Origin of the sequence: Prauserella alba, assembly GCF_024171735.1 — a bacterium.
In the GTDB taxonomy this organism is placed as follows: domain Bacteria; phylum Actinomycetota; class Actinomycetes; order Mycobacteriales; family Pseudonocardiaceae; genus Prauserella; species Prauserella alba.
The window spans coordinates 1-53,762 of sequence record NZ_JAMTCH010000011.1 but is presented as its reverse complement, the minus strand read 5'-3'; the positions used below and the strand labels follow the sequence as shown (position 1 = coordinate 53,762).

Annotated in this window: 47 protein-coding genes, 1 pseudogene and 1 riboswitch; of the genes and pseudogenes, 31 read left to right on the top strand and 17 right to left on the bottom strand. The window is 69.7% G+C overall.

Features of this window, described 5'->3' with window-relative positions; all coding sequences use genetic code 11:
* A pseudogene (locus tag LY12_RS25785) lies at positions 1-114 on the bottom strand (helix-turn-helix domain-containing protein); the annotation flags it as partial.
* Between the two features lie 372 nt (positions 115-486).
* Here LY12_RS25785 and LY12_RS25780 point away from each other — a divergent pair.
* The 3 genes from LY12_RS25780 (at position 487) to LY12_RS25770 (ending at position 5,009) form a co-directional block, all read left to right on the top strand.
* On the top strand, positions 487-1,101 hold the full coding sequence (locus LY12_RS25780; RefSeq protein WP_253860078.1) for an NADPH-dependent FMN reductase: 615 nt from the start codon (positions 487-489) through the stop codon (positions 1,099-1,101).
* Between the two features lie 137 nt (positions 1,102-1,238).
* On the top strand, positions 1,239-3,959 hold the full coding sequence (locus tag LY12_RS25775) for a helix-turn-helix transcriptional regulator (protein WP_253860077.1): 2,721 nt from the start codon (positions 1,239-1,241) through the stop codon (positions 3,957-3,959).
* Positions 3,960-3,989: 30 nt separating this feature from the next.
* A complete protein-coding gene (locus LY12_RS25770; protein ID WP_253860076.1) occupies positions 3,990-5,009 on the top strand; it encodes a hypothetical protein in 1,020 nt (339 codons plus the stop codon).
* A gap of 80 nt (positions 5,010-5,089) precedes the next feature.
* Here LY12_RS25770 and LY12_RS25765 read toward each other — a convergent pair whose 3' ends face one another.
* Positions 5,090-5,578 carry a DUF6328 family protein gene (locus tag LY12_RS25765; RefSeq protein ID WP_301303240.1) on the bottom strand — a complete coding sequence of 163 codons (489 nt, stop codon included), beginning with the start codon at positions 5,576-5,578 and terminating at the stop codon, positions 5,090-5,092.
* Positions 5,579-5,719: 141 nt separating this feature from the next.
* Entirely contained in the window at positions 5,720-6,616 is an 897-nt protein-coding gene (locus tag LY12_RS25760) for a DMT family transporter (protein ID WP_253860081.1), read from the bottom strand.
* 220 nt (positions 6,617-6,836) lie between these two features.
* Here LY12_RS25760 and LY12_RS25755 point away from each other — a divergent pair, with 220 nt between their 5' ends.
* A complete protein-coding gene (locus LY12_RS25755) occupies positions 6,837-7,478 on the top strand; it encodes a superoxide dismutase family protein (RefSeq protein WP_253860075.1) in 642 nt (213 codons plus the stop codon).
* Between the two features lie 135 nt (positions 7,479-7,613).
* On the opposite strand, the gene LY12_RS25750 is transcribed toward LY12_RS25755, so the two are convergent.
* A complete protein-coding gene (locus LY12_RS25750) occupies positions 7,614-8,078 on the bottom strand; it encodes a winged helix-turn-helix transcriptional regulator (protein WP_253860074.1) in 465 nt (154 codons plus the stop codon).
* A 78-nt stretch (positions 8,079-8,156) separates the two neighbouring features.
* Between LY12_RS25750 and LY12_RS25745 the strand changes: the two genes are divergently transcribed.
* From LY12_RS25745 to LY12_RS25695, 11 genes are all read left to right on the top strand, one after another.
* Entirely contained in the window at positions 8,157-9,647 is a 1,491-nt protein-coding gene (locus tag LY12_RS25745) for an MFS transporter (RefSeq protein ID WP_253860073.1), read from the top strand.
* 220 nt (positions 9,648-9,867) lie between these two features.
* Entirely contained in the window at positions 9,868-11,007 is a 1,140-nt protein-coding gene (gene dusB, locus LY12_RS25740) for a tRNA dihydrouridine synthase DusB (RefSeq protein WP_253860072.1), read from the top strand.
* 191 nt (positions 11,008-11,198) lie between these two features.
* Positions 11,199-11,843, top strand: a complete 645-nt coding sequence (locus LY12_RS25735; RefSeq protein ID WP_253860071.1) for a winged helix-turn-helix transcriptional regulator — start codon at positions 11,199-11,201, stop codon at positions 11,841-11,843.
* Between the two features lie 172 nt (positions 11,844-12,015).
* Positions 12,016-12,732 (top strand): GGDEF domain-containing protein, encoded by a 717-nt coding sequence (locus tag LY12_RS25730; protein WP_253860070.1) that lies wholly within the window; start codon positions 12,016-12,018, stop codon positions 12,730-12,732.
* A 2,274-nt stretch (positions 12,733-15,006) separates the two neighbouring features.
* A complete protein-coding gene (locus tag LY12_RS25725; RefSeq protein WP_253860069.1) occupies positions 15,007-16,482 on the top strand; it encodes an LCP family protein in 1,476 nt (491 codons plus the stop codon).
* Between the two features lie 253 nt (positions 16,483-16,735).
* Entirely contained in the window at positions 16,736-17,398 is a 663-nt protein-coding gene (gene phoU, locus LY12_RS25720) for a phosphate signaling complex protein PhoU (protein ID WP_253860068.1), read from the top strand.
* A 249-nt stretch (positions 17,399-17,647) separates the two neighbouring features.
* Complete coding sequence (pstS, locus tag LY12_RS25715) at positions 17,648-18,736, top strand: phosphate ABC transporter substrate-binding protein PstS (protein ID WP_253860067.1); 1,089 nt, start codon at positions 17,648-17,650, stop codon at positions 18,734-18,736.
* Between the two features lie 181 nt (positions 18,737-18,917).
* Positions 18,918-19,865, top strand: coding sequence for a phosphate ABC transporter permease subunit PstC (gene pstC, locus LY12_RS25710; RefSeq protein WP_253860066.1), 948 nt, complete (start codon positions 18,918-18,920; stop codon positions 19,863-19,865).
* The gene (pstA, locus tag LY12_RS25705) at positions 19,865-20,950 is read left to right on the top strand and encodes a phosphate ABC transporter permease PstA (protein ID WP_253860065.1); all 1,086 of its coding nucleotides are present in this window, start codon (positions 19,865-19,867) and stop codon (positions 20,948-20,950) included. The genes pstC and pstA overlap by 1 nt, the downstream gene beginning before the upstream one ends.
* 26 nt (positions 20,951-20,976) lie before the next feature.
* Complete coding sequence (gene pstB, locus LY12_RS25700) at positions 20,977-21,756, top strand: phosphate ABC transporter ATP-binding protein PstB (RefSeq protein WP_253860064.1); 780 nt, start codon at positions 20,977-20,979, stop codon at positions 21,754-21,756.
* Positions 21,757-21,802: 46 nt separating this feature from the next.
* Positions 21,803-21,964 carry a hypothetical protein gene (locus tag LY12_RS25695; protein WP_253860063.1) on the top strand — a complete coding sequence of 54 codons (162 nt, stop codon included), beginning with the start codon at positions 21,803-21,805 and terminating at the stop codon, positions 21,962-21,964.
* Between the two features lie 163 nt (positions 21,965-22,127).
* Here the strand turns inward: LY12_RS25695 and LY12_RS25690 are convergent, their stop codons facing one another.
* From LY12_RS25690 to LY12_RS25670, 5 genes are all read right to left on the bottom strand, one after another.
* Positions 22,128-22,898: an ABC transporter ATP-binding protein gene (locus LY12_RS25690; protein ID WP_253860062.1), complete on the bottom strand. Its 771-nt coding sequence runs from the start codon at positions 22,896-22,898 to the stop codon at positions 22,128-22,130.
* The gene (locus LY12_RS25685; RefSeq protein WP_253860061.1) at positions 22,895-23,941 is read right to left on the bottom strand and encodes a FecCD family ABC transporter permease; all 1,047 of its coding nucleotides are present in this window, start codon (positions 23,939-23,941) and stop codon (positions 22,895-22,897) included. Before LY12_RS25685 ends, LY12_RS25690 begins: the two co-directional genes overlap by 4 nt.
* The gene (locus LY12_RS25680; protein WP_253860060.1) at positions 23,941-24,981 is read right to left on the bottom strand and encodes an ABC transporter substrate-binding protein; all 1,041 of its coding nucleotides are present in this window, start codon (positions 24,979-24,981) and stop codon (positions 23,941-23,943) included. The genes LY12_RS25685 and LY12_RS25680 overlap by 1 nt, the downstream gene beginning before the upstream one ends.
* A gap of 55 nt (positions 24,982-25,036) precedes the next feature.
* A riboswitch (cobalamin riboswitch) is annotated at positions 25,037-25,246 on the bottom strand.
* 38 nt (positions 25,247-25,284) lie between these two features.
* Positions 25,285-26,199, bottom strand: coding sequence for a mycothiol synthase (gene mshD / locus LY12_RS25675; protein ID WP_372493646.1), 915 nt, complete (start codon positions 26,197-26,199; stop codon positions 25,285-25,287).
* 139 nt (positions 26,200-26,338) lie between these two features.
* Positions 26,339-27,118: a response regulator transcription factor gene (locus tag LY12_RS25670; protein ID WP_253860059.1), complete on the bottom strand. Its 780-nt coding sequence runs from the start codon at positions 27,116-27,118 to the stop codon at positions 26,339-26,341.
* A 319-nt stretch (positions 27,119-27,437) separates the two neighbouring features.
* Between LY12_RS25670 and LY12_RS25665 the strand changes: the two genes are divergently transcribed.
* The 5 genes from LY12_RS25665 to LY12_RS25645 all read left to right on the top strand — a co-directional run bounded on the left by LY12_RS25665 (position 27,438) and on the right by LY12_RS25645 (position 30,885).
* Positions 27,438-28,340 carry an LmeA family phospholipid-binding protein gene (locus LY12_RS25665; protein WP_253860079.1) on the top strand — a complete coding sequence of 301 codons (903 nt, stop codon included), beginning with the start codon at positions 27,438-27,440 and terminating at the stop codon, positions 28,338-28,340.
* 78 nt (positions 28,341-28,418) lie between these two features.
* The gene (locus tag LY12_RS25660) at positions 28,419-28,952 is read left to right on the top strand and encodes a TlpA family protein disulfide reductase (protein ID WP_253860058.1); all 534 of its coding nucleotides are present in this window, start codon (positions 28,419-28,421) and stop codon (positions 28,950-28,952) included.
* Positions 28,953-29,173: 221 nt separating this feature from the next.
* Positions 29,174-29,611, top strand: coding sequence for a DUF4395 domain-containing protein (locus tag LY12_RS25655; protein ID WP_253860057.1), 438 nt, complete (start codon positions 29,174-29,176; stop codon positions 29,609-29,611).
* Between the two features lie 121 nt (positions 29,612-29,732).
* Positions 29,733-30,578 (top strand): sulfurtransferase, encoded by an 846-nt coding sequence (locus LY12_RS25650; RefSeq protein ID WP_253860056.1) that lies wholly within the window; start codon positions 29,733-29,735, stop codon positions 30,576-30,578.
* 1 nt (position 30,579) lies between these two features.
* The gene (locus LY12_RS25645) at positions 30,580-30,885 is read left to right on the top strand and encodes a DUF1416 domain-containing protein (protein ID WP_253860055.1); all 306 of its coding nucleotides are present in this window, start codon (positions 30,580-30,582) and stop codon (positions 30,883-30,885) included.
* A gap of 253 nt (positions 30,886-31,138) precedes the next feature.
* Here LY12_RS25645 and LY12_RS25640 read toward each other — a convergent pair whose 3' ends face one another.
* The 4 genes from LY12_RS25640 to LY12_RS25625 all read right to left on the bottom strand — a co-directional run bounded on the left by LY12_RS25640 (position 31,139) and on the right by LY12_RS25625 (position 36,735).
* The gene (locus LY12_RS25640) at positions 31,139-33,187 is read right to left on the bottom strand and encodes an ArnT family glycosyltransferase (RefSeq protein ID WP_253860054.1); all 2,049 of its coding nucleotides are present in this window, start codon (positions 33,185-33,187) and stop codon (positions 31,139-31,141) included.
* Complete coding sequence (locus LY12_RS25635; RefSeq protein ID WP_253860053.1) at positions 33,184-34,437, bottom strand: bifunctional glycosyltransferase family 2/GtrA family protein; 1,254 nt, start codon at positions 34,435-34,437, stop codon at positions 33,184-33,186. Before LY12_RS25635 ends, LY12_RS25640 begins: the two co-directional genes overlap by 4 nt.
* Positions 34,438-34,502: 65 nt before the next feature.
* Complete coding sequence (locus tag LY12_RS25630) at positions 34,503-35,933, bottom strand: sensor histidine kinase (protein ID WP_308292175.1); 1,431 nt, start codon at positions 35,931-35,933, stop codon at positions 34,503-34,505.
* Positions 35,934-36,012: 79 nt separating this feature from the next.
* A complete protein-coding gene (locus LY12_RS25625; protein ID WP_253860051.1) occupies positions 36,013-36,735 on the bottom strand; it encodes a response regulator transcription factor in 723 nt (240 codons plus the stop codon).
* A 122-nt stretch (positions 36,736-36,857) separates the two neighbouring features.
* On the opposite strand from LY12_RS25625, the gene LY12_RS25620 reads away from it, so the two are divergent.
* Entirely contained in the window at positions 36,858-37,472 is a 615-nt protein-coding gene (locus LY12_RS25620; RefSeq protein ID WP_253860050.1) for a hypothetical protein, read from the top strand.
* Between the two features lie 123 nt (positions 37,473-37,595).
* On the opposite strand, the gene LY12_RS25615 is transcribed toward LY12_RS25620, so the two are convergent.
* The gene (locus LY12_RS25615) at positions 37,596-38,153 is read right to left on the bottom strand and encodes a pyridoxamine 5'-phosphate oxidase family protein (protein ID WP_253860049.1); all 558 of its coding nucleotides are present in this window, start codon (positions 38,151-38,153) and stop codon (positions 37,596-37,598) included.
* Positions 38,154-38,366: 213 nt separating this feature from the next.
* On the opposite strand from LY12_RS25615, the gene LY12_RS25610 reads away from it, so the two are divergent.
* The gene (locus LY12_RS25610) at positions 38,367-39,416 is read left to right on the top strand and encodes a hypothetical protein (RefSeq protein ID WP_253860048.1); all 1,050 of its coding nucleotides are present in this window, start codon (positions 38,367-38,369) and stop codon (positions 39,414-39,416) included.
* A gap of 40 nt (positions 39,417-39,456) precedes the next feature.
* Here the strand turns inward: LY12_RS25610 and LY12_RS25605 are convergent, their stop codons facing one another.
* Positions 39,457-40,422 (bottom strand): sugar-binding transcriptional regulator, encoded by a 966-nt coding sequence (locus LY12_RS25605; protein WP_372493648.1) that lies wholly within the window; start codon positions 40,420-40,422, stop codon positions 39,457-39,459.
* A gap of 259 nt (positions 40,423-40,681) precedes the next feature.
* On the opposite strand from LY12_RS25605, the gene LY12_RS25600 reads away from it, so the two are divergent.
* Genes LY12_RS25600 through xylB form a run of 6 tightly spaced genes read left to right on the top strand, consistent with a single transcriptional unit; the run spans position 40,682 to position 47,384 of the window.
* Positions 40,682-41,686, top strand: a complete 1,005-nt coding sequence (locus LY12_RS25600) for a zinc-dependent alcohol dehydrogenase family protein (protein WP_253860046.1) — start codon at positions 40,682-40,684, stop codon at positions 41,684-41,686.
* Positions 41,679-43,049, top strand: coding sequence for an ABC transporter substrate-binding protein (locus LY12_RS25595; protein WP_253860045.1), 1,371 nt, complete (start codon positions 41,679-41,681; stop codon positions 43,047-43,049). Before LY12_RS25600 ends, LY12_RS25595 begins: the two co-directional genes overlap by 8 nt.
* Before the next feature lie 34 nt (positions 43,050-43,083).
* Positions 43,084-44,016: a carbohydrate ABC transporter permease gene (locus tag LY12_RS25590; RefSeq protein ID WP_253860044.1), complete on the top strand. Its 933-nt coding sequence runs from the start codon at positions 43,084-43,086 to the stop codon at positions 44,014-44,016.
* Position 44,017: 1 nt separating this feature from the next.
* Entirely contained in the window at positions 44,018-44,842 is an 825-nt protein-coding gene (locus LY12_RS25585) for a carbohydrate ABC transporter permease (RefSeq protein ID WP_253860043.1), read from the top strand.
* A gap of 11 nt (positions 44,843-44,853) precedes the next feature.
* Positions 44,854-45,930, top strand: a complete 1,077-nt coding sequence (locus LY12_RS25580; protein ID WP_253860042.1) for an ABC transporter ATP-binding protein — start codon at positions 44,854-44,856, stop codon at positions 45,928-45,930.
* Between the two features lie 53 nt (positions 45,931-45,983).
* Positions 45,984-47,384 (top strand): xylulokinase, encoded by a 1,401-nt coding sequence (gene xylB, locus LY12_RS25575; RefSeq protein WP_253860041.1) that lies wholly within the window; start codon positions 45,984-45,986, stop codon positions 47,382-47,384.
* 87 nt (positions 47,385-47,471) lie between these two features.
* Here the strand turns inward: xylB and LY12_RS25570 are convergent, their stop codons facing one another.
* Positions 47,472-48,527 (bottom strand): thermonuclease family protein, encoded by a 1,056-nt coding sequence (locus LY12_RS25570; protein ID WP_253860040.1) that lies wholly within the window; start codon positions 48,525-48,527, stop codon positions 47,472-47,474.
* A gap of 201 nt (positions 48,528-48,728) precedes the next feature.
* Here LY12_RS25570 and LY12_RS25565 point away from each other — a divergent pair, with 201 nt between their 5' ends.
* Positions 48,729-49,904, top strand: coding sequence for a low temperature requirement protein A (locus LY12_RS25565; protein ID WP_253860039.1), 1,176 nt, complete (start codon positions 48,729-48,731; stop codon positions 49,902-49,904).
* Between the two features lie 726 nt (positions 49,905-50,630).
* On the opposite strand, the gene LY12_RS25560 is transcribed toward LY12_RS25565, so the two are convergent.
* Complete coding sequence (locus tag LY12_RS25560) at positions 50,631-51,212, bottom strand: TetR/AcrR family transcriptional regulator (protein WP_253860038.1); 582 nt, start codon at positions 51,210-51,212, stop codon at positions 50,631-50,633.
* Positions 51,213-51,384: 172 nt separating this feature from the next.
* On the opposite strand from LY12_RS25560, the gene LY12_RS25555 reads away from it, so the two are divergent.
* Positions 51,385-52,554, top strand: coding sequence for an MFS transporter (locus tag LY12_RS25555; RefSeq protein ID WP_253860037.1), 1,170 nt, complete (start codon positions 51,385-51,387; stop codon positions 52,552-52,554).
* A gap of 120 nt (positions 52,555-52,674) precedes the next feature.
* Positions 52,675-53,274, top strand: coding sequence for a hypothetical protein (locus LY12_RS25550; protein ID WP_253860036.1), 600 nt, complete (start codon positions 52,675-52,677; stop codon positions 53,272-53,274).
* Positions 53,275-53,762: the final 488 nt, after the last annotated feature.

Here is a 53,762-nt window from a genome sequence, read left to right as displayed (position 1 = left end):
CACCCGCGCAATACCCCGCAGCGACATTCCCTCCCGCCGCAGATCCGCGATCCGTTCCCGCTCGGGCAACGTCAAAAACCGGGGATGCAACTCCGCCTGAACCGCCGCCAACGACCCATCACCAGACACCACCGGGTTATATCCACCAGCCCGGGCCGCCCGCACCCACCTCAACCCCGTCGAACGATGCACCCCCACCGCCCGCGACGCCGCCGCGACATTCCCACCCTCCCCATCCAACACCCGACAAAACACATCCCACACCACCGACAACCCCACAACCACTCCTCAAAACCAGGAGCGTTGCAACCACCACTAGAACCCGCCCAACACGCGCCCCTGGATCCGCAACACGGGCCCCGGGATCCGCAACACGCGGCGGGCGACAGTCGTCGTACCGGTCGGTCGACGGATGCTGCCGAGCGACCGGCGTTCGTAGCGTCGACGGCAATCGACAACGCACCGATCGACGCGAGAGGAACCATCATGACCAGCGACAACGCAACGACCACGACCCTTGGCGACACCCGGGGCACCGAAGCGCCGCTGCGGCTCGCGGTGATCATCGGCAGTGTTCGCACCGGCCGGTTCGCACCGGTACCGGCCGCCTGGTTCGCCGACGAGGTGCGCAAGCATCACGGGTTCGAGGTCGACGTCGTCGACCTGGCAGGCATGGACCTGCCGGGTTCGCTCGACGGCTCCGCCGACACGGACGCACTCGGCGAGCGCCTGGCCGCAGCCGACGCGTTCGTCGTCGTCACGCCCGAGTACAACCACAGCTACCCGGCTCCGCTCAAGGCCGCCATCGACCACTTCCACGCGGAATGGCTCGCCAAGCCCGTCGGCTTCGTCACCTACGGCGGCATGAGCGGCGGCCTGCGCGCCGTCGAGCACCTGCGCGGCGTCTTCGCCGAGCTGCACGCCGTCACCGTCCGCGACACCGTCAGCTTCTACAACTACCCGGACCGTTTCGGTGACGACGGTGTCCCGCACGACGCGGAGTCGGCGAGCCAGGCGGCCAAGGGCATGCTCGGCCAGCTGTCGTGGTGGGGCAGGGCACTGCACGAGGCCCGCGCGGTGCGCCCGTACGGCAGCAACTGACCCTCGCGGTCGCCGCCCCGGAGCCGGGCGGCGACCGCGAGGGGCGTCGATGGATCCACCGAATCGATCACCCGGACGGCGGCGGTCCGCGAGAATCCGTTGACTTCTACCTTACTCGAAGTTGCAGGCTTGTGATCATGAGTTCTGCAGGGATCCACGGCCGCGACGACGAACTCGCCCGCATCGCCGCGCTCGCCGACGAGGTGCGCGCCGGAGCGGGTCAGGCGCTGGTGCTGCGCGGTGAGGCGGGGATCGGGAAGTCGACCTTGCTCGGGTTCGCCGCCAGCACCGGGCCTAGCACCACCGGCACCGCCGGCACCGACGACGCGGCCGGCACTGCCACGCCCGGTTCGGCACACCCCGACGGCAGGGCGAGTGACGTGCTCGTGCTCCGCGGCGCGGGTGTCGAGGCGGAGGCGGCGATCCCGTTCGCGGGGCTGCACCTCCTGCTGCGCCCCGTCGCCGGGTACGTCGACGGGCTGGCCGAACCGCATGCCACCACGGTGCGCCGGGTGCTCGCCGGTGACGGGTCCGTCGACCGGTTCGCCGCGGGGGTGGCGGTGCTGGAACTGCTGGGGACGCTCGCACGGAGCAGGCCCGTGCTGGTGCTCGCCGACGACGCGCACTGGTTCGACGCGGCGTCCGCCGACGCCCTGTCGTTCGCCGCACGCAGGCTCGGTGGTGAACGGGTCGGGGTGCTGCTGGCGGTTCGCGAACCGCACGCACCCGCGATGCCCACGCCCGGGCTTCCGGAACTCCGGCTGTCCGGTGTGGACGACGAGGCCGCGAGCCGGATCCTCGCCGCGACCGAACTGCCGCGCCATCGGCGGGGCCGGGTCATCGCCGAAGCGGGCGGGAACCCGTTGGCACTACTCGAACTCGGATCGTCCGAACGCGACAGCAGGGGCGATCCGTTCGCCGACATGATCGCGGAGCTGCCGCAGGCCACCCGTACCGTCCTGCTGGTCGCGGCCGCGGACGGCACGTGTGACATCGGCACGATCCTCGCCGCCGCGAACAGCCTCGGCGCCTCGATCGACGACCTCAGGGTCGCCGAGGACGCCGAACTCGTGATGTTCACCGAGGGCTGCTTCGGGTTCCGGCATCCGCTCGTGGGCACCTCGGTGTACCGGGCGGCCACGCTGGCCAGGCGACTCGAAGCCCATCGGGCGCTGGCCGAGGTGCTCAGCGAGGACACCGACGCCGACCGGCGCGCCCGCCACCTCGCCGCAGCCACGACCACCGCGGACGAGTCGGTCGCCGCGGCGCTCGAAGCCGGCATCGACCGTGCGCGTGTCCGCGGCGGCATGGCGGCCGTCGCCGACGACTACGAACGCGCCGCCCACCTGAGCCCGCGGCCCAGGGACGAGGGGCTGCGGCTGACGTCCGCCGCCCGCGCGGCCGCGGATGCGGGGCAGCCCGAACGAGCACGTGACCTGGCGGAACAGGCGGCGACGCTGCTTCCGGAGCCGGTGGACGCGACGTGGGCGGCGATCGTCAGGGCGACGCTCGCCGAGGACGACGGCCGCGTCGCCGAGGCGCATCACCTGCTCGTCACCACCGCCAGGCGGATCGCGGGCCGGGTTCCCGAAGCCGCGGGCAAACTACTCTTCCTCGCGGTCGGCGCCGCGTGGCGGGGGGACGACCCGGCCCGCGCCGTCGAGGCGGCTGCCGTCGCGGACGAACTGGCTCTTCCCGGTGCCGCACAGGTGCGGGCGCTGGGCACCGCCGCGAGCGCCGACGTCGCGGAAGCGGTCACGGCGGTGCGCGAGCTCGTCGCCGTCGACTGCGCAGAGCTGACGGCCTGCACCGACATCGCGTTGACGCTGCGCTCCGAGGTGCAGCGGTCGTGGTGGTCGCTGCTGCTCGGCGACCCCGACAGTGCCTACGCCAGGGCGACCGACACCGTGCGCGAGGCCAGGCGGCAGGCCGCCACCGGGGCGCTGCCCGCCGCGCTCGGTGTGCTCGCGCAGGCCGAGCTGGAGCTCGGCGACCTCGACGGAGCCGCGAGGACGGCGGGCGAAGGACTGGAGGTCGCGAGGTGCATCGGACAGCGGCGCGGCATCGCGATGCTGTCGGGCGTGGCGGGCCTCGTCGCCGCGGCCCGTGGCGATGCGGAAGCCACGGCCGCCTACGCCGCCGACGCGGATCCCGCCACGGCCGCGCACGCGCTGGCGTTGCTGGACCTCGGCGAGGGCCGGGCGGAGGCGGCGGTCGACCGGCTGGCCGCCGCGCACCGGTCAGGACTGGCCGGGTTGACGGCCGTGCCCGATCTCGTCGAGGCCGCGGCCCGCACCGACCGTCCCTCCGACGACGACTTCGCGACGCAAGCGCTTGCGGACTATGTGACCTGGGCGAACTCCGTGGACCGGTCGCCGGCCCGCGCGGTCGCTCTCCGCAGCCGTGCCCTGCTGGGCGAACCCGACCTGCTGCCCACCGCGCTCGGTCTCGCCGACCACGCGGGCACCTGGCAACAGGCACGCACCGACCTCGCCCACGGCGAATGGCTCCGCCGCGACCGCAACCCCGCCAGGGCCCGTCCCCACCTGCGAGCGGCGCTGACGGCGTTCGACCGGCTCGGTGCCAGGCCGTGGGCCGACCGCGCCCGGACCGAACTGCGCGCCGCGGGCGAGGGCCGCGACAGCCGTCCCGGCCGTGACTCCGCCCCGGACGCCGACGGCCTGACGCCCCAGGAGCTCCGCATCGTCCAGCTGGCTGCCGACGGACTCAGCAACCGCGACATCGGCAACCGCCTGTACCTGAGCCCCCGCACCGTCGGCTACCACCTGTACAAGGCGTATCCCAAGCTCGGCGTCTCCGGCAGGGGCGAGCTCGCGAAACTGGAGCTGATGGCTTGAGCCGCCGTTCGCCGTGCCACACTGCAGACCGTGGAGTACCAACTGTCGGCAGAGCTCACCGCCCCGGAAAACGGTCCTGACCTGGACCCGCTCCAGCAGGTCGGCGTGGTGGCGCTGCTCGACTCGCGGCTGTCCCGCCTGGCCGGGATCGAAGGGCCGGACGGTGTCGAGATCACGCCCGTCGAACACGCCGTGCACGCACACCTCGGCGGGGCGAACGTCAGCTGGCTGCTCGACGCGCCCGCGCTCGTGTTCGCCGAGGACGCCACGCGCGCCGTGCTGGAGCAGCTGCTGGAGGAGACCGAACTGCTCCGTGGCTGGCAGGTCAAGCACTGCGCCGTCACGGCCACCGACGACCAGCTCGAAAGCGCGCTCGCCGCGTCGACCGAACCGGCCGACGACGGCGTCATCGAGATCGACCCGGCCGACCAGCTCGAACTGACCGAGCGCAGGCAGCGGCTCCTCGATGCGTCCGAGTACCTGCGCGCGTTCGAACTCGACGCGTTCGGCTTCACCGACGGCGGCGACGTCACCGAACAGGAGGCCCGCTACGTCGCGGGGGCCGTGATGCACGGCGTCGAGATGGTCACCGATGAACTGTTCGGCGACATCCAGCTGCTCGAGGACGAGGACGGCACCGCCGTCGACGTCGAGGCCCTCTGGGTGATGGACGAACTGCCCCAGCAGTACGCCGACCAGTACACCGCACTGTTCGCCAAGCAGCTGCTCGTGACCACCGCGATCCTCGGCTACCGGCTCACGCAGGAGGAGTGGACGGCCCCGCTGTGCCTGGCCGAGGCGCTCGCGCTGCACGTCGTGAAGTCGCGGGCCGAGCTGGAGCTCGACCTCGCCGACGCCATGCCCGAGGAACGCGCCGCCGAGATCTTCGCCCACTTCGACGATTACGCGTTCGCCGACGGTGCCCACGAGGAGCTCTACGACGTCTCCGACCTCGAGGCCTTCGACTCCGACGTCATCACCTGGTTCCGCCCCGACCCGCGGTACAACGACACCGCCGGCCTCCACCCGTACCTCACCGACGAGGACTGACGGCCGGTTCGCGCCCCCAGGGGCACTGTGGTTGCACTCAACGCCACCAAAGTGCCCCTGGGGGCATCAGCTCGCCGCGGTCACAGCTTCGTCGGGATGAAGAACCACAGCGTCGAGAACAGGCCGCCGATCAGGGCGATCGCCACGACCATCAGCACGGGGCCGTAGACGACCTTGGCGATCAGCCCGACGGTGAGCGTCACTGCGATGGCCAGGCACACCAGCCCCGCGATGACCAGCCTGTTGCCGACGCGCAGGATCGTCTGCCTGCGCCCGGCACGGAACAGCATGCGGTGCCACGCGGCCGGTGCGGTGAGCATGGCGGTGGCCGCGGCCGTGAACAGCACCGTCACCAGGTGCAGCGTCTTCTCGAACCCGCTGGCTTCACGGAACTGCGCCGTGAACGCCACGGCGAGCAGGAAGCCGAACAGGATCTGAACCCCGGCCTGGGCGACTCGGAGTTCGCCGAGCAGCTCGTTGACGTTCCGCGTCAGCCGCTGGTGGTGCGGCTCCGCACCGACATCGTGCTGCGTTCCGGCACTGTGCTCCGCACCGGCGTCGTGTTGCAGGCCGGCACCGTGTTCCGCTCCGGCGTCGTGTTGCGTTCCGGCGTCGTGTTGCCGGTCGGGCTGGTGCGGCGCGCCGCGATCGGACCCGGTGCCGGATCCTTCGCCGCGCGCTTGCGCTCCCGTGCTGCCCATCGTGGGGCTCTACCTCCGGCCGCCTGTCGATGCTGCTTCGGGCGGCACGACCACGGGACGCCGCCTCGCGGTCCGTTCGTGCCAGCCCAGCGCCGTGACAGCGGCCACCACCACGACGAGCCCCACCCACTGCGTCGCAGTCATCGTTTCATCCAAAAAGGACACTCCGATGACGACGGCCGTCGCCGGATAGGCGAGTTCGGCCAGCGTCGCGCGCGCGGCCGGTGTCGCGCGCAGTCCCGTGTAGTAGAGGCTCAGCGCGAACAGTCCTGGAATCAGCGCGAGCAGTCCGAGTCCCACGGCGTTGTCCCAGCTCACCGTGTACGGGTTCCCCTGAGCGGCGACGATAATCGCGGCGACGGGAAGTCCCACGGTGAACCGCAGGGTGGTGACGTCCCGTGACGGCAGGCTGGTCGACACCAGCCGTCCCAGTACCGTGCCGGCGGCCCACAGCGCCGCGGCCCCGAGCGCGAGCAGCGCCGCGCGCAACGCGCTGAACTCGATGTCCAGCGGATCGGCGAACGCCAACAGCCACGCACCCGCGAGCGCGGGAACGGCGAACAACGCATAGCCGCTGCGCAGCCGTTCGCCCAGTACGGCCCACGCGGCCAGTACCGCGAAGACCGGTTGCAGCTTCTGCAACACCAGCGGCGTGATCGCGTCACCAGTCTGGAACGCCGCGGTGAACAGCGCCGTGGCGAGTGCGGACGAGCCACCGCCGATGATCAGTACCGCCAGCCACACCCGCGGACCGCAGCGCGCCAGCGCCCGCACCGCACGCGGCACGAACGGCGTCAGCACGGCGACGATGATCAGGTGCTCCCAGAACACGACCGTGCCCGACGGCAGCCCCTCCGCGAGCGGCAGCCGGAGGAGCCCGTCGGTGCCCCACAGCGCCGCCGCCACCGCGACGAGCCACGTCCGGTCCCCGGCGCCCGCCGGGTCGGCCGCACCTGGGGTTCCCGCCCCCGAAGTTCCTGAGCCTGAGGTCGATACGTCCGCCGTAGTCACGCGTGCCAGATTACGACCGGACACCGACGACGAACCCGGTCGTGTCACGCAGTGAGATCGCCCGACCGTGTCAATCGGCTTGTGGTCGGTCGCGCGACGGGGTTAAGGACGAGCCATGAAACGACTCCCCGTTGTCCTTGCCCTGACGTCGGCCGTCGCCCTGATGGGTGCCGGCACCGCGGCCGCTGCCCCGGCTGCCGCCGAGTCGGCGCAGTCACCCGGCGCTCAGCCATCCGGCACGTCATTCAGCACGTCACCCGGCGCACAGTCCCGAGCTGCGGTGGCGTTCGCGCACGGCACGTTCGCACCGTACGTCGACGGCGCCGCGGCCACGACGTACGACCTCGACCGCGTGCCCGCGGGAGCGCGCGCGTCGGTGTTCTCGCTGTCGAGTGGCGGCGTCGGCACCGCCACGAAACTCTCCGTCTCCGGCCTGCAGCCGGACCGGCACTACGGCGCGCACGTCCACGAGAACCCGTGCGGCCCGAGCGGCGACGACGCGGGCCCGCACTTCCAGCACGTGCAGGACCCGAACCAGCCGTCGACCGACCCCGAGTACGCCAACCCGGACAACGAGGTGTGGCTCGACTTCACGACCACCTCCCACGGCAACGGATTCGCGTCGTCGCATGTGGACTGGTCGTACGACGACCGCAGGCCCGCATCCGTGGTGATCCACGAACACCACACGTCGGCCGAACCGGGTGAGGCCGGCTCCGCGGGCTCGCGCCTGGCCTGCATCAACGTCGACTTCTGACCCCTCGACGCGTGTTGCGGATTCGGGGGACCGTGTTGCGGATTCCGGAGGCCGTGTCGGACTTTCCAGGCCGCGTGTCCTGCACTCGGCACCCCGTGTTCCGCGCTCGGGGCACGGCGGCGGCACGGCCCTCGTTCAGGTCGCCGCCTCGCGCTCGTCGTAGGCGGCGCGGGCGGTGGCGATCGCCCCGGCGTGGCGCTCCGCCCATGACGTGAGGTCGACGAGTGTCCGGTGCAGTTCGCGTGCCATGTCGGTGAGCGTGTACTCGACCTTCGGCGGCACCGTCGGATAGACGGTCCGCACGAGCAGGCCGTCGCGTTCGAGCTTGCGCAGCGTCAGCGTGAGCATGCGCCTGCTGATGCCGTCGATGGCGCGTTCCAGCTCGGTGAACCGCACCGGTCCCGACGCCGCCGCGACCAGCACGCCGACGCTCCACTTGCCCGCGACGTGGTCGAGCACCTCGTTGATCGGGCACGCGTGCTCGACACTGTTGCGGACCGCGTCGGCCCGCGCCCGGCCGGGCGCGGTGGCGTCGGCTACATCGGCGCGAGCCCGGCCGTCGCTGCCCTCGTCGGTTACAGCGCTGTTCCTCCGGGACATGAAAGTGCCTCCTTCCGCGCGCCACAACGGTCACACACGATGAGCCCAGTTACAAATCGTGCACTGAGGAGCTCATCGATGACCGAGGCGGAAACGGCCGGGCCGACCCCGGCCCGAGCCCAGACCGGAGACCGCAAGCGCTGGGCGGCACTCGTCGTGCTGTGCGCGGGTGCGCTGATGGCGATCGTCGACGAAACGATCGTCAACGTCGCGCTGCCCGTGATCCGACGCGACCTCGGTTTCACCCAGTCCGGGCTGGCATGGGTCACCGGGACGTATCTCGTCGCGTACGCGGGTCTGCTGTTGCTGTCCGGCAGGCTCGGCGATCTGCTCGGGCGCAAGCGGATCTTCGTCAGCGGACTCGTCGTCTTCACGGCGTCGTCGGCGTTGTGCGGCGCGGCGTGGACGGCTCCGGTGCTCATCGCAGGCCGATTCGTGCAGGGCCTCGGTGCCGCCATGATGACGGCGGTGCTGCTCGGCATGATCGTCACGCTCTTCACCGACACCCGCGAGCGAGCGACCGCGATCGGCGCGTTCGGCTTCGTGCAGGCCGCGGGCGGCAGCATCGGCACCTTCGCCGGCGGCATGATCACGGAGGTCGCGGGCTGGCACGCGGTGTTCTTCCTCAACGTCCCCATCGGACTGATCGCGCTCGCCTTCGCCGTGCGACTACTGGCTTCCGAACGCGGAACCGGTCTGGCGGCCGGAGCGGACTTCATCGGAGCCGCGCTCGTGACGGCTGCCCTCATGGTCGGGATCTACACCGTGATCACCGTCGAGGACGTCGGCTGGGCATCGGCCCACACACTCGGTTTCGGTGCGCTGTCGCTCGTACTGCTGGCCGCGTTCGGATGGCGGGAGCGCCGCGCGGCACAGCCGTTGCTGCCGCTGCGGCTGCTGCGTTCCCGCGGGTTGGTCGTGGCCAACGTCGCCGCGTTCCTCATGGCAGGCAGCATGTTCGGCTTCATGATCGTGTCGGTGCTGCTGCTGCGCGGGCCGCTCGGATACGGCGCCCGTGACGCCGGTCTGGCGATGTTGCCCACCCCGGCGGTGATCGGTGCGATCTCGCTCGGGCTGTCGGCACGGCTCATCGGCCGGTTCGGCCACCGGTCGGTGATCCTCGCCGGGCTGGCGCTCATCGCGGCCGGACTGCTGCTGTTGACGCGGGTCCCGGCCGACGCGGCCTACGCACTCGACATCCTGCCCGCGATGCTGCTGATCGGCGCCGGTTTCGGTTCGGCGCTGCCCGCCGTGATGGCCACGGGGATGACCGACGCCGCTCCGGAGGATTCGGGTCTCGCCTCGGGGCTGTTCAACACCGTGACGCAGTTCGGCGGTGCGATCGGGCTGTCGGTGCTCACGGTTCTCGCCGCCACGCGTACGGAGACGTTGCTGACCGGCGGTTCCGGCGAACGGGAGGCGGCACTCGGGGGATACGCGCTCGCGTATGCGGTCGCGGCAGCGGTCGTCGCGGCGGCGTTCGCGGCGGTCGCCGTCCTGGGTGGCCGTGTTGCGGATTCGGGCGAGCGTGTTGCGGATTCCGGAGGCCGTGTTGCGGATTCGCGGTGAGGTGCTGAGGCCGCCCACCTGCACAGGGCGGCTCCCGCTGCGCCTCGCGGGCGGCACGACCACGAACCGCGAACGTGCACGCCGGCCGTCGTCCGGACAGCGGCGGGACCCCGAATGCAGGACACGCGGTGCTGAATGCAGGACATGCGGTGTCGGGTGTCGCCGGTGGGCGGACCGGCCGGCGGCGATGATCGCAGGGGGCGACGACTAACCTGGAGTCATGACCGCCACCTTGACGACGCCTGCGCTGCAGGTCGGCCCGTACCGGGTCGACCCTCCCGTCGTGCTCGCTCCGATGGCGGGCATCACCAACGTCGCGTTCCGGAAGCTGTGCCAGGAGTACGGCGCCGGGCTGTACGTGTGCGAGATGATCACCGCTCGCGCCGTCGTCGAACGGCATCCCGGCACGATGCACATGATGACCTTCGGCGAGCGCGAGTACCCGCGGTCGATGCAGCTTTACGGCGTCGACCCGGAGACGATGCGCGAAGCCGTGAAGATCATCGTCGGAGAAGGTCTCGCCGATCACATCGACCAGAATTACGGCTGTCCCGTAGCCAAAGTCACCCGGAAGGGTGGCGGTTCTGCGCTGCCCTACAAGCGGAAGCTGTTCGGCAACATCGTGCGCGCCTCGGTCGAAGCCGCCGAGCCCGCGGGTGTGCCGGTGACGGTGAAGTTCCGGGTCGGCATCGACGACGACCACCACACCTACCTCGACACGGGCCGCATCGCCGAGGCCGAGGGAGCTGCGGCGGTGTCGCTGCACGCGCGTACCGCTGCCCAGCGCTACTCGGGCAAGGCCGACTGGTCGCACATCGCCCGGCTGAAGGAAGCGGTCACCGGCATCCCGGTGCTCGGCAACGGCGACATCTTCACCGCCGACGACGCCATGCGCATGGTCGACGAGACCGGTTGCGACGGCGTGGTCGTCGGGCGGGGATGCCTCGGCAGGCCGTGGTTGTTCGGCGAGCTGGAGGCGGCGTTCCAGGGCAGGCCCGCGCCGGAGCCGCCGAACCTCGGCGAGGTTGCGCGTGTCCTGCGCAGGCACACCGAGCTGCTGATCGAGCACGACGGCCACGACAAAGCCATGCGCGACATCCGCAAGCACATGGCCTGGTACTTCATGGGGTTCCCGGTCGGATCGGAGCTACGGCGGTCGTTCGCGACGGTGTCGTCGCTGGAACAGCTCGACGATCTGATCGGCAAGCTGGAACACGACGCGCCGTTCCCCGCGGACGCGCTCGGTCCGCGCGGTCGGCAGGGCTCCCCCGGCAAGGTCACACTGCCGCACGGCTGGCTGGACGACCCCGACGATCCGTGCGTGCCGGAGGGTGCCGACATGATGCACTCCGGCGGCTGAGCGACCGCGATCCGAACGCGCCACGACGTGCGGTAGCGCCGTACTGCCGGCGACCACCTCTCACGGGTACGCCGGCGCATGGCTGGCGTCGATGCCCCAACGGTGCCCTTCGAGGCGCTGAATCGAGGTCTGCATCGCTGCGGAAAAGCAAGTGGGGTTCGGTCGGTGCATGAGGCGGTAGACTCCGCAGGATGGGAAAGCGGCAGTACGGGCAGTTCTGTGGACTCGTTCGCGCCGTCGAGCTGGTCGGGGAACGCTGGGCTCTGCTGATCGTGCGCGACCTGCTCGTCTCGCCGAAGCGCTACACGGACCTGAAACGGGGACTGCCGCGGATCCCGACGAACGTCCTCTCGGCGCGCCTGAAAGAACTCGAGACCGCGGGCATCGTCGAGCGCCGCCTGCGGCCACGTCCCGACGGTTCGGTCGTGTACGCCCTCACCGAGTACGGTGCCGACCTCGAGGAGGCCGTGCTGGCGTTCGGCCGGTGGGGCGCACGGGCGCTCGGCGAACCCGGACCTGACGAGATCATCACACCGGATTCCCTGGTCATCGCGCTGCGGACGGCGTTCCTGCCCGACGTCGCAGCGGTGGAGACCGACGCGACCTACGAGATCCGGCTCGGTGACGTCGTCGTGCACGCCCGGGTCGAGGCCGGTCGGCTCGTCACCGGGACCGGGGAGGCCGACGGTGCCGACCTGGTCATCGAAACCGGCCCGGCGTTCCGCGGACTGCTCGCGGGTGAGCTCACTCCCGACGACGCGGTCGCCGACGGCAGCGTGGTGATCACCGGGCCGAAGGAGCTGCTGGCCGCATTCACCCGGTCGTTCCGAATCTGATTCTGCCCGTTTCGTCCGTTCCGTGGTCGGCGGCGGGTTCGGTCCGTGGCGGTCCGTGGCCCCGCTCGTCCTGTCGAGCGATTTTCGCGTTCGGCGAGTCCCTGTGGCTCAAGCAGCGCCTCTCTCCTGTCGACATCCCTGTATGGGGTTCGACGCTGTTGGAGGTGACGCGGTGACACCCGCCGAACCCGTCCACGACACCGCCGCGCTGGTCGACGCCCACGAATCGCTCGCCGGTGCCTTCGCCGAGCAGGGTGACTGGCGCAGCGCGTACGAGCACCTGCGTTCGGCGCTCGGTCACGCCCGGAACCTGCCTGTCGCGGCGCGTATCCCCGAGCAGTACCGCCGCGAGGTCGAGCAGCTGCGCCACGAGAGCCTGACCGACGCGCTCACGGGCGTGTACAACCGCCGCTACCTCGACCGCACGCTGCCGTGGCTCGAACCCGTTGCCGTGGCGCTGGTCGATCTCGACGAGTTCAAGAGCGTCAACGACCGTTTCGGGCACGAGGTGGGCGACCGGGTGTTGCGGCAGGTGGCGCGGATCCTCCGGCAATCGCTTCCTCCCGGCGGATTCTGCGCGCGCTACGGCGGTGAGGAATTCGTGCTGGTGGTGCCGGTGAAGTCGCAGCGGACGGTCGCGGCGATCGTCGAGCGTGCGCGGATGCGGGTCGAACAGTTCCCGTGGCGGACGGTCGAACCGGAGCTGACGGTGACGATCAGTGCGGGTGTGTCACCTGCCGACGGCGACGCCGAGACCCGCCTACGCATTGCGGACGAGCTGCTCTACCAGGCAAAACGAGGGGGCCGCAACTCGGTGGCGCTGGATCGCGGCGAGGGGCATCGAGTGATGCGTACCCTCAGTGCGCATACCGCTCGACCGCATTCGTGACGCCGCTGCACCCGCTTCGCGGTCGTGTGACCGTAGACACCATTCATCGCAACTCTGTGTAAAAAGTTCGGGCCTTGGTGTCGTCACGAAAGAGGGACGTCCGTACGATAGCGCACACTGCCGGAGAGCCGATCACGCCACGGTCGCGGAAATGTCGCGAAAGCGGCATGTGACCAGGTGTTCTGGGGAAGGAGTGGGCGCGTGTCCGACGAGCACGGCTCGCCTGCCTCGCGCCACGCCCAGGCTGCCGCGGACCAGATCTCCGAATGGCGTCGCCGCGCCGAACGCAACCGCGCCGATTCCGAACGCAGACGCCGGCGTTCCCTCGACGGTGACGGCGGCACGAGCGTGTCGGAACTGCTCGCCAAGACCGGTTACAACCCACGGGCGGACACACTCTCGCCCGCCACCACCACCGACTCCGACGCCGCCGGACAGAGCCACCGCCCGGGCCCGCCCGCGGCATCGGCGGTTCCGCCCAGTGGTCCGCGCAGACCTGCGCGTTCCGGGCCGCCCGCCGAACCGGGTGAACCGCTCCCGTCGCCCCACGGTCGTGACAGGTTCGACCGTCGCGGTGCTCAGACCGGTGGTGGTGCTCCTGAGGTTGACGGCGCTCCTGCGGGTGGGGCGCCCGACGCGCGTGCGGATGCTCGGTCCGATCGCGCCGCCGAGTCTCCCCTTCCCCCTTCGGCCCTTCCCCCGTCGACGCCGCGGCGCGGCGCGCGGCAGCCGGAGTCACCCGGTCCGGCGCGCCCCGGCCCACCGGAACCGCCGGGCCCCGCGGCGCGCCCCGGCCCCCCGACACCGTCGGAACCGCCGCGCGACGCCCCGATGCGCCCCTCGCCCGCCGAACCGCCGCGGCGCCCGCAGTCGGCGCCTGCCCCGTCCGCGCCCCCTGCACCGGGGCCTGCGGCATCTCCGCGGGAGCCGGCGCGTCCGCCGGAACCGGAGGACCCGCGGCCACGCGCGACCCGTCCGGCACCCGACATGTGGCGCCCGCAGGGTGAGCCTGCCGAGCCCCAGCCGCGACGGGAACCGCCGCGTGATCCACGGGAGGTCGGCCCGGCCGCTCCCGGTCAGGCTCCCGCCGACGGGCCGTCCCAGGCGGGCCCGCATCCCCCGAACGCTCCGGGACGGCGCGTACCGCAGCACTCCGGCCCGAACCCACGGCCGGTCCCGCCCGCCGGAACGCCCCCAGCGCAGGGGCCCGCACCGCAGGGGTCCGCACCGCAGGGGCGGCCCGTCCCTGCGGCGGCCGAGGCGCCGATGTCGTACGACGCACCGGACAGGCCGGGTCCACAGCGCCGGCCTTCTGGCCGGAGCGGGCCGGTCGACGCGCCGCCGGCTACTCCGGACTCGCCCGGTACTCCCAGCACTCCCGGTAAGCCCGGTTTTCCCGTTCCGCCCGAGGCAACCGGCCCTGGGCGAGGAGAGGTGGACGAGCAGCCCAGCGGGCCTCAGCCCCGGCCGGGGCCGCCGCCGGGTAGGCCACGCCACCACACCGAACCGCCCTCTGCGGACGGGCCCCGGCCCAACGGCGTCCCTCCGGGCGTGGCCGCAGGCGGTGCCGGAGCGCGCCGTCCCGATCCGCGCCGGGAGCCGCCACCTCCCGAGCCGCCACGCCCGGGTTCGCAACGTTCGGAACCCCAACGTCCCGAGCCCCAACGTCCCGAGTCGCCGCGTCCGGAGCCGCAGCGTCCAGTACCCCACGGACGACGCCCGGGATCGGACCGCGAACCGGAACCGCCGACCGTGTTCGGTGCCGTCGCGTCCGTGCTGGACGGTGGCGTGGTCGCCGACATCGACGGTGACGAGCACGTCGACGATCGTGGCGAGCCCGCCGCCCGCCGTTCCGCCGCCCGCCGCTCGGCCGCGGTTCACGGCACCGCTGCTCCCGGTGCTGGGGCCACCGGCGCTGGATTCAACAGTTATGCGGCCAACGGTGCCGGGGCGGCTCCCGGTGCCGAGCACGCCGGCGGGCCGAACGGGGCAGATCGGCCCGCCCCGCCGCGTCCGCGCAGAGCGGCCGCGCCCCGGCCTGCCGCGCCACCGCCTGCCGCCCCGCCATCTACCGGCCCATCGCCTGCTGGACCGCCATCTACCGCCTCGCCGTCCGCCGGCCCTGAAGGCGATTCGGCACCCGACGGCCCCGATGAGCGCGTCGAACCCGTCGAGCCGGCAGGCCCCGACGAGCCCGGCCGCTCCGCGCCGTCTCCGCCGCGGCCACGCAGGCCGCTCGCTCCTCGCAGGCAACGCGAGGAAGACCGGCTCTCGATGACCGACCAGATGGAACCGGTCGACGAGCAGACGCAGTACAAGCGCAAGATCGACAACACGCTCGCGCGGTTCTCCGCAGCGCATGACGAACTCGAGGCCGAGGAGAGCGAGCGCCGTGCGCGCAAGGAACGGCTCGCGGCGCGGATCGAGCACACGCGCACGAAGTTGCAGGCTGTCGTCACGTCGAAGATCGGCGGGCGTGGCTCGGCGGTGGCGGGTGAACGGGAGTCCGGCGACGAGGCCGCAGCGGACGCCGACAGGTCCGACGCCCGGCAAACCGACGAGCAGGACCCCGGCGAGGACGACACGCCCGCGCGTACCCGCCTGCAGGAGAAGAAGAAGCGTAAGAACGACCGTGCACGGCTGGCGACCAAGACGTTGGCCATCGTCGCGGCGGCGCTGGTCTTCCTCGCCACGGGCGCCGCCTGGGGCGCGAAGACGTGGTTCGACTCGAAGTTCAACCAGATCGCCGCGCTCGACGAGAACTCGGCGCACATCATGCCCGGTCAGATCGGCGACGAGAACTTCATCATCCTCGGTTCGGACACGCGCGAGGGCGCCGAGGCTGAGGAGAACGTCGGTACTACGGCAGACGTCGGCGGAGCCCGGTCGGACACGTTGATGGTGGCGCACGTGCCGGAGGACCGCAGCCGCGCCGTCGTCGTGTCGTTCCCGCGTGACCTGGAGATATCCCGGCCCGAATGCGAGCGGTGGGACTCGGAGTCCGGCCGGTACGGCGAGACGGTGCCCGCCGCAAGCCAGGTCAAGATCAACACCGCGTTCGCGGTCGGCGGGCCGAAGTGCGTGACGAAGGTGGTCCAGGAACTCACCGGGATGAAGGTCAACCACTTCGTCGGCATCGACTTCCACGGCTTCAAGGACATGGTCGACGCGGTCGACGGCGTCAACGTGCAGATCGACGAGCCGATCGTCGACCAGACGCTCGGCAAGATCGTCACGCAGACCGGGAACGTGCGACTCAAGGGCGACCAGGCGCTCAACTACGTCCGCGCCCGCAAGGTGTACAGCGACCCGACGTTCTCCGACTACGGCCGCATGGAGCGGCAACAGAAGTTCCTCTCGTCGCTGCTCGACGCCACGTTGTCGAGTGACGTGCTCCTCGACACCGGCAAGCTGAGCAGGTTCATCGACGCGTTCACGCGGTCCACCTTCGGGGAGGGGATTGGTGTCGACCAGATGCTGACGCTGGCGCAATCGATGCGCGGATTCGACGCGGGCAAGGTCGAGTTCCTGACCGTGCCGACGGTCGGCGATCCCAACGAACGTGGCAACGAGGTACTGCTCGAAGAGGATTCGCAGGCGTTGTTCGACGCCATCATCGACAACACGCCGTTGCCGGGCGAGGAGCCCGCGGCCGACGAGGCGCCCGCAGGCGAGTCGTCGCCGAGTGAGCAGCCCGAGTCCGACGAGCAGCAGGCCGCGGAACAGCCCGCCAGCGCTTCGGCCCCCTGACCCGCCGCCCGCGCGCGGGTGCACCGTCGAGGACGGCCGGGTCGGCCCGCGGAATCCGCAACACGGCCCCCCGAACCCGCAACACGGCCCCCCGAACCCGCAACACGGCCCCCCGAACCCGCAACACGGCCCCCGAGAGCGCAACACGAGACGTCACGGCGCCCGGAGATGTCACGGAGTCGCCCTTCCGCGTTCACCGACGGTTCAGATCTGGATTCGGCGTTGGGCCATTGCGGGCCGTAGAGTCAGCCGTATGCGGGACGCCTACAACCTCGAACTCGACAATCTCCGTGCTCAACTGGGTGACATGGTCCAGCTGGTGGCCGAAGCGATGGAGCGTGCGACGCGATCGTTGCTGCACCAGGACCTCGAAACGGCCGAGCAGGTCATCAGTGACGACGTGAAGGTGGACGACGCCCGGTCGGCTGCGGAGGAGAAGGCCTACGGTCTGCTCGCGCTGCAGGCTCCGGTGGCGACGGACCTGCGGATCGTCGTCGCGTCGCTGCACGCGGCGGAGAGCATTGAGCGGATGGGCGACCTGGCGCTGCACGTCGCGAAGGCCGCCAGGCGCAGGCATCCGGAACCGGTGCTGCCGTCGGACGTGCGGCCCGCGTTCGAGCGGCTCGGTGACGTCGACGTGCGCCTGGCTCGCAAGCTCGAACGGGTCGTGCGCGGTGACGATGCGGAAGCCGCCAAGAGCCTCGAGGACGACGACGACGAGGTGGACGAGATCCACCGCAACCTGTTCACCGTGATCATGGACCGGGACTGGCAGCACGGCGTGTCCCCGGCCGTGGACCTGACTCTGTTGAGCCGCTTCTACGAGCGGTACGCCGACCACGCGGTCTCCGTGGCGCGCCGGATGCTGTTCGTCGTCACGGGGCGTATGCCAAATCACAGTTCCAGCGACGTCTGATCGACGGGCATTCATCCGCTCGGATTACACGTTGGACACGTGCCGTATGACCTGGGAATGCATCCTCGACAACAGTGCGTCACCCCTCGGTGATGTCGCTGTGACGTCGGCGGGGCGACACGCCTCGTTCACTTCCCGTTCATTCGCTTCATGAAGCGGTGTCATGTCCCGCCCATAGCGTTCGACGCGGCACAAACCCCGAGCGGCGGCAGGAGCCCTGCCGCACCAGAACCCCGGAAGAGGTCAACTGTGAAGCGTTCCACCCTGGGCCGCGCCTTTGTTCTGCCGACGACGGCCGCACTCGCGTTCGGTCTGGTCGCCTGCGGCTCCGCGAACGAGGAAGGGGCGTCCGGCGGCCTCACCATCAACGGTGCGGGCGCCAGCTCGCAGGAGGCGGCGCAGAGCGCGTGGCGCACCGGCTTCCTGAAGAACAACGACGGCACCATCAACTACGACCCCGTCGGCTCGGGCGGCGGCCGTGAGCAGTTCACCAGCGGTGGTGTGGACTTCGCGGGCTCGGACGCCTACCTCGACGACAAGGAGGTCAAGGCCGCGCAGGAGCGTTGTGGTGAGGGCGGCTTCGTCGAGGTGCCCGCCTACGTGTCGCCGGTCGCGCTGATCACCAACATCGAGGGTGTCGACAGCATCAAGCTGAAGCCGGAGACGATCGCCAAGATCTTCAACCAGAAGATCACCAAGTGGAACGACCCGGAGATCGCGGCCACCAACAAGGGCGTCGACCTGCCGGACACCACGATCGTCCCGGTGAACCGTGCCGACGAGTCCGGCACCACCGAGAACTTCGTCGAGTACCTGGAGGCCGCGGCTCCCGAGCAGTGGCCGCACGAGGTGAGCGGCAACTGGCCGGTCGAGGGCGGCGAGGCCGCGCAGGGCACCTCCGGTGTCGTCCAGGCCGTCAAGAACGGCAGCGGCACCATCGGGTACGCCGACGCCAGCCAGGCCGGCGACCTGACGACCGTCGAGGTCGGCGTCGGTGACGAGTTCGTCAAGTACTCCCCGGAGGCCGCGGCCGCCGTGCTCGACGTCTCCGAGCGGGCCAAGGGCCGCGGTGAGCACAGCTTCGCGTACGACCTGGCCCGTGACACCAAGGAGTCGGGTACCTACCCGATCGTGCTGGTGTCCTACGTCCTGTCCTGCACCAACTACGACAACGCCGACAAGGCCGCCATGGTGAAGGACTACTTCAACTACATGATCAGCGCCGAGGGCCAGAAGGCTGCCGCGGAGCAGGCCGGTTCCGCGCCGATCTCGGACGAGCTGCGGTCGAAGATCCAGCCGGCGGTCGAGGCCATCGGCTCGTCGAACTCCGGCAGCTGACACCCGCCGGAAAACGTCGCATTCGCGAGAACGGGCGACCCCGCGTGGCATGCCCGTACGGTCCGGGTGGTCTCCTCGACGATGAGGTGACCACCCGGACACGCGCGTGTAAGGAGACTTGTTCGTGAGACAGGTTGTGCGCCACCGCGGCGGCCGAACGCAAGAACGGAAGGAATAGAACGTGGCTTCCACTACCGAGGCCCCGCCCCGGAAGGACCGGGCGCCGCAGCGTCCGGGGGACCGCATCTTCGCCGGTATTTCGACCGGCTCCGGTGTGCTGATCCTCCTGGCGCTCGCGGGTGTCGCGGTCTTTCTGGTGACAGAGGCGTGGCCTTCGCTCACGGCGCCGGCCGAGGACATCCCGGGCGGTGAGGGCCTCGCCCTCTACATCTGGCCACTGCTGTTCGGCACCCTGATCTCGGCGGTGCTCGCGCTGGTCATCGCCGTGCCGCTCGCCGTCGCGATCGCCCTGTTCATCACCCACTACGCGCCGCGCAGCATCGCGAAGGCACTCGGCTACGTCATCGACCTGCTCGCCGCCGTGCCGAGCATCATCTTCGGCCTGTGGGGCATCAACGTGCTGGCGCCCGTGACGGTCGATCCGACGACGTGGCTGTCCGAACACCTCGGCTGGATCCCGTTCTTCGCGGGCCCCGCGTCGTCGACGGGCCGCACCATGCTGGTGGCCATCATCGTGCTGGCGGTGATGGTGCTGCCGATCATCACCGCGGTCGTGCGTGAGGCGTTCACGCAGACGCCGAAGCTGCACGAGGAGGCCGCCCTGGCGATCGGCTCCACTCGCTGGGAGATGATCCGCATGGCTGCCCTGCCGTTCGCTCGCTCGAGCATCATCGGTGCCTCGATGCTCGGCCTCGGCAGGGCTCTCGGCGAGACGATGGCCGTGGCCATGGTGCTGTCGGCCTCCGGCGGTGTCTCGTTCAACCTGATCAGCAGTGAGAACCCGCCGACCATCGCGGCGAACATCGCGCTGCAGTTCCCCGAATCGAGCGGTATCGCGATCAACACGCTGATCGCCTCGGGACTCGTGCTGTTCGCCATCACGCTGGTCGTGAACATGATCGCCCGCGCGGTGATCAACCGGCGCAAAGACTTCTCCGGAGCCAATTGATGTCCACTTCGACCACGACTCCCGAACAGGACCCGGAGCTGCACACGCCGCTCGGCGGGGTCCCGCTGACGGCCGGTCAGCTACCGCGCGGTGCAGCGCCGGGCATGCTCGTCGCGTCGGCAGTCGCGGGGCTGCTGCTGTGGCTGCTGGCCGGCTGGGCCATCGTGCCGTGTGCACTGCTGGCAGCGGCCGCCTACGTGGTGATCGTCTACACCTGGTCGCGCGCGGTCGAAGGGCCGCGTAAGGCCACCGATCGGCTCGTCACGGCGATCGTGTCCGGCGCCTTCCTGCTGGCGCTGCTGCCGCTGATCTCCGTGCTCTTCACCGTCGTGTCCAAGGGCCTCGAACGATTCGATGCCGAGTTCTTCACGTACTCGATGGTCGGTGTCACCGGCGAGGGCGGCGGCATTTACCACGCCATGATGGGCACGCTCATCATTACCGGCTTGGCCGCGTTGATCTCCGTGCCGATCGGGATGCTGACCGCGATCTATCTCGTCGAGTACGGGCGCGGCAAGCTCGCCAAGGCCATCACGTTCTTCGTCGACGTGATGACGGGTATCCCGTCGATCGTCGCCGGTCTGTTCGCGTACGCGCTGTTCGTGATGATCTTCGGACCGGGTGTGCGCATGGGCATCGCGGGCGCCGTCGCGCTGAGCGTGTTGATGATCCCCACCGTCGTGCGTTCGACGGAGGAGATGCTCAAGCTCGTTCCGAACGAGCTGCGGGAAGCCTCGTACGCGCTGGGCGTGCCCAGATGGCGAACCATCGTGAAGGTCGTGCTGCCGACAGCGCTGGCCGGTATCGCCACGGGTGTGACCCTGGCGATCGCCCGCGTCATCGGCGAAACGGCGCCATTGCTGGTCACCGCGGGACTGACCGACGGTGACAACTTCGATCCGTTCGACGGCCGGATGACGACGCTGTCGGTGTACTCGTACTACGAGTACGTGAGCCCCGGCCTGTTCGCCGAGGCGTCGTTCGATCGTGCGTGGGGCGCCGCGCTGGTGCTGATCATCATCGTGATGGTGCTGAACCTCATCGCCCGGATCATCTCCAAGCTGTTCGCCCCGAAGACCCGCTGACGGCCCGGAAAGAGTAGGAAGTAACTGTGGCTAAGCGCATCGAGGTCAAGGACCTCGACATCTACTACGACAAGTTCCTCGCGGTGCAGGGCGTGTCGATGACGATCCAGCCGCGATCGGTCACGGCGCTGATCGGGCCGTCGGGCTGCGGCAAGTCGACCTTCCTGCGCACCCTCAACCGCATGCACGAACTCGTGCCGAACGCGCGGGTCGAGGGTTCGATCGTCATGGACGACGACGACTTGTACGCCCCCAGCGTCGACCCGGTGAACGTGCGCCGCCAGATCGGCATGGTGTTCCAGCGGGCGAATCCGTTCCCGACGATGTCCATCTACGACAACGTCGCCGCCGGACTCAAGCTGAACAACCGGCGGCTGAAGAAGTCCGAAATGGACGATCTCGTGGAGCGGTCGCTGAAGTCGGCCAACCTGTGGGAAGAGGTCAAGGACCGCCTGCAGAAGCCGGGTTCGGGCCTGTCGGGCGGTCAGCAGCAGCGGCTGTGCATCGCGCGTGCCGTGGCGGTGCAGCCCGAGGTGCTGTTGATGGACGAGCCGTGCTCGGCGCTCGACCCGATCTCCACGCAGGCCATCGAGGACCTGATGCTGGAGCTCAAGGCCAACTACACGATCGTCATCGTCACGCACAACATGCAGCAGGCCGCGCGGGTGTCCGACACCACCGGATTCTTCAACCTGCAGGGCGTCGGCAAGCCCGGTGAACTCGTGGAGATCGACGAGACGACGAAGATCTTCTCCACGCCGTCGCAGAAGGCCACGGAGGACTACATCTCGGGCCGCTTCGGCTGAGCCACCACCCCGCCTCCGCCCGCGTGTCCTGCACTCGGGGAACGCCGTGTTGCGCTTTCCGGGGCCCGTGTTGCGGGTTCCAGGGGCCGTGTTGCAGCGTTCCGGCCGCCTCCTCGGCGGTGCGGCCTACGACATGTCCATGGACGTGTTCCGCGCGACGACTGCCGAGTTCGCGAAGTGGGAGGCGTTGAGCAGGCAGGATGACTGACAGGGAGCCGGCGTGCAGGACGCCTGCACGAGTGCAGGACACGCGGGCATGAGTGCAGGACACGCGCCCGGAATCTGCAACACCGGCCCCGGGAACTGCAACACGCGCCCCGGAACCTGCAACACGGCCCCTGGGAACTGCAACACGGCGAGTGCCGCGCGCGTCAGGAGCGGATGAAACGCACGTGGGGGTGGCCTTCGGGGCTGGTCGTGACCTCGGCCTTGACGTTGTAGACCTGCATGATCAGCGATTCGGTGAGGACGTCGTCCGGTGGGCCCGCGGCGACGACGACTCCGCCGTCGAGCACGAGGATGTCGTCGCAGTACGTCGCGGCGAGGTTCAGGTCGTGCAGGGCGATCACGGACGTCGCGGGCAGCCCGCTCAGCAGGTCGAGCAGCTCGAACTGGTGCTGAACGTCGAGGTGGTTCGTCGGTTCGTCGAGCAGCAGTTCGCTCGGACGCTGTGCCAGTGCACGCGCGATCTGCACCCGTTGCCGTTCGCCGCCGGACAGGGTCTGCCAGCGCTGGTCGGCCTTCGCGGTCATCCCGGTCTGCTCGAGGGCCTCGTGGACGGCCGTCTCGTCTTCCGCCGACGCGGACAGCCACGCGCGCCGATGCGGTACTCGCCCGAGCCCGACGACGTCGCGCACCGTCAGCGGAATCTGCGTGTCGGAGTGCTGCTCGACGACGGCGACGCGGCGCGCCAGCGCTTTCCGCCCGAACTCGGTGATGTCCTGGCCGTCCATCGTGACCCGTCCTGACGACGGCGGTGTCACGTTCGCGAGTACGCGCAGCAGGGTCGACTTGCCGGAACCGTTGGGGCCGAGCACGCCGACGGTCGATCCCGCGGCGGGCGACAGACTGACCCCGTCGAGTACGAGGCCGCCGCCGAGTTGCTTCGACACCCGGTGGGCGGCCAACCCGGAAGCGGTCATTGCACACCTCGCGAGCGGTAGAGGATCAGCACGAAGGCCGGCACGCCGATCAACGCCGTCACCACGCCGACCGGGATCTCCTGCGGCTGGAGCACGGTTCGCGCGACCGTGTCGACCCACACGAGTAGGACCGCACCGGTCAGTGCGCTCACGGGCAGCAGCCGCGCATGCCCGGGGCCGGTCAGGATGCGCGCAGCGTGTGGCAGCACCAGGCCGACGAATCCGATCGCGCCGACGGAGCTGACGAGTACGGCGGTCAGCAGGGCGGTCACCGACATCAGCACCACGCGGGTCCGCGCGACCGCGATGCCGAGTGTCGCCGCCGCGTCCTCGCCGAACGCGAACGCGTCGAGCGAGCGCGCGTAGCCGGCACACACCGCGAGCGCCGCCGCCAGTGCGAGGGCACCGGTCGCGACCTCCGGCCAGCCCACGTTCGCCAACGACCCGAGCAGCCAGAACAGCACGCCGCGGGTCGTCTCGGCGTCGGCCGAGGTCAGCACGATGAACGACGTCAAGGCCGACAGCAGCTGCATCACGGCCACGCCCGACAGCACGACACGGTCGGTGGTGCCGCCCAGCGTGTGGCTCAGCATCAGGACGAGAGCGAACGAGGCCACCGCACCGAGGAACGCGCCGCCCGCCATGGAGAGGACACCGGCGCCAGCGCCGAGCACGATCACGAGCACCGCACCGGTCGAGGCGCCCGACGAGACGCCGAGGATGAAGGGGTCGGCGAGTGGATTGCGCAGCAGCGACTGCATCACGACACCGCACACGGCCAGTCCTGCACCGCACACGGCGGCCATGAGCGTCCGTGGCATCCGCAGGTCCCACACGATCCCGTCGCGGAGCACGGACAGTGTGGAGTCGCCGATGCCGAGGTGGTCGGCCACGCTCGCCCAGACGTCGGCGACCTCGATGTCGGCCGGGCCGATGGTCACCGCCACGGCGATGGAGAGCAGCAGCACCACGCCGCCTGCCAGCAGTACCGCGGGCAGCCGCGAACGCTGCCGCAGTGGCTCGCGTACGGGTGCCGTCGTCATCAGTCGGCCAACCCGAACTCACGCAGTTTGCCTGCGAGCTTTTCGGCGCCGGCGACCATGCGGATGGAGGGGTTCAACGCCTGGCCGGACAGCTGCACGAAGCGCTCGTTCTTCACCGCAGGCAGGTTCTTGGTCACCGGGTGGGACTCGAGGAAATCGATCTTCGCCTTGCCGCTCTCGGCTGTCTGCGATCGGCGGGTCAGGTCGCCCAGCACGATGACGTCCGGGTTGCGTTCGGCGACGGTCTCCCAGTTGACCTGCGGCCATTCGCCCTTGGTGTCGTCGAAGGCGTTCTTCGTGCCGACGGTGTCGGTGATGATCCCCGGCGAACCGCAGCAGCCTGCCATGTAGGGCGCCTCGGAGTTGGCGAACCAGTACATCACCGACACGTCCGAAGCCGTGGTCTCGCGCACCTTCCGCAGTCGCTGCTTGAGGTCGGCGACGAGCTCTTCGCCGCGCTGCTCCACGTCGAAGATTTTGGCGAGGTCACGGATCTCGCCGTAGAGCATGTCCATCGTGAGCGGTTCCGTGCGGATACCGTCGCCGTCGCCGCTGTTGTCCTTGCCGATGCAGTCGGTCGGGGACAGATAGCTCGCGACGCCGAGATCACGGAACTGCTTGCGGGTCGCCACGCCGCCGACGCCGAGTGTCGACTGGAAGGAGGCGGTCACCATGTCCGGTTCGACGTCGAGCACGGTTTCGAACGAGGGTGCGTTCTCCGCCAGTCGTGGGATGTCGGCGCCCTCCTCCTCGAGCTTCGGCAGGATCGGGTCGGTCCACGTGGCGGTGCCGGCGAGCCGGTCGCCGAGGCCGAGGGACAGCAGGATCTCGGTGCTGCCCTGGTTGAGGGACACGACCCGCTTCGGCGGCTCCTCGACGCGCGTGACCTGGCCGCAGTTGTCGATCGTGCGCGGATAGCCCGGCGCGGCCTGCTGCTCGGCCTCCGGTCCTGCGCCGCACGCGGCCAGTCCCACGAGGGCGCTGAGGCACGCGGGCACGGCGACGAACTTGCGGAAGGGGGAGCGGTGGAGGATGGTCACGGCTGTTCCCTGCTGTCGAGGGCCCATACGCGGAGCCCGAGCGGACGAGGTCCCGACGGAACGTCGGGGGCCAGCAGGTCTTCGGACTCGGGGTCGTCCGGCCGGAACGCCTTCCCGCCGCCCGCCCGGGCCGTTGCGGCGCGTGCCAGGCTGCAGTGGCGTATGTTCCGGCCGTCACCCTCACCGCTGCGCGTCAGTTCCGGATTCGCACCGGATTCCCTGACTCACGTCACCCGTGAGCGCGGCTGGCCTCGTGCGACGCTACCACCGGACGGCAGGTGACCGGCCGTCACGTGCGCACCCTCACCTTTCGTCGGCCGTCGCGTACTGAACGTCCACTTCGTACGGTGTGAACCCCAGCCTGCGATACACCGCAACGGCGGGAGCGTTGTCGCCTTCGACGTAGAGGATGACCTGGCTCAGCCCGCGTTGGGCGAGGTGCCGCAGGCCCGCGACGGTCAGCGCGCGGCCGAGTCCGCCGCCCTGGGCCGCCGGGTCGACGCCGACGACGTACACCTCGCCTGCCGCCTTGCCGCCGAATTTCGCCGGGTTCGGTGGATGCACCTTCGTCCAGTGGAAGCCGATCACCGAACCCGCCTGTTCGGCCAGGAAGAACCCGTCGGCGTCGAACCAGTCCTCGCGCTCGGTCGCGGCGAGGTCGTCGACGGTGAGCGCTCCCTGCTCGGGGTGCCAGTGGAAGGCACGCGCGTTGACGTCGACGACGGCCTGCTCGTCGGAGCCGGGCGTGAACGTGCGCAGGGTGACGCCTTCGGGCAGCGCGGGCTCCGGCCAGTCGGCGTCCGCCGCGGCGACGTGCATGATGAGCAGTTCGCGGCTGCGCAGCAGGCGGTGACGTTCGGCGAGCCTGGTGGCACCCGGCTGGTCGCCGTGTGCCCACACCCGCAGGTTCCGCGGGTACTCCGCGAGCAGCGCCTCGGCCAGTGCGGCCCCGTAGCCGCGGCGGCGGTGATCGGGGTGCACGACGAGTTCCGCGACCTGCCTCCCGAAGGCGTCGCCCGCCACGTCGACGTGGCAGACGCCGACGAGGTCACGGTCCGCGGTGCCCAGCAGGTAGCGGCCCCCGGAGAACTCGCCGGGAAGCGGGCCGTCCGGTTCGACCTCGGGTTTACCGTCGACGCCGCGCGCCGCGGTCAGCAGCGCGCGCACCGCCGCGGTGCGTTCGTCGTCCAGGTTCTCGGCCCAGTGCAGCTCCAGCATGCCCGACAGGCTAGCCGGGTGGACGTTGCCGGTGCCGTCGTCGTCCGGTTCGTGGGAGCCGGGTTCGTCAGCGCCCGGAGTACTCTCAGCGGCCGGAGTGTGCTCAGCGTCCGGAGTGTGCTCAGCGGCCGGAGTGTGCTCAGCGTCCGGAGTACTCGGAGCGTTCGGCGGGAACGGGCCCCGCGACGGGCCCGGCGAGGTGCCCCCCGCTGGGGTTACCTCCTTTTACCGGCCCGGTCGACTTGGCCGGACGCTCGAACTTGTAGCCGACGTTGCGCACGGTGCCGATCATCTGCTCGTGCTCGGGGCCGAGTTTCGCGCGCAGTCGCCGCACGTGGACGTCCACGGTGCGCGTGCCACCGAAGAAGTCGTAGCCCCACACCTCTTGCAGTAGCTGAGCGCGCGTGAACACACGGCCCGCGTGCTGGGCGAGGTACTTGAGCAGTTCGAACTCCTTGTACGTGAGTTCGAGGGTGCGCTTGCGCAGCCGGGCGGTGTAGGTGGCCTCGTCGATCACCAGGTCACCCACACGCAACTCGGCGTCGACCTGGGGTGCGCCGCCGTCGCGGGTCGTGGCAAGGCGCAGACGGGCGTCGACCTCGGCGGGACCGGCGGTGGGCAGCAGGATGTCGTCGGTACGCCACTCCGAGTTGACGGCGACGAGTCCGCCCTCGCCGACGACCGCGATGACCGGCGTCGCCGCTTCCTCGTCGCCTGCGCCCTTGAGCAGCCTGCTCAGGCTCTTGGCCGATGCGAGGTCCGAGCGTGCGTCCAGCAGGATGACGTCGCGGTGTCCGGCGTCCAGCAATGCGGTGACCTCGGGCGCGCGTACGCGTACCGTGTGCGGGAGCAGATCGAGGGCGGGCAGCACCGAGGTGGCGTCGGATTCCGCAGTCAGTACCAGCAAGTCCAGGCTCATGGCCACCGCCTCACAATGTTTTGAGCGCCTCGGGTCGGGCTCGGGCTGGTTGTCAGTGACAATAGCGTCGACGCCCCGCGGGTGTCTGCAGTCGTGAAACGGGCATCACAAATCGTGAAACGAGCAGCACGTGGAACGGGCATCACACAGCGCCGTGTTTACGATTCGGGTGTCCTCGTGTGCATTGTGTATCGGGGATGTGTCGCACCCTGCCGTTTCCAGTGTCCGCCAGAACCCGCCAGACGCCGATTGAGAGCCGCTTGTGAGTGACACCGTGTCCACACCCTCCAAGTCGTCCTCGCCACGCTCGGGGCGCCGCGTGCGCAGGATCGTGACGGTCGTGCTCGTGGTGGTGGCCGTCCTGGTCGGTGTCGATTTCGCAGGCGCGGCCTTCGCCGAGCACACGGTGTCCCAGAAGGCGCGGCAGCAGCTGGGCCTCGACAGCGACCCCGAGGTGGGCATCGGCGGGTTCCCGTTCCTCACGCAGGCGATCTCCGGCGAGTACGGCCACATCACCGTGGAGGCGAAGTCGGTGCCGGTGCAGGACGTGCTGCAGGACGTCGACGTCAAGGCCGAGCTCTACGACGTCGACGCCCCGCTGTCGGACCTGACGCAGGGCAACGTCGACAACGTCACGATCGACCGGGTCGAGGGCGAGGTCACGCTGAAGGCCAGCGACATCAACCGGGTCAGCCCGCTGGACAACATCCAGGACCTGCAGATCGCCTCGTCCAGCGAGGCCTACGTGCGCAACGGCGAGGGCTCCGGTGAGCAGGCCACCGACTCCGACGACAGCGCGAACACCGGCGGTGACGCCGACAACGCGCCAGGGGCGGGGTCCGGTGACGGGGAAGGCTCCGGCGGGGACCCCGTCTACGGCCCGGACGGTGACGACAACGACGACAGCTCCGCGGGCGTCCGCCTGTCGGGCAAGGTGCAGGTCGCGGGCGTGGAGCAGGAGATCTTCGCGTTCGCGATCATCCAGCTCGACGGCTCCACGGTGAAGATCACCCCGCACCGGTTGCAGTTCGGGAATGACCAGGACACGACCGTTGTTCCCCGGGCTGTGCAGCAACAGCTGCTGCCGAGCTTCGAGGCGGACATCAACGCGGGCGACCTGCCGTTCACCGTGACGCCGACGGCGGTGGTGGCCACGCCGGACGGCATCACGGTGCGCGGCGAGGCGAAGAACGTGAGGTTCGCGGGCGGGAACGCGGGCTGACGCGTCGCCCGCCCGGCGGTGGTCACGACGGGTCACGATGGCCACGACGGGTTGCGGCGGTCACGACGGGAGGAACGGATGACGGGATTGATCGTCGCCGGGGTGACGATCGTCGCCGCGGTCGTCGTCGGCCTGGTCGTGCGTTCCCGCAACGGGCGGATCCGTCGGTCCGGCGGCGGCACGGTTGCCGGGAGCGCGCCGGACGGGGCGCGGCCGGACGGCGGTTCGGCCGATGGTGGTGCGCTGGCCGGGCTGCCGGCCGACGTGCGGGATGCGCTCGCCGAGGAGCCCGCGGACGTGACACTGGTGCAGCTCTCGACGACGTTCTGTGCCCCGTGCCGGCACGCGCGGGCACTGCTCACGCACATCGCGGAAGGCGCCGACGGCCTGCGCCACGTCGACCTCGACGTCACCGACAAGCCCGGCATCGCCCGCGACCTCGGTGTGCTGCGCACGCCCACCACGATCGCCTACGCCCGATCGGGTGCGGAGCTGCTGCGGGTGTCCGGCGTGCCGAAACGCGAGGAACTGCTCACTGCACTGGAACCCCGGCTAGCCGGCGCCGAGCGGCCCGCGACGGAACCTCCCGACGGCGGGCGTCCCACAGAATGAACACGGTTCCCGCTCCTGGGAACCCTGAGTAGGCTTGCCGCCGTGGACAGGCCCGATTGTCACCTCCTCGCGCTGGGTGTCGCACTCACCCAGCGGCGCGCGGTTGACTTCTGCCGCGTGCGTAGCAGCCTGTGTACGTCGGCTCACGCACCGAGTCGGCAGTGCGCGCGCAGCTCGAGTCGCTGACTCCGCCGCAGGAGACAGCCAGTCCAGGAGGTGTCATGTCCGCCCAGCCAGCGGTCGATCCGCGTGGTCCCCGGTTCGCCGCGATCGTCACCACGGTCGTGCTGGTGGTCGTGCTCGCGACCGGCTGGTGGCCGCTGCTGGCTGCGCAGACGGTGGTGTTCGCGATCGGCGCGTTCGTCGGGCTGAAACCCGCGCCGTACTCGGTGCTGTACCGGCTGCTGGTCGCGCCGCGGCTGCAGCCGACCGACGAGCGTGAGGACGCGGCGCCGCTGCGGTTCGCCCAGGTGGTGGGGTTTGCGTTCGCGCTGGTGGGAACCATCGGGTATGCCTTCGGCGTGACCGCGCTCGGCATCGTCGCCACGGCGCTGGCCCTGTTCGCGGCATTCCTCAACGCGGCGTTCGGCTTCTGCCTCGGTTGCGAGATGTACCTGCTGCTGCAGCGCCTCTCGCCGCGAGCGGGGAGCGCCTCGTGAGAGGTGCCGGCCGCGCCACCCGGTCCGCCACATCGCGGGCGTTACCACCGACATCAGCAACGACATCAGCAACACCGACAGCCGCATCCGAACACGAGTAACAGAAAGTGAGTTCCGCTCCATGAGCCGTGAAGACGTCCTGGTCACTACGCAGTGGGCCGAGGAGAACCTGAACACCCCGGGTGTCGTGTTCGCCGAGGTCGATGAAGACACGACCGCGTACGAAGGCGGTCACATCCCGGGCGCCGTCCGGATCGACTGGAAGACCGAACTGCAGGACCAGGTCCGCCGTGACTTCGTCGACAAGGCGGGCTTCGAGAAGCTGCTGTCGGCCAAGGGCATCTCGAACGACGACCTCGTGGTCCTGTACGGCGGCAACAACAACTGGTTCGCGGCGTACGCGTACTGGTACTTCAAGCTCTACGGCCACGACAAGGTCAAGCTGCTCGACGGCGGCCGCAAGAAGTGGGAGCTCGACGGCCGTGACCTGGTCAAGGAGGTTCCGGACCGCCCGGCCACGGACTACAAGGCCGCCGACCAGGACCTGTCGCTGCGTGCCTTCCGCGACGAGGTCGTCGACGCCATCAACACCAAGAACCTCGTCGACGTGCGTTCGCCCGACGAGTTCTCCGGCAAGCTGCTCGCCCCTGCGCACCTGCCGCAGGAATCGGCGCAGCGTGCGGGTCACATCCCGTCGGCGCTGAACGTGCCGTGGGCCCAGACCGCCAACGAGGACGGCACCTTCAAGACCGCCGACGAGCTCAAGGAGCTCTACGAAGAGGCCGGCCTCGACACGTCCAAGGCGACGATCGCCTACTGCCGCATCGGCGAGCGCTCCAGCCACACGTGGTTCGCGCTGCACGAGCTGATGGGCCTGAAGGACGTCAAGAACTACGACGGTTCGTGGACCGAGTACGGCTCGCTGGTCGGCGTGCCGGTCGAGACCGGTTCGAACGGAGGCAACTGACATGACGGACGGATGCGGAGCTCCCGAGCAGTCGGCGGTCGTCACCGGTGAGGACACCGGCGACCAGGTCGTCGTCGCGGGCAAGGTGACCGGCGGCGAGGGCGCGCTCGGCGGCGCCTACGTGCGGCTGCTCAACGCCGACGGCGAGTTCGCGGGCGAGGTCCAGGCCTCCCCCGAGGGCGACTTCCGGTTCTACGCCGCGCCGGGCGAGTGGAAGGTGCGTGCCCTCCACCGCAGCGGCAACGGTGAGGCCACGGTCGACGCGGCGGGCCCCGGCCTGCACCAGGTGACGATCGCGGTCGCCTGACGCCGCTCGGACTCACAGCGAACGGGTACGGCCCCCGAGGTGCACACTTCGGGGGCCGTACCCGTACCGCGCCCGCGTCCCCCCCGACCCCGTGTTGCGCATTCCGGGGCCCGTGTTGCGGTCTCCGGGGCGCGTGTTGCGGATTCCGGGTGTCGTGTTGCGAGTTGGCGCTCCGGTCAGAGCCTCGCCTCGCTCGGGCATGCCTGGGCGGTGCCGGATTTTCGACACCGCCCAGGCCGGCAGTCGTGGAGTGTCACCGCAGTTCGTAGACCGTGACTCCGCCGATGGTTGTCTCCTCGAAATGGTCCTCCACCCATGAGCTGATCTCGTTGCCGGAGCCGCCACCGGGTCCGCCACCGAAACCACCACCCAGGCCGCCGCCACCGGGGCCATCGCCACCGAACCCGCGGTCGCCGGCCTGCCCGTCGGCTTGCCCGTCATTCGTGCCTCCGGTCCCTTCGTCGGGAGCGGTGTTCTGGCCAACGCCGGTCGGTATACCGCCGCCGGGGCCACCACCCATCCCCATACCGCCTCCGCTCACGAAGTAGGCGATCCGCCCTTCCGCCACCCACTGCTTGAACTGCTCGAGCGTCGGGGCCGGATCGCCGCCGTTGAACCCGCCGATGGCGATCACCGGACGTCCGGAGGCGAGCTGCAGACCTCCCTGCCCCTGCGCGCCCACGGCAGCCGCGGCCCAGTCGGTGTCGGTGTCCTGCAGCGCGGCCACCAGCTCGGCGTTCGCCGTCCCCGTGCCCGGGCCACCCTGACCACCTTGTCTGCCCATCATGTCGGTGCCGTCACCCGAAGGTCCGGACATCGGCAGCGAACCGGTGTGCGGGACCGATGCCGTCTTCTGCGCGTATGCAGCCGTCGCCGACAGCCCCGCCAGCGCGGTCACCACGGCGACCACCACCGCGGCTCTGCGGAACCGGTGCGCGCCGACGGCGATCGCGGTCGCAGCGAGGACGCCCAGTACCAGCACGAGCCACCGCAAGGCCGGTAGCCAGTCCGGGGTCCGTTCGAGCAGCACGAACGACCACGCCCCGGTCACCGCGACCATCGCCGACAGCGTGATCCGCGCGGGCAGGTGCTCCCGTCCGCGCCACAGTTCGCGTACGGAGATGCCGATCAACCCGGCGATCCCGGGTGCGAGTGCGACCACGTAGTAGGGGTGGATCGTGCCGGACATGAAGCTGAACACCAGCATGGTGCCGACCGTCCAACCGCCCCAGAGGATCAGCGAGGCGCGGGTGCGATCCGTTCGCGGCGCACGCCGGGTGAACCACAGACCCGCGACGAGACCGACCAGCGCTGCAGGCAGCAGCCACGACACTTCGGTACCGAAAGACGTATTGAACATACGAAGGATGCCGGTCTCGCCGCCGAACGCTGACCCCATGCCGCCACCGCCGGGGCCACCGCCGCCCGGGCCGGCACCTTGACCCAGGATCCGGCCGAGTCCGTTGTAGCCGAGGGCCAGTTCGAGCTCCGTGTTGTTCTCGGAGCCGCCGATGTACGGCCTGCTCGCCGACGGCCACAGGTCGACGAGTGCGACGAACCAGCCAGCCGAGATGATCACGGACGCCCCTGCTCCGAGGAGTTGCAGCAATCGTTTCGGCAGTGACACCGGAGCGGCGACCAGGTACATCAGCGCGAACGCCGGCAGGACGAGGAACGCCTGCAGCATCTTCGTCAGGAAGCCGAACCCGATCGCAGAACCGGCGAGCAGGATCCAGCGCCACTGTCCTTTCTCGACGGCACGCACCATGAAGTACGCCGCGAGCACGAGCAGGAACACCAGCAGCGCGTCGGGGTTGTTGAAGCGGAACATCAGCACGGCGACCGGAGTCAGCGCGAGCGGGCCGCCCGCGACCAGGCCCGCGATCGGGCCGGAGCAGCGGCGAACGGCCGCGTACAGCAGAGCCACCGACCCGACACCGAGCAGCGCCTGCGGCGCGAGCATGCTCCACGTGCTGAACCCGAAGATCCTCCCGGACAAGCCCATCAGCCACAGCGACGCGGGCGGCTTGTCGACCGTGATGACGTTGCCCGCGTCCAGCGAACCGAACAGCAGCGCCTTCCAGCTCTGCGTGCCGGCTTGCACGGCCGCGGCGTAGAACGAGTTTCCGTATCCCGTGGAGCCGAGGCCCCACAGGTACAGCACGGCCGTGCCGATGAGCACCACTGCCAGCGCGGTCCACTCCCATCGCGGCCTGCCACGGCCGCTCGTCGCCGCGGCGGCCTGCGTGGCCGGTGCGGTCGTCGGTCGCATGCGCTCGACCACGCGTGTCGCGGCGTTCATCGGCCTGCCTCCTCGGAATCGGTGGTGGGGCGGAAGACCCAGCCCCGGAAGAGCAGGAATCGCATGATCGTGGCGAGCAGGTTGGCGCCGACGAGTGTGGCGAGTTCGAGGGTGCGGCTCGGCTGGGTCACGAGTTCGAGCATGGCGAGCGATCCGCTCGTCAGGCCGAGGCCGAGCCCGAAGACGACGAGTCCCTGGATGTGGTGGGTCGGTGCGCGGTGGGCGCCGCGCACCCGGAACGTCAGCCTGCGGTTGGCCGCCGTGTTACCGATCGCGGTGAGCAGCAGCGCCGACAGGTTGGCGGCTTGAGCGCCGACGCCGAGGCGGAACAGCAGGTACAGCACCAGGTAGGCCAGCGTGCTGGCGACGCCGACCGCTGCGAAGCGCACGAGCTGCCGGGCCAGGGTCTCCGGGACGCCGTCGGCCGACACGGGGCGCGGGGCTCGGCCGAGCTGGGCGCGTAGCCGTGCGACCGGTACGGAGCCGGTGACGGTGCCTCGCAGGAGACGCACGATGCCCTTCAGGTCGGCGACCGCGGTAGAGACGATGTCCACCCGGGAATCGGGATCGTCGACCCAGTCGACCGGCACCTCGTGGATCCGCAGGTCCGCACGCTGGGCGAGCACGAGCAGTTCGGTGTCGAAGAACCACGCCGGGTCCGTGACGTGGGGCAGCAGTTCGTTCGCCATGTCGGACCGAATCGCTTTGAAACCGCACTGGGCGTCGGAGAATCGGGCGGCCAGGGTGCCGCGCAGCAGCAGGTTGTAACAGCGCGAGATGAACTCCCGCTTCGGCCCGCGAACCACGTTCGACCCGCGGGCGAGCCTGCTGCCGATCGCCACATCCGAGTGTCCGGAGATCAGCGGCGCCACGAGTGGTGCGAGTGCGGCGAGGTCGGTCGAGAGGTCGACGTCGAGGTATGCCAGCACCGGAGAGTCCGAAATGGACCAGACGTGCCGCAGCGCCCTGCCGCGTCCCTTCTGTTCGAGGCGGACGACGCGGACTTCGGCGAGCCGGCCCGCGAGCTGTTCGGCGACCCGTGGCGTGTCGTCGACGCTGGCGTTGTCGGCGATGGTGATCCGGAACGTGTAGGGGAAATCGCTGCCGAGATGCTCGTGCAGGCGGCGAACACACGGTTCGAGGTCGGTTTCCTCGTTGTACACCGGCACCACCACGTCCAGCACCGGCGCAGGACCGTCGGTGCCGACGCGTTCGCGTCGTCGGTCTGGTTCTGTCTGGATGGCCGTCATGCACCCCACGTTCGGCCGCTGCGCTGGGCCTCGCGTGTGTCGCGGCTGTGCGCCGGCTGTGCGTGTCAGTTCGCGGGCAGCCGCACGGTGAACACGGTGCGGCCCGGTTCGCTGTCGAGGTCGACCGTGCCGCGATGGGCGCCCACGACGGCACTGACGACAGCCAGTCCGAGCCCGGTGCTCCCGGTCGCCCGTGACCGGGAGGCCTCGCCGCGGGCGAAGCGCTCGAACACGATACCGGCGAGGTCGCCAGGGATCCCGGGGCCGTCGTCTGCGACCGACAGCGTCACCCCTTCGTCCGAGGCCGACAGCGCCGCCGTGACCGTTGTGCCTTCGGGCGTGTGTTTGCCCGCATTGGACAGCAGATTGGCGATCACCTGGTGCAGCCGTGCCTCGTCGCCGCGGATCGTCACCGGTTCCGGTGGCACGTCCAGCCGCCACCGGCGGCCGGGCATCGCGACCGTGGCGTCCCCGACCGCGTCGACGACGAGCGCCGACAGGTCGACCTCGTCGGTGGCGAGCGGCCTGCCAGCGTCGAGACGTGCCAGCAGCAGCATGTCCTCGACCAGCGTCGTCATCCGTCCCGCCTCGGATTCGATGCGCCGCAGCGCATGCGTCGTCTCGGCGGACAGGCTCTCGTCGGACCGCCGGATGAGCTGGGTGTATCCACTGATCGAGGCGAGCGGTGTGCGCAGCTCGTGGCTCGCGTCGGCGACGAAGCGGCGCACTCGCATCTCGCTCTGCTGTCGCGCGTCGAGCGCATCGCCGACATGCCCGAGCATGCGGTTCAGTGCCGCCCCGACCCTGCCGACCTCGGTTCTGCCGTCACTGTCCACATCGGGTACGCGGACCGGAAGGTCCACCTCCCCGGTGTGCAGCGGCAGCTGGGTGACTTCGCCTGCGGTGTCGGCCATCCGTTCGAGCGGACGGAGTGTGCGGCGGACGACGAAGGCTCCGGACACGCCGGTCACGGCCAGGCCGATCAGTGACACTCCACCGAGGATGAGCCCAACGCCGAGCAGTGTCTCGTGAATGTCGTCGAGTGGCAGTCCGGTGATCACGACGTCGCCGAGTTCGTTGCGCAGCGCGGAAACGCGATAGTCGCCGAGATCGCCGAGCGAGACCGTCCTCGGCTCCCCGTCGACGGGGACGTCCAGCAGGTCAGCCTCTGCCGGGCTGCCGAGCGGCCGCGGGTCACCGTCATCGCCGAGCATGCTGGCGTGGACCAGCGAACCGTCGACGACCAGGCCGGCGATCGTGCCCGGCGACACGCCGCGCGCGTTGAGCGGATCGGGCGGCGGCCCCGCAGGCCGCGGCGTGTCGGGGCCGCGGCCGGGGCGGTCGAAGACCTGGACCGCACGGTCGCCCGCGGAACCGAGCTGCTCGTCGAGCTCGTGCACCAGGAACGCGCTCAGTGCGATCTCGGTCACCACACCGATGATCAGGCAGATCACGGCCAGCAGTGCGAGCAGTTCACCGATCAGCCTCGCGCGCAATGACCGGGGTGGCCTCCCGCGCAGGGAGCGGCGGGACGTGCCGCGGCGTGGCCGTCGTAGCCACCGCGGCCGTGCCCGGTCAGCCGGCGGGCTTGAGGACATACCCGGCCCCGCGCATCGTGTGGATCATCGGTGTCCTGCCCACGTCGATCTTCTTGCGCAGGTACGAGATGTACAGCTCGACGATGTTGGCTTGGCCCCCGAAGTCGTAGTTCCACACGCGGTCGAGGATCTGCGCCTTCGACAGCACGCGGCGGGGATTGCGCATGAGGTATCGCAGGAGTTCGAACTGGGTGGCGGTGAGGTGGATGGCGTCGCCACTGCGGGTCACCTCGCGGGTGTCCTCGTCGAGCACGAGATCGCCGACGACGAGTTGCGACCCGGACGCCGTGGTCAGCGCTCCCGTGCGGCGCAACATCGCCCGAAGCCGAAGCAGGACCTCCTCGATGGAGAACGGCTTCGTGACGTAGTCGTCCCCGCCGGCGGTGAGCCCGGCGATGCGGTCCTCGACCGCGTCCTTGGCCGTGAGGAAGAGGACCGGCAGACCGGGGTGGTCGGCGCGCATGCGGCGAAGAACCTCGAGCCCGTCGAAATCGGGCAGCATGATGTCGAGCACCACGATGTCGGGCCGGAACCCGCGTGCCGCGGCGACCGCGCTCATGCCGTCCGCCGCGGTACGTACCTCCCATTTCTCGTAGCGCAGCGCCATCGACACGAGCTCGGCGATCGCCGGTTCATCGTCCACCACGAGGGCGCGGACCGCGGGGTTTGCGCCTCGCGCGCCGGTGTGTTCGCTGGTCATGGGCTCATCGTCGCGGATGTGATTGGGATCTGCCTGTGGAGAACCTGTGCGCGAGCTGTGTGACAGGAGGCTCATGGCGCAGGCACAGCTCGCGCACAGTTCGCCGGGGCACGGTGAGCGACATGAGCGAACGAGACGAGACGCCACAGACCTGGGGTGCGCCGCCCGTGTCCGGCCCACGGCGCTGGACGGCGCGGATGACCGCCGCCGCGGTGGCGGCCGGAGCCGGGATCGCCGGGGCGAGTGGCTTGGCCGTGTGGGCGGGCACGAGCGCAGATTCCGGAGGTGAGGACGCTTCCGGCGGCATGCGGGGAATGCCCGGCGGCATGAACGGCGGTCCCGGAGGAATGAGGGGCGGCTTCGGAGGTATGCAGGACAGCCCGGCAGAGATGCAGGGCGGGGTGACCGACGCCCTGCACAGCGAGTCCGTTGTCGAGGTCGACGGTGGCTACGAGACACGGCTGACACAGACGGGGTCGGTGACGTCGGCCGGAGCCGATTCGGTCACGGTGCGCAGCGCGGACGACCACACCGAGACGTACACCATCGACGCCGACACGGCGGTCACCGGCGGATCCGAGGACGCCGGGGAGCTCGCCGAGGGCTCGACCGTCACGGTCACCGCGACGGTCGAGGAAAACACGGCCGTGGCGACCACGATCGGGAACGGCCGGTCGCGGGGTGGCCCGTCCCAGGGCGGCGACGGTGGAACTTCCGGTGCCGCCCCGCCCGGTTGACCTGGCGGGCGGACGTGTCACGCCGGGGTGTCGTCGGGGGGCGCCCCGGCGTGACGTTGCGGGCCGGCCGTCGACCGTGCGGTGCTGCTGCGCATCGTCGTCGGATCCTCCCCGCGTGCGTTGTCATTCCCGGTTCGGGCCACCGCGCCCGTCGCCTGCCATGCGTCGCGAGTCGTGACTGGCGACGATCTCGGTGGGCGCCAGTTCCAGGACGACACGCCGTGGACTGGACAACAATCGCAGGAACCGGTCGGTGCCCTCGGGAGCGAGTCTGCGGGCGAGTATCGGCAGGAGGTCGGCTACCGCGGCGGGATCGCGGTGCACGGTGACCTCGCCCCGCACCGACAGCATCCGCCGCCCCGCCAGGTCCGTGCCCGCGTTCGACACGACCACGCACGCGCGCGGATCTCGGTCGACTCCCCGCACCTGGGTGCGGCCGTCGACGCTCGTGAACCAGAAGCGCCCGTCGTCGTAGGCGAAGCTGAGTACGACGGCGGCGGACGCGCCGTCCTCGGCGGTGAACACGAAGGTGCACTCGGTCTGCGTCGCGAGCAGCTCGGCGCGGGCGTCGGCGGTCAGCCGGGCTCCCCTGAGATCCTCGAGGTCGCGGGTCCCCACCGGCGGTGGTGCGGCGCCGCCGGGGCCTCCACGGCCGGTCTCGTCACCGTGCACTGCGACCACCGTCCCTCCTGTCGCGCCTCCACCGTGCGCACAGACACGAGTATTGATTATCATAATTATGCGGCGGGTGTCACGGTGCGGGCCTCGTGCGTGCCCGTGTACGCAGCGTCGCCGCGTCCGTGTGAGTGCCATCCGTAAGTACCGAATCCGGCGGGGAATCGCCGCGAAGGCCTTACCGTCGTCATTGGCCCCGCCATCCTGCCTGGAGGGACGATGACGAGCTCGCGGAACAGGACCTCGTGTCACGGCACCCTGCGAAACAGGGCGCGGAACCGGGCACTGTCGACGTTGTCGGGTGCCGCACTCGTCACCGGCCTCGTGGCGGCCCCGGCGTCCGCACTCACCGCCGACACCACTGCCACCACCGACACCGCCGGGCCCGCGGGAGCGGTGCGCTCCGACGTCGGCACCGCCGGGATCGAGTGTGAGACCGCGATGGGCAGCGATCCGTTCTACCCCGGCGAATCGGCGTCGCAGATCTACGACGACCGCTACAGCCGCGGAGCCGCGGTGCCGTACCTCGACGACGGCTTCACTCCGCAGGGCCTGGGTCACTGGGAGAACTGGGACGGCAGCGGTAGCGACCTGTTGCTGGTCACGGCGTACAAGAGTGGTGAGCATTCGCGCATCTACGGCATCGAGTCCGGCAGCGGTGATCACATCGGTTCGGTGGACATCGACGAGGCGCACGTCGGCGGGATCGTGGTCGCGGGCGGCTGGGCGTTCGTCCCGGGTGACGGTTCCGACCGCATCCGCAAGTACGACCTGGGCGAGCTGAGGACGGCGATGACCGAGGCCGGCATTCCTAATCTCGCGCAGACCGGCACGTCGCAGCCGGTGCCCGCGGCGTCGTTCCTCGGCTCCGGCGGTGACACGCTGTACTCCGGCAAGTTCAACGAGACCGGTCGCGGTTACATGCACGGGTACTCGATCGCCGGCGACGGCACGCTGACACAGGGGACCGAGTACGAGGTGCCGAAGAAGACGCAGGGCATGACGGTCGCCGGTGGTGAGTTCATCTACAGCACCTCGTACGGCCGGACGAACCGCAGCAACATCTACACCGTCGACGAGGGCGCCACCGACATCGACCCTTCCGCGACGTGCTACCGCGCTCCGAGCATGTCCGAGGGTGTGACCGACCACGACGGGCGGCTCTACGTGCTGTACGAGTCGGGCTCATCGAAGTTCACCGATCCGGGCCCGCGCAACGACATCGGGCACCTGCATGAGGCCGACGTCGCCGACGCCATCGACTTCTGAGGCCGGTACCGGCCGCGGCGCAGGCCTGGGCGAGGGGCCCTCACGCCTGCGCGAGGAGACGTTCGGCGGCGCCCGCGTCGGTGATGAGGGTGTCGACCATGCCCGACCGCAGCACCGCGGCGATGGCGTCGGCCTTACCGGCGCCGCCACCGAGGGCGATGACCTCGGGGACACGTTTCAGTTCGGGGACGCTGACGGCGAGGACGTGGTGGCCGGGATGGCCGGCGAGTTCGTTGCCGTCGGCGTCGAAGAGCCGTGCGGCGACCTCGGCGACGGCGCCCTTGCGGGCGAGCTCCTCGCGCTGCTGTTGGCCGAGCACGCTGTAGACGGTGGACTGTCCACTCCGCCACGCGCCGATGCTGACGACCGCCGTGGTGATCTTAGCGAACCGTTCGAACGCCTCGGCGATGCCGGGCTGTTGCCGCAGGGTCTGAGCCGTGCGGTGATCCGGAAGTACCAGTGGGCCGAAGACGGGGAACGCCTCCCCGCCGGAGACCGCGGCGATCCGGCGGACCGTTTCGACCGAGCGGTCGGCCGAGTTCTCCCGGGTGTCGATCCGCGACGAGACGCCGCACAGCTGCACCACGGGGCAGCGTGCAAGCCCGCGCAGCGAGTCGGTCATCGCGTTGACGGTCCGCGCCCAGACGACGCCGAGCACGTCGTCCTCGGTGATCAACTCGGTCAGCAGATCGGCAGCCAGCGCGCCGAGGTGCCTGCGGAGTTCGATCTCGGTGCGCTGTGCTCGTTCGAGCACGAGTGCCCTGCGGATCCCGTACGCGGAGGCCACTTCGTCGGACAGCGTCGGCTCGAGGGGAGCAGGCAGGTCGAACTCCACGCGGATCAACCCGTTGTCACGTGCCTGGTCCAGGATACGCGCGACCTTGAACCGGCTGATGCCGAACTCCTCGGCGATCTCCAGCTTCGACGAGCCCTGGACGTAGAACCTTCTGCCGATCGACGCCGCGAGTAGCAACTCGGCGGGTCCCTGCCGGTCACGGCGCCGCATCTTGCTCATATGAGCAACTTAGCACGAACTTCCCCTGGAAACGTTGACTTCACGTCGATCCGAAGCATTCAATGCAGCTGTAAGTCAACGTTCAGGCAATGGGCAGTACCGCTCAGTTGAGCGGATATCAGCCCGGCTTGGTCCTGATCGGCCGCTTCGACGCCGCAGCGGGTGCCACCGAGGTGACATCGGACAGGTCGTGGCGGCCGGCGGAACCGGGCCGGCACTGCCCGAGTGAGCACCAGGAGGGTGGCGCCTCATGCGGGCCGCGATCATCGATACGCCGGGCTCGGTACGCGTCGGCGAGGTCCCCGACCCCAAACCGGCCGACCACGACGTCGTCGTGGCCGTGGGCGCGTGCGGTATCTGCGGGACGGATCTGCACATCGCCGACGGGCACTTCCCGCCGACGCCGTATCCCATCGTCCCCGGTCACGAATTCGCAGGACGGATCGTCGAGGTCGGAGCGAACGCACCCGGCGGGCTGACCGTCGGCGACCGCGTGGCCGTCGACCCGTCGCTGTTCTGCGGCCACTGCGGCCCGTGCCGGGCGGGTCGCGGCAATCTCTGCGCCAACTGGGGCGCCACCGGTGACACCGTCGACGGTGCCTTCGCCGAGTACGTCGCCGTGCCCGCAGCCACCTGCTACCGCATGCCGGACGAGATGACGTACCAGGAGGGTGCGCTGGTGGAACCGGTGTCGTGCGCGGTTCACGGCGTGCGGCGCATCGGTGTCGAGGCCGGTGAGCGTTTCCTGGTGCTCGGCGCGGGCACGATGGGCCTGATCATGCAGCAGCTGCTGCAACGCGCGGGTGCGACCGTCACGATGGTCGACCGCAACACCGAACGGCTCGCCAGGCCCCGCGAGCTCGGCGCCGAGGTCGCGGTTGCCGATGTCACCGAGCTCGGTGACGAGAAGTTCGACGCCGCGGTCGACTGCACGGGTGCCGTACCCGCCATCGAGGCCGCGTTCGACTCGCTGCGCCGCGGCGGTCGCCTCCTCGTGTTCGGCGTCGCCCCCGAGGATGCGCGCGTGGCGCTGTCGCCGTTCCGCATCTACAACGACGAGATCACCATCGTCGGCTCGATGGCGGTGCTGCACAGCTACGGAGCGGCACTGAACCTCGTGGCCACGGGGGCGATCGACACGTCGTCGCTGCTCACCGAGAGCCTGCCGCTGGAGCAGTTCGGCGACGCACTGCAGCTCATGCGCAGCGGCCGGGGCCTGAAGACACAGGTACTGCCGGGGTCCGCCGATGCGTAGGCCGGAACCGCGGCGACGCGGATTCCTCGCACGGCTGGGGATTCTGCTCACCGCGCTGCTGCCCGCGGCGGGCTGCGCGGGTGCGGGCGCACTCGGCGCGGGCGGGGAGACGCTCGTCATCGCGATCGTGTCGAACCCGCAGATGGAGGACGCCGTCGCGCTGTCGCACCGGTTCGAGGCGCAGCACCCCGGCGTTCAGCTGAAGTTCGTGCAGCTGCCCGAGAACCAGGCACGCGCGAAGATCACCGCGTCGGTCGCCAACGAGGGTGGCGAGTTCGACGCCGTGATGATCAGCAACTACGAGACGCCGCAGTGGGCGGAGAACGGCTGGCTGGAGAATCTGCAGCCGCGCATCGACGCCGACCCGGGTTACGACGCGGGCGACTTCATCCCGAGCATCCGGGAGGCGCTGTCGCATCAGGGCGACATGTACGCGGTCCCGTTCTACGGCGAATCGTCCTTCGTGGCCTATCGCAAGGACCTGTTCGCGAAGGCGGGGCTGGCGATGCCGGACAATCCGACCTGGGAGCAGATCCGGGGTTTCGCGAAGCGGCTGCACGACCCGGCGAACGGCATCGCTGGTATCTGCCTGCGCGGCAAGCCGGGGTGGGGTGAGAGCCTCGCGCCGTTCAACACGGTCGTGAACACCTTCGGCGGCCGGTGGTACGACGAGAACTGGAACGCGAAGCTCGACTCGCCGGAGTTCCGCAAGGCGTGGAACTTCTACATCGACCTGGTGCGAAACCACGGTGAGGTCGGTGCTTCGTCGGCCGGCTTCCAGGAGTGCGGCAACCGATACGGCCGCGGACAGGCTGCCATGTGGTACGACGCGACCGTCATGGCCGGCACCAACGAGGACCCGAAGAGCAGCGAGGTCGTCGGAAAGTCGGGGTACGCGCCTGCGCCGCGGCAGCGGACCGAGGCGGGCGGCTGGCTGTACACGTGGTCGCTCGCCATTCCGAAGGTCGCGGAGAACAAGGACACCGCGTGGGAGTTCCTCCGCTGGATGACGGGCAAGGAGTTCGTGCGAACCGTCGGCAACGAGTTCGGATGGAACCGCGTGCCCACCGGGTCCCGGAACTCCACGTACGACATCCCGCAGTACAGGAAGGCCGCTGAAGCATACGCACAGCCCACATTGGACGCCATCAGCGTTGCCGACCAGCAGCACACGATGACGAAACCGGTGCCGTACGAGGGAATTCAGTTCCTGAGCATCCCCGAGTTCCAGGACCTCGGAACGAGGGTGTCGCAGCAGCTCTCGGCCGCGATCGCAGGGCAGAAGACCCCGGAGGAAGCGCTCCAGCAGGCGCAGGAGTACGCGGTGACGGTCGGCAAGTCCTATCAGGAGAGCGGAGAATGACGCCGAAACACACCGTGTCGGCAGGAGGTGAGCGATGACTGCCCTCATCGAGGCTCCCCAGTCGTCGGAGCCGCCTGCCACGCGAACCAGGACGCAGGCGCGGTCGGCAGCGTGGAAACGGCGCGCGCCGCTGCTGCCCGCGCTGCTGTTCACGATCGCGGTCACCCAGGTTCCCTTCCTGGTGACGGTCTTCTACTCGTTCCAGTCGTGGAACATGGTCCGGCCCGGCTCGCAGCACTTCGTCGGGTTCGACAACTACGTCGACGTGTTCACCGACTCGGTGTTCCTGCAGGCACTCGGCAACACGGTGACGATCACCGTGGTGTGCGTGCTCGTGGCGATGCTGCTCGGTCTCGGGCTGGCGCTGCTGCTGGACCGCAAGTTCCTCGGCCGCGGCATCGTGCGGACACTGCTGATCACGCCGTTCCTGATCCTGCCCGCGGCAGGCGCGCTGTTGTGGAAGACGACGATGTTCGACCCGAGCTACGGCCTGCTCAACTGGGCCTTCGGCATCGAGGTCGAATGGCTGTCGGACTATCCGCTGGCCGCGGTGATGACGCAGATCGTGTGGCAGTGGACGCCGTTCATGATGCTGCTGATCCTCGCGGGCCTGCAGGCGCAGTCGCGCGAGGTCCTCGAAGCGGCGCAGGTCGACGGTGCGGGCCGGTGGCGCACGTTCGTGTCCATCACGTTGCCCCAGCTCTCGCGGTACCTCCAGCTCGCGGTGCTGCTCGGCGCGATCTACATCGTCAACAGCTTCGACGCGATCTACCTGATGACGCAGGGCGGCCCGGGAACGGCCAGCACCAACCTGCCGTACTACATCTATCAGCGCGCGTTCGAGGGTTTCGACGTCGGCCAGTCCTCGGCGATGGGCGTGGTCGTCGTGGCGATGACCCTGATCGTGGCGACTTTCGCACTGCGGCTCATGTTCCGGGCCTTCGACGTCTCGCGTGGGGTGAAGTGACATGACTGCCAGGACGAACCGGCTGGGCCGGAGCGCGCTGACAGGGCTCACCTGGCTCGTCGCGCTGTTGTTCGTGTTCCCGGTGATCTGGATGGTCGTGACCTCGTTCAAGCACGAGGTCGACGCCGCCACCGATCCGCCGACGTTCGCGTTCGCGCCGACTCTCGAACAGTTCACGACGATCCTCGACCGGGGTTTCCTGCCGTATCTGGCGAACTCGGCGTTCGTGACGGTGCTGTCCACTGCGCTCGTGCTGCTGCTCGGCGTGCCCGCGGCGTACGCGCTGTCGCTCGCACCGGTCAAGCAGACCTCGAACGCTCTCGGCTTCTTCCTGTCGACGAAGATGCTGCCGATCGTCGCTGCGATCATCCCGCTGTACATCATCTCGCAGAACCTCGGCATGCTCGACAACGTGTGGGCGCTGATCGTGCTGTACGCGGGCATGAACCTGCCGCTCGCGGTGTGGATGATGCGCTCGTTCTTCCTCGAGGTGCCCACCGAGATGATCGAGGCGGCACGCGTCGACGGTGCGAAACTGCCCACCGTGCTGTACCGCGTCATACTTCCCGTCGTGGCACCGGGAATCGCGGCGACAGCGCTGATCTGTGTGATCTTCTCGTGGACCGAGTTCTTCTACGCGGTCAACCTGACGGCCGCGCAGGCCGGCACGGTGCCGGTGTTCCTGGTCGGCTTCATCACCAGCGAGGGCCTGTTCTGGGCCCAACTGTCGGCCGCGGCGCTGCTCGCCTCGCTGCCGGTGATGATCGTCGGCTGGATCGCACAGAACCACCTGGTACGCGGCCTCTCCATGGGCGCGGTCAAGTAAAGGAGTCATCGATGGCGCAAGTGGCATATGCCGGTGCATCCCGCGTCTACCCTGGCGCGCACTCCGTGCGGGCCGTCGACGGCCTGGATCTGTGCATCGGCGACGGCGAGTTCCTCGTGCTCGTCGGGCCGTCCGGTTCCGGCAAGTCGACGGCGCTGCGCATGGCCGCCGGGCTGGAGGACGTGGACGAGGGGTCCATCTCGATCGGCGACCGTGATGTGACACACCTTCCGCCGAAGGACCGCGACATCGCGATGGTCTTCCAGTCGTACGCGCTGTACCCGCACATGAGCGTGCGCGAGAACATGGCGTTCTCGCTGAAACTGCGCGGCATGTCCAAATCGGAGGTGAACGCGAAGGTCGAGGAGGCCGCCGAGCTGCTCGACCTGACGAAGTATCTCGATCGCAAACCGAAGGCCCTTTCCGGAGGCCAGCGGCAACGGGTGGCGATGGGCAGAGCGATCGTCCGGGAACCGAGCGTGTTCCTGATGGACGAACCGCTGTCCAATCTGGACGCCAAACTCCGGGTGGAGACGCGCGCCAACATCGCCGCCCTGCAGCGACGGCTCGGCACCACGACGATCTACGTGACACACGACCAGGTCGAGGCCATGACGATGGGCGACCGGGTGGCGGTGCTGCGCGACGGCGTGCTGCAACAGTGCGCCTCCCCTCGTGAGCTGTACGACACGCCGCGGAACGTGTTCGTCGCCGGGTTCATCGGCTCGCCGGCCATGAACCTGCTGACGCTGCCGGTCGACGGCGACGGGGTGAAGCTCGGCGAGCTGAAGGTGCAGCTGCCGGTCCGCGTCGAGCCGGGCGAGGTCACGGTCGGCATCCGGCCCGAGACACTCTCCCTGGTCGGAGCGGCCGAGGACGGCTTCGAACTGCAGGTGGAGCTGGTCGAGGAGCTCGGTGCCGACGCCTACGTGCACGGCACCCTCGCCGGCCACGCCGACAAGATCGTCGTACGCGCGGACGGCCGCACCCCGCCGAGGCTCGGTGAGGCGGTGCGCGTCGCGGTGCGGGACACTGGCGAGGTACACGTCTTCGACCCGGAGTCCGGCCTGCGCATCGGCGCGGAATGACCGGCTCCGGACGGTGACGGCCGTCGAGCAGGAGCGAAGGGGCGCCTGACACTGTGAACGAGCTCGTAGCCGGAGTTGATTCGTCGACGCAGTCCACCAAGGTCGTCGTGTGCGAGGCCGCGAGCGGACGGGTGGTGCGGACCGGGCAGGCCGCGCACCCGGATGCCACGGAGGTCGACCCCGCCGAGTGGTGGGCGGCACTGCGCACCGCGGGTGACGGTCTGCTCGACGACGTCGCCGCGATCGCCGTCGCCGGGCAGCAACACGGCATGGTGACCGTCGACGACGACGGCGACGTGGTGCGCGACGCACTGCTGTGGAACGACGTCCGCTCCGCAGGCGCTGCCGACGACCTCGTGGCCGAGCTGGGCGGCGGCCAACCCTGGGCGGACGCCGTCGGGTCCGTGCCGCTGGCCAGCTTCACGGTGACCAAGCTGCGGTGGCTGGCCGAACACGAACCCGACGCGGCGAAACGCGTCGCCCGCGTGCTGCTGCCCCACGACTGGCTGACCTGGCAGCTGCTCGACCGGGCAGGCGATCCGACCACCGACCGCGGCGACGCCTCCGGCACCGGCTACTACTCGGCCGTCGACGGTTCATACCGCACGGACCTGCTGGTCAGGGCGTTCGGCAGGGAACCGGGCCTGCCGACGGTGCTGGAACCGGCCGGGGCGGCGGGACACACCGCCGACGGTGTACTCGTCGCCGCGGGCACGGGCGACAACATGGCCGCGGGCCTCGCGCTCGAACTCGCCGACGGCGACGTCGCCGTGTCACTCGGCACGAGCGGCACCGTCTTCGGCGTGTCCGAGAAACCGGTCGCCGACGGTTCCGGCGTCGTAGCCGGCTTCGCCGACGCCACCGGCCGGTACCTGCCGCTGGCGTGCACGCTCAACGCCGCGCGCGTGCTCACCTCCACCGCCGCGATGCTCGGCACCGACCTCGAAGGTCTCGACCAGCTGGCACTGTCGGCATCGCCCGGCGCCGACGGGCTGACGTTGCTGCCCTACCTGGACGGCGAGCGGACGCCGAACCTGCCCGACGCCACGGGCTCGCTCGTCGGCCTCCGGCGGTCCAACATGACGCCCGCCAACGTGGCGCGCGCCGCCGTCGAAGGGATGCTGTGCGGGCTCGCCGCGGGCCTCGACTCGTTGCGTGAACACGGCGTGGCGCTGCGGCGAGTGCTGCTCACCGGTGGTGCGTCGCGGTCGGCTGCCGTCCGGGCCATCGCACCCGGGGTGTTCGGCGCGGACGTGGTCCTTCCGCCGGAGATGGAGCACGTCGCCGTCGGCGCGGCGCGGCAGGCCGCGTGGGCGCTGCGCGGCGGGGCGGAACCGCCGAGCTGGCGTGGCCACGACGACGGTACGACCCTCACCCCGCCGGCCGCCGACCTCGACGCGGGCGCGAACGTGGTGGAAGCCCACCGGGCGGCGAGGCAGCACCTGCACCCCTGACCGCGTGTCCCGCACTCGGCACCGCGTGTTCTGCACTCGGCACCGCTGGGCGCAGCCGAGTTGCCGTCCGGTCGCCATCGGTTGACGTCAGCTGTCACAACCGATGCCGTCATCGTCGGCGTCGAATTCGTGCGGATCGCCCTCCTGAACCCGGAAGTGGCTTTCGTCGATCTCGCTGCAGTCCTTGTCGGGCGGGTACGGGTAGCTGACGACACCGTCCGGTTCGGATGCCGGTTCCGAGCCGGGGGCGGGCTGTTCCGGCTGCTGCCGTGGCTGTGGTGCGCTCGACGGTTCCGGTGCAGGCTCGGGTGTTGTCGACGTCGGCTGCGTGTCCTCCGGCGCGCCGAACGATGCGCAGGCCGACCACAATCCGGCGGCGACCGATCGCGCTTGGCCGCCGGCGTCTCGGATCGCCGGCCAGTGCTTGTCGTTGGGTTCGTACAGCTCCGGTTGCGCGAAGCCTTCGGTCACCATCGCCTTGTTGACGAAGACGCCCGTGTGGTTCCAGACGTACAGCAGATACCGCCCGTACCGGTCACGGAGCTCCTCGTCGCGCTGCACCCAGATCGTGCCGCCCGGCGGCGCGAGCTCGAGCAGCTTCTCGGTGGCTTCTCGGCCGTAGCACTGCTCCGGTTCGGACGGGTGCTTCGTCTCCGGGGCGTCGATCTGCAACAGGCGAACGTCGACCTGGGCCGTGCTGGCCAGCACACCGCCCGCCGAGACGGCGGCGGCTTCGAGGGTGTCACCGTCGACGACGCGTTCCACTCGAACCCGTTGCGCATCGGCCGGAACTCCGGCCGGGGCGGAGGCGCGCTTCGTCGTGCGCTCGGTCGTGCCGGGGTCGGTCGTGGTCGGCCCAGCGGTCTTCGTCGGCGCCGTGGTCTGGGTCGGCGCAGGCTCCGGGGACGGGCGCGAGGGAGCGGTCGATCTCGGCGGGGCCTCTGCCCTCGTCGCGGTGGGCTCGGCGGGCGTCTTCGGTACGAGGATCACCGCCGCGATCAGCCACAACACCGTCGTGACGACGACCGCCCGCCGCGGGTGCTGTCGCGAGCGGAACCACCGGCGGACCGGGCTCCGCCGGAACAGCGCCATGACCGCGACCACGATCGACGCGAGCATGAAGAACGCGAACAGTGTTTCCACCCCGACCACCCCCGGCCCGTCCCCTCGGCGCCCACGCGCCCCTGCCCGACCCGGGGCCTGATCACCGCGGCGAGGTGGTGCCCCGTGGTCGTCCGGCTCGCGATGGCGGGGCCGCGAGAACTCATCCGAACGGCCGAGCGGAGCAGCGACGCCTACAATCCGAGCGTCCGTGATCAGGGTCGGCTATCTGGAGGGTTCCCCGTGGCACCGCAGGCGACACGGCCGAAGTTGTTGCGGCCGGAAGGGCGGCAACGGTCGGAGGTCGCACCGATCGAGCTGTTCTTCGACCTGGTGTACGTCTTCACGATCATCCAGGTCTCGCACACGCTCCTCGACCACCTCTCGTGGTTCGGGTTCGCCGAGGTCGCCGTGCTGTTCGGCGCCGTGTGGTGGGCGTGGAACTACTCGGCATGGGCGATGAACTGGCTCGACCCGCACAGCGGTCTCGTGCGTGTCCTCAACGGGCTGTTGATGCTCGCCGCGCTGGGTATGGCGCTGGCCCTCCCGCACGCGTTCGCCGAGGACGGCCTGCTGTTCGCGGGGTGCTACGTGGCCGCGCAGGTCATCAGGCCCGCATTCATGGCCGTGGCGATGCGGGGTCACGTGCTCGCGAAGAACTACACGAATCTGCTCGCGTGGAGCGCGTCGGCCGGGGTGCTGTTCCTTGCGGGCGCGTTCCTCGACACGGTGCCGAGGCTGATCGTCTGGGCCGTCGCACTGCTGATCGACGTCTCGGGGCCGCGGTTCGAGTTCCGCTTCCCCGGTCTCGGTTCGGCACCCATGCACACGTGGCCGACCGACGCCGCGCACCTGGCAGAACGCAACCGGCTCGTGTTCATCATCGCGCTCGGCGAGTCGATCCTGATCATGGGCAACACGCTCTACGGCATGGACCCGATCACGACGCGAGCCGTGCTGGCATCGCTGTTCGGCTTCATCGGACTGTTCGTCATGTGGTGGGCGTACTTCGCGCTCGCGGGACACGACACGCAAGCGAGCCAGGGCGACGCCAGCACCAGTGCGCTGCGGTCGGCGTTCGCGTACGCCCACGCGCTGATGGTCGCAGGCGCCATCGTGGTCGCGGTGTCGATCGAACTGCGGATCACCCACGAGCACACCGACCCGGCGCTGGTGTTGACGACGGTCGGCGGACCGCTCATCTACCTGGCGGGCAACATCCTGTTCCTGCGTTCGCGCACCGGTGCGGTGGCCAGGGAGCGGTATCTGGCCGCGGCGGTCCTCGCCGTGATCGGCGTTCTCGGACTGGCCCTCGGACACTCCGTCCCGCCGATCGCCGTCGGGCTCGCGGTGATCGCCGTGATGACGACGCTCGCCGTTGCCACGCAGTTGCGTTCGAAACGGGAGGCCGAGAACTGACCTCGCGCGGTCCCGGCTCGCGTCGAGGGCGCCGGAACGTGAAACACGGCCCCCGGAATCCGCAACACGGCCCCCGGAGGGCGCAACACGGCGAGGGGGCGGGCCCGAAACGACGAGATCGGCACGCCCCCATGGGCATGCCGATCTCCTCAACCCGAAAAGAATGAGAACGGTCCGGTGTTCGACCGCGGCGTGTGAACGCCGGACCGGAAACAACCAACTGGGACTACCGGTGATGGTCAGCGGCCGACCCGCTCTCCCTTGTACGTGGAGAGGCCACGGCCAACGTCCTGCATCCGGTTCAGCTCGGCGACGTAGCGACGAATCGCGGTGTAGATCACTCGCATCCTTTGACACCCCCTTTCAGTACCGCGCTCGCCGTCCCATTTGGCGAGGAGGCTCCTCCGTCGGCGCACAACGCTGCCGCACTCGCGAGTTATCGGTTGCCGGGTGAGTCCCTCGGCGCTGGGGGACGTGGCCCAACGCACCATCGAATGTGCCACGCCCTCCTCGGCCTACGCCAGCTCACAAATGTGGAAAAAGTCGCAGGTCAAGGCTGTAATACGCGGCCGAGTCCGCGCGATTCTCACGCGAGAGTCCTTGCAACCCTTGCGCGGCCGGCGCCCTACCCAACGGGTGCCCGTGGCAAACGCGGCGCCACGTGTGTGCGGATCGCCAGCCTCATGGCTCGGCGGCTGATCGTGTCGTCGACCGCGGACGAACGCGTCAGTCGCGGCCGTGGGCTTGGGCTGCCGCGTGAGCCAGACGACGGCCGGTGCCGATCGGTGACCGCGGGGAACCACGGAGGAATCCGGCCAGGGCTCCGCTGTACGCCACGAGTACCTCATCGGCCAGATCCTGGGCGTGCTGTCCGGCGAGCGGTCGAGACAGGTGCAGGAGGCGGTCGGCGAGCAGGGCGGTGTCGCCGGCCAGGACGTCGCTGATCTCGTCGGCGGCGTCGGCGAGCTCGGTGGCGGCGGCCAGGAAGGCACACCACCGCGAAGGATGACGCCGGTCGTTCCGATAGGACGCCAGGGCGTCGAACACCGCGAGCAACCGATCCAGGTCGTTGTCGGCCGCAACGACGTGCTGGTCCCAGACCGCCTTCCAGTCCGCCAGCCGGACTCGCAGTGCCTCGGCGACCAGAGCGTCCTTGCTGCCGAAATGCGTGTACAAGGTAGCCGTCGAGACTCCGGCTCGGCGCAGTAGCTCGTCGACGGGCGTGTCCCGGATCCCGCGTTCGAACAGCACGTGATCGGCCGCCTCAAGCAGGCGAGCGCGCGCAGGGGTTCGCTGGGCGACGGTCATCACATTATTGTAGGAGCCGCCCGGACAGAACGAACGTTCTGGTAAACCGTGACGGTCATTCTGTTGTTGGAGGGAAAGAAGCGAACCCCGGTGTTCAGCAGCTGCCTGCATCATGGCCCGATCCCGCTGTGGCGGGTGGGGCCGAGTCGCTTCGTCGATGGAAGAGGAATGGATGGGACTCTCCGCGGACGGCCGGATCGGGTTGGCCGGTGCGGCTGTGGTCGGGGTCGCCTTCGGGATGGCTCGCTACGCCTACGGTCTGACGCTGCCGAGTGTCCGGGAGGAGCTGGGGCTTTCCGAGCTCGCTCTCGGCCTCATCGCCAGCGCCACGTTCGCTGGCTACCTGGCGGGACTACTGCTCGCGGGGCGAATCGCTGCCCGCCACGGTTCGCGTGCCCCGACGACCGTAGGCGGCACCTGCGGCGTTCTGGGTGCGGTGATCGTGGCCTTCGCGCAGTCTCCGGGGCTGCTCGCCGTCGGTGTCGTCCTAGCCGGCAGCGCCGGCGGCTGGGTTTGGGCCGCCTACTCCGACATCGTTACCCGTGTGGTGCCCGTGCGGCAGCAGCCCAGAGCTTTGGCGATCATCACGACCGGAACCAGCGGTGGACTGGTGCTGCTCGGCGGACTCGCCGTGCTGGCGCTCGCGGGTTCCTGGCGCCTCGTCTGGGGAGGCATCGCCCTGGCCGCGGCAACCGCCGCACTCGTGAACCTACGCCTGGTGCCGAGAACCAGGTCGGCCCCGCGTCCGGACAGGCAGGGCGGCGCATCGTCGTTGGCGGCAGCGCTGTGGGTCCCGATCGGTTACTCCGTCGTTTACTTCGCGGTCGTCGTCATCTACTTCACCTACGCCGCCGATGTCGTCGACCGCGGTACCCTTCCGGCGGCCGTCGTCCCGGTTCTGTACTCGGCCATCGGCCTCACCGGCATGGTGGGCGTGGCTACGGGGAGCCTTGTCCAACGGGTAGGCAGCTTGCGGGTCGCAGCGCTGTGCCTCGGAACGGTTGGTGCGGCGCTGGCGCTGCTCGGGCTGGCAAGCGACTCGCTGACTGCGACGATTGCCTCGGCGTGCATCTTCGGTATCGGGTACATGATGGGCTCGGCAGTGCTTGCGGTGTGGACCGCCGAGTTGGTCCCCGAGCGTGCCGGCGCGGCGTTCACGATCTGCCTGGTCGTAGGGGCCTTCAGTTCGGTTGCAGCCCCGGCCTTGGCTGGTGCGATGATCCCCGGACTGGGGCTGGGCCCGCTGTTGATCCTCACTTCCGTAACGTCACTGCTCAGTGGGGTGGCGTTGATGTTGCACGGGTCCTCGCGAAGAGTGGTCGCAGGTGGCACCGAACCGTGAGTACGCGAGGCCGCTCCGCCACGATCTCCTCCGCATTGTGACGAGCCGGTTCGGCGGATCACAGGCGAACCGCGCGACGCGGCGAACCGGCGAGGTGATCGCCGTCGTTACCCTGATCGGGTGCATGACGGCTGGTTGATCGATACGAGACCGCCCGCCGAGGAGATTCGGCGCGCCACGGCGTGGGCGTTGGCGGCGGTCGTGTTCGGTGGTGTCTTCATCGGTGCCGGACTGTGGCCCACCGACGATTCGATGCTGCTGCGGCTCATCCCGATACTTCTCGGTGTGCTGACGTTCCTGGGCGGAATGCCGTCGATGCGCAGGCTGCGGCGTGCACTGAAACCGGCCAGGCTGGCACTGACGCCGACGGGACTGGACTACTCCGGCAGGTCGGGGGAACGGCTTCGCGTGGACTGGACCAATGTGCGGTCGGCCGAACTGCGCACGGCCCAGCTCGTGTATTCGCGGCGTGCCCAGCGCCGCGAGGGCGCCGTGCTGACCGCACTCGACCTGCACCTCGACCCGCACGCCGCGTCCGGAGGGTTGGCGGAAGCGCACCGGCTCCATCGAGGCGACGCCGTGTACCAGGTGCGGGTCGGCGGACGTTCCGAGTCGGCCCTGCAGGCCCATGAGGCGCTGCAGCGCTACCTCCCCGGCAGGTACGCGGGCTCGCAGCACATCGGCGACGTCAACGAACGCGTCGAGCACGCGCCGTTCTGACAACTGCGGACCGTGCGCGAGAACCCATCGCGCCGAATCGCGCCTTCGATGGCGGCCACCGGACGACGGGAAACCGCAACACGGGCGCCGGAAACCGCAACACGGCCCCCGGAATCCGCAACACGGGCCCCGGAATCCGCAACACGGGCCCCGGAATCCGCAACACGGCCCCCGGAATCCGCAAGGCGGGTTCTAGTGGTGGTTGCAACGCTCCTGGTTTTGAGGAGTGGTTGTGGGGTTGTCGGTGGTGTGGGATGTGTTTTGTCGGGTGTTGGATGGGGAGGGTGGGAATGTCGCGGCGGCGTCGCGGGCGGTGGGGGTGCATCGTTCGACGGGGTTGAGGTGGGTGCGGGCGGCCCGGGCTGGTGGATATAACCCGGTGGTGTCTGGTGATGGGTCGTTGGCGGCGGTTCAGGCGGAGTTGCATCCCCGGTTTTTGACGTTGCCCGAGCGGGAACGGATCGCGGATCTGCGGCGGGAGGGAATGT

Excerpts from the sequence above, each read along its gene's own strand:
- LY12_RS25590 (WP_253860044.1), top strand. The coding sequence starts at position 43,084 with ATGACTGCCCTCATCGAGGCTCCCCAGTCGTCGGAGCCGCCTGCCACG.
- LY12_RS25605 (WP_372493648.1), bottom strand. The coding sequence starts at position 40,422 with ATGCGGCGCCGTGACCGGCAGGGACCCGCCGAGTTGCTACTCGCGGCG.
- pstA (WP_253860065.1), top strand. The coding sequence starts at position 19,865 with ATGTCCACTTCGACCACGACTCCCGAACAGGACCCGGAGCTGCACACG.
- LY12_RS25600 (WP_253860046.1), top strand. The coding sequence starts at position 40,682 with ATGCGGGCCGCGATCATCGATACGCCGGGCTCGGTACGCGTCGGCGAG.
- LY12_RS25580 (WP_253860042.1), top strand. The coding sequence starts at position 44,854 with ATGGCGCAAGTGGCATATGCCGGTGCATCCCGCGTCTACCCTGGCGCG.
- LY12_RS25655 (WP_253860057.1), top strand. The coding sequence starts at position 29,174 with ATGTCCGCCCAGCCAGCGGTCGATCCGCGTGGTCCCCGGTTCGCCGCG.
- LY12_RS25685 (WP_253860061.1), bottom strand. The coding sequence starts at position 23,941 with ATGACGACGGCACCCGTACGCGAGCCACTGCGGCAGCGTTCGCGGCTG.
- LY12_RS25650 (WP_253860056.1), top strand. The coding sequence starts at position 29,733 with ATGAGCCGTGAAGACGTCCTGGTCACTACGCAGTGGGCCGAGGAGAAC.
- mshD (WP_372493646.1), bottom strand. The coding sequence starts at position 26,199 with ATGCTGGAGCTGCACTGGGCCGAGAACCTGGACGACGAACGCACCGCG.
- LY12_RS25555 (WP_253860037.1), top strand. The coding sequence starts at position 51,385 with ATGGGACTCTCCGCGGACGGCCGGATCGGGTTGGCCGGTGCGGCTGTG.
- LY12_RS25670 (WP_253860059.1), bottom strand. The coding sequence starts at position 27,118 with ATGAGCCTGGACTTGCTGGTACTGACTGCGGAATCCGACGCCACCTCG.
- LY12_RS25595 (WP_253860045.1), top strand. The coding sequence starts at position 41,679 with ATGCGTAGGCCGGAACCGCGGCGACGCGGATTCCTCGCACGGCTGGGG.
- LY12_RS25725 (WP_253860069.1), top strand. The coding sequence starts at position 15,007 with ATGACCGACCAGATGGAACCGGTCGACGAGCAGACGCAGTACAAGCGC.
- LY12_RS25640 (WP_253860054.1), bottom strand. The coding sequence starts at position 33,187 with ATGAACGCCGCGACACGCGTGGTCGAGCGCATGCGACCGACGACCGCA.
- LY12_RS25585 (WP_253860043.1), top strand. The coding sequence starts at position 44,018 with ATGACTGCCAGGACGAACCGGCTGGGCCGGAGCGCGCTGACAGGGCTC.
- LY12_RS25635 (WP_253860053.1), bottom strand. The coding sequence starts at position 34,437 with ATGACGGCCATCCAGACAGAACCAGACCGACGACGCGAACGCGTCGGC.
- LY12_RS25660 (WP_253860058.1), top strand. The coding sequence starts at position 28,419 with ATGACGGGATTGATCGTCGCCGGGGTGACGATCGTCGCCGCGGTCGTC.
- LY12_RS25560 (WP_253860038.1), bottom strand. The coding sequence starts at position 51,212 with ATGACCGTCGCCCAGCGAACCCCTGCGCGCGCTCGCCTGCTTGAGGCG.
- LY12_RS25690 (WP_253860062.1), bottom strand. The coding sequence starts at position 22,898 with ATGACCGCTTCCGGGTTGGCCGCCCACCGGGTGTCGAAGCAACTCGGC.
- LY12_RS25610 (WP_253860048.1), top strand. The coding sequence starts at position 38,367 with ATGACGAGCTCGCGGAACAGGACCTCGTGTCACGGCACCCTGCGAAAC.
- LY12_RS25775 (WP_253860077.1), top strand. The coding sequence starts at position 1,239 with ATGAGTTCTGCAGGGATCCACGGCCGCGACGACGAACTCGCCCGCATC.
- LY12_RS25625 (WP_253860051.1), bottom strand. The coding sequence starts at position 36,735 with ATGACCAGCGAACACACCGGCGCGCGAGGCGCAAACCCCGCGGTCCGC.
- LY12_RS25755 (WP_253860075.1), top strand. The coding sequence starts at position 6,837 with ATGAAACGACTCCCCGTTGTCCTTGCCCTGACGTCGGCCGTCGCCCTG.
- LY12_RS25750 (WP_253860074.1), bottom strand. The coding sequence starts at position 8,078 with ATGTCCCGGAGGAACAGCGCTGTAACCGACGAGGGCAGCGACGGCCGG.
- phoU (WP_253860068.1), top strand. The coding sequence starts at position 16,736 with ATGCGGGACGCCTACAACCTCGAACTCGACAATCTCCGTGCTCAACTG.
- dusB (WP_253860072.1), top strand. The coding sequence starts at position 9,868 with ATGACCGCCACCTTGACGACGCCTGCGCTGCAGGTCGGCCCGTACCGG.
- LY12_RS25620 (WP_253860050.1), top strand. The coding sequence starts at position 36,858 with ATGAGCGAACGAGACGAGACGCCACAGACCTGGGGTGCGCCGCCCGTG.
- LY12_RS25745 (WP_253860073.1), top strand. The coding sequence starts at position 8,157 with ATGACCGAGGCGGAAACGGCCGGGCCGACCCCGGCCCGAGCCCAGACC.
- LY12_RS25780 (WP_253860078.1), top strand. The coding sequence starts at position 487 with ATGACCAGCGACAACGCAACGACCACGACCCTTGGCGACACCCGGGGC.
- LY12_RS25645 (WP_253860055.1), top strand. The coding sequence starts at position 30,580 with ATGACGGACGGATGCGGAGCTCCCGAGCAGTCGGCGGTCGTCACCGGT.
- LY12_RS25735 (WP_253860071.1), top strand. The coding sequence starts at position 11,199 with ATGGGAAAGCGGCAGTACGGGCAGTTCTGTGGACTCGTTCGCGCCGTC.